General features: G+C 63.1%; 51 protein-coding genes (1 of these 51 cut by a window edge). 35 read left to right on the plus strand and 16 right to left on the minus strand.

The window, feature by feature from the left end; translation table 11 throughout:
• The 6 genes from R2855_00510 to R2855_00535 form a co-directional block, all read left to right on the plus strand.
• Positions 1 to 353, plus strand: partial view of an N-acyl homoserine lactonase family protein gene (locus R2855_00510; protein MEZ4529482.1) — the final stretch only. It extends 412 nt beyond the left edge of the window; 353 of the gene's 765 nt are visible here — the last part of the coding sequence; the start codon falls outside the window, past its left edge; its stop codon occupies positions 351 to 353.
• Positions 354 to 699: 346 nt separating this feature from the next.
• Positions 700 to 2,253 (plus strand): ABC transporter ATP-binding protein, encoded by a 1,554-nt coding sequence (locus tag R2855_00515; GenBank protein MEZ4529483.1) that lies wholly within the window; start codon positions 700 to 702, stop codon positions 2,251 to 2,253.
• On the plus strand, positions 2,250 to 3,380 hold the full coding sequence (locus tag R2855_00520; protein MEZ4529484.1) for an ABC transporter permease: 1,131 nt from the start codon (positions 2,250 to 2,252) through the stop codon (positions 3,378 to 3,380). The genes R2855_00515 and R2855_00520 overlap by 4 nt, the downstream gene beginning before the upstream one ends.
• The gene (locus tag R2855_00525; GenBank protein ID MEZ4529485.1) at positions 3,380 to 4,324 is read left to right on the plus strand and encodes an ABC transporter permease; all 945 of its coding nucleotides are present in this window, start codon (positions 3,380 to 3,382) and stop codon (positions 4,322 to 4,324) included. Before R2855_00520 ends, R2855_00525 begins: the two co-directional genes overlap by 1 nt.
• A 169-nt stretch (positions 4,325 to 4,493) precedes the next feature.
• Positions 4,494 to 4,964 (plus strand): IS200/IS605 family transposase, encoded by a 471-nt coding sequence (gene tnpA / locus R2855_00530; GenBank protein MEZ4529486.1) that lies wholly within the window; start codon positions 4,494 to 4,496, stop codon positions 4,962 to 4,964.
• A gap of 185 nt (positions 4,965 to 5,149) precedes the next feature.
• Positions 5,150 to 6,226 carry a BMP family ABC transporter substrate-binding protein gene (locus tag R2855_00535; GenBank protein ID MEZ4529487.1) on the plus strand — a complete coding sequence of 359 codons (1,077 nt, stop codon included), beginning with the start codon at positions 5,150 to 5,152 and terminating at the stop codon, positions 6,224 to 6,226.
• 114 nt (positions 6,227 to 6,340) lie between these two features.
• Here R2855_00535 and R2855_00540 read toward each other — a convergent pair whose 3' ends face one another.
• The gene (locus R2855_00540; GenBank protein MEZ4529488.1) at positions 6,341 to 7,636 is read right to left on the minus strand and encodes a DUF2254 domain-containing protein; all 1,296 of its coding nucleotides are present in this window, start codon (positions 7,634 to 7,636) and stop codon (positions 6,341 to 6,343) included.
• 59 nt (positions 7,637 to 7,695) lie between these two features.
• Here R2855_00540 and R2855_00545 point away from each other — a divergent pair, with 59 nt between their 5' ends.
• The 15 genes from R2855_00545 to R2855_00615 all read left to right on the plus strand — a co-directional run bounded on the left by R2855_00545 (position 7,696) and on the right by R2855_00615 (position 22,431).
• Positions 7,696 to 8,874, plus strand: a complete 1,179-nt coding sequence (locus R2855_00545; protein ID MEZ4529489.1) for an alanine--glyoxylate aminotransferase family protein — start codon at positions 7,696 to 7,698, stop codon at positions 8,872 to 8,874.
• 162 nt (positions 8,875 to 9,036) lie between these two features.
• Positions 9,037 to 9,789, plus strand: coding sequence for an SDR family oxidoreductase (locus R2855_00550; protein MEZ4529490.1), 753 nt, complete (start codon positions 9,037 to 9,039; stop codon positions 9,787 to 9,789).
• A gap of 132 nt (positions 9,790 to 9,921) precedes the next feature.
• Positions 9,922 to 10,866, plus strand: a complete 945-nt coding sequence (locus tag R2855_00555; GenBank protein MEZ4529491.1) for a 3-hydroxyacyl-CoA dehydrogenase NAD-binding domain-containing protein — start codon at positions 9,922 to 9,924, stop codon at positions 10,864 to 10,866.
• A 109-nt stretch (positions 10,867 to 10,975) separates the two neighbouring features.
• Complete coding sequence (locus R2855_00560; protein MEZ4529492.1) at positions 10,976 to 12,166, plus strand: ABC transporter substrate-binding protein; 1,191 nt, start codon at positions 10,976 to 10,978, stop codon at positions 12,164 to 12,166.
• 98 nt (positions 12,167 to 12,264) lie between these two features.
• Positions 12,265 to 13,128 (plus strand): branched-chain amino acid ABC transporter permease, encoded by an 864-nt coding sequence (locus R2855_00565; GenBank protein ID MEZ4529493.1) that lies wholly within the window; start codon positions 12,265 to 12,267, stop codon positions 13,126 to 13,128.
• A gap of 3 nt (positions 13,129 to 13,131) precedes the next feature.
• A complete protein-coding gene (locus tag R2855_00570) occupies positions 13,132 to 14,124 on the plus strand; it encodes a branched-chain amino acid ABC transporter permease (protein ID MEZ4529494.1) in 993 nt (330 codons plus the stop codon).
• A complete protein-coding gene (locus R2855_00575; GenBank protein MEZ4529495.1) occupies positions 14,121 to 14,873 on the plus strand; it encodes an ABC transporter ATP-binding protein in 753 nt (250 codons plus the stop codon). Before R2855_00570 ends, R2855_00575 begins: the two co-directional genes overlap by 4 nt.
• Complete coding sequence (locus R2855_00580) at positions 14,863 to 15,594, plus strand: ABC transporter ATP-binding protein (GenBank protein MEZ4529496.1); 732 nt, start codon at positions 14,863 to 14,865, stop codon at positions 15,592 to 15,594. Before R2855_00575 ends, R2855_00580 begins: the two co-directional genes overlap by 11 nt.
• Positions 15,587 to 16,345 carry a hypothetical protein gene (locus tag R2855_00585; GenBank protein ID MEZ4529497.1) on the plus strand — a complete coding sequence of 253 codons (759 nt, stop codon included), beginning with the start codon at positions 15,587 to 15,589 and terminating at the stop codon, positions 16,343 to 16,345. The genes R2855_00580 and R2855_00585 overlap by 8 nt, the downstream gene beginning before the upstream one ends.
• 348 nt (positions 16,346 to 16,693) lie before the next feature.
• Positions 16,694 to 17,179 (plus strand): c-type cytochrome, encoded by a 486-nt coding sequence (locus R2855_00590; protein MEZ4529498.1) that lies wholly within the window; start codon positions 16,694 to 16,696, stop codon positions 17,177 to 17,179.
• Positions 17,180 to 17,335: 156 nt separating this feature from the next.
• On the plus strand, positions 17,336 to 18,370 hold the full coding sequence (locus R2855_00595; protein MEZ4529499.1) for a hypothetical protein: 1,035 nt from the start codon (positions 17,336 to 17,338) through the stop codon (positions 18,368 to 18,370).
• Between the two features lie 43 nt (positions 18,371 to 18,413).
• Positions 18,414 to 18,860 (plus strand): hypothetical protein, encoded by a 447-nt coding sequence (locus R2855_00600; GenBank protein MEZ4529500.1) that lies wholly within the window; start codon positions 18,414 to 18,416, stop codon positions 18,858 to 18,860.
• Between the two features lie 112 nt (positions 18,861 to 18,972).
• A complete protein-coding gene (locus R2855_00605; GenBank protein MEZ4529501.1) occupies positions 18,973 to 19,464 on the plus strand; it encodes a hypothetical protein in 492 nt (163 codons plus the stop codon).
• 58 nt (positions 19,465 to 19,522) lie between these two features.
• Complete coding sequence (locus tag R2855_00610) at positions 19,523 to 20,149, plus strand: copper resistance protein CopC (GenBank protein MEZ4529502.1); 627 nt, start codon at positions 19,523 to 19,525, stop codon at positions 20,147 to 20,149.
• Positions 20,146 to 22,431 (plus strand): copper resistance protein CopC, encoded by a 2,286-nt coding sequence (locus R2855_00615; GenBank protein MEZ4529503.1) that lies wholly within the window; start codon positions 20,146 to 20,148, stop codon positions 22,429 to 22,431. The genes R2855_00610 and R2855_00615 overlap by 4 nt, the downstream gene beginning before the upstream one ends.
• 168 nt (positions 22,432 to 22,599) lie before the next feature.
• On the opposite strand, the gene R2855_00620 is transcribed toward R2855_00615, so the two are convergent.
• From R2855_00620 to R2855_00640, 5 genes are all read right to left on the minus strand, one after another.
• Entirely contained in the window at positions 22,600 to 23,091 is a 492-nt protein-coding gene (locus tag R2855_00620; protein MEZ4529504.1) for a hypothetical protein, read from the minus strand.
• 74 nt (positions 23,092 to 23,165) lie between these two features.
• A complete protein-coding gene (locus R2855_00625; protein ID MEZ4529505.1) occupies positions 23,166 to 23,756 on the minus strand; it encodes a copper chaperone PCu(A)C in 591 nt (196 codons plus the stop codon).
• A gap of 33 nt (positions 23,757 to 23,789) precedes the next feature.
• Positions 23,790 to 24,413 (minus strand): SCO family protein, encoded by a 624-nt coding sequence (locus R2855_00630; protein ID MEZ4529506.1) that lies wholly within the window; start codon positions 24,411 to 24,413, stop codon positions 23,790 to 23,792.
• Between the two features lie 21 nt (positions 24,414 to 24,434).
• On the minus strand, positions 24,435 to 25,706 hold the full coding sequence (locus R2855_00635; protein ID MEZ4529507.1) for a cytochrome c biogenesis protein CcdA: 1,272 nt from the start codon (positions 25,704 to 25,706) through the stop codon (positions 24,435 to 24,437).
• 136 nt (positions 25,707 to 25,842) lie between these two features.
• The gene (locus R2855_00640; protein ID MEZ4529508.1) at positions 25,843 to 26,328 is read right to left on the minus strand and encodes a hypothetical protein; all 486 of its coding nucleotides are present in this window, start codon (positions 26,326 to 26,328) and stop codon (positions 25,843 to 25,845) included.
• A gap of 298 nt (positions 26,329 to 26,626) precedes the next feature.
• Between R2855_00640 and R2855_00645 the strand changes: the two genes are divergently transcribed.
• Together R2855_00645 and R2855_00650 are read left to right on the plus strand one after the other, a co-directional pair.
• The gene (locus R2855_00645) at positions 26,627 to 27,757 is read left to right on the plus strand and encodes a hypothetical protein (GenBank protein ID MEZ4529509.1); all 1,131 of its coding nucleotides are present in this window, start codon (positions 26,627 to 26,629) and stop codon (positions 27,755 to 27,757) included.
• A gap of 221 nt (positions 27,758 to 27,978) precedes the next feature.
• Positions 27,979 to 29,235: a hypothetical protein gene (locus R2855_00650; protein MEZ4529510.1), complete on the plus strand. Its 1,257-nt coding sequence runs from the start codon at positions 27,979 to 27,981 to the stop codon at positions 29,233 to 29,235.
• 135 nt (positions 29,236 to 29,370) lie between these two features.
• Here R2855_00650 and R2855_00655 read toward each other — a convergent pair whose 3' ends face one another.
• Complete coding sequence (locus R2855_00655; protein ID MEZ4529511.1) at positions 29,371 to 30,642, minus strand: extracellular solute-binding protein; 1,272 nt, start codon at positions 30,640 to 30,642, stop codon at positions 29,371 to 29,373.
• 206 nt (positions 30,643 to 30,848) lie between these two features.
• On the opposite strand from R2855_00655, the gene R2855_00660 reads away from it, so the two are divergent.
• On the plus strand, positions 30,849 to 31,175 hold the full coding sequence (locus R2855_00660) for a nucleotidyltransferase domain-containing protein (protein ID MEZ4529512.1): 327 nt from the start codon (positions 30,849 to 30,851) through the stop codon (positions 31,173 to 31,175).
• 183 nt (positions 31,176 to 31,358) lie between these two features.
• On the opposite strand, the gene R2855_00665 is transcribed toward R2855_00660, so the two are convergent.
• Entirely contained in the window at positions 31,359 to 32,567 is a 1,209-nt protein-coding gene (locus R2855_00665; GenBank protein ID MEZ4529513.1) for an aminotransferase class I/II-fold pyridoxal phosphate-dependent enzyme, read from the minus strand.
• Positions 32,568 to 32,708: 141 nt separating this feature from the next.
• Positions 32,709 to 33,398, minus strand: coding sequence for an FMN-binding negative transcriptional regulator (locus R2855_00670; protein ID MEZ4529514.1), 690 nt, complete (start codon positions 33,396 to 33,398; stop codon positions 32,709 to 32,711).
• 49 nt (positions 33,399 to 33,447) lie between these two features.
• On the opposite strand from R2855_00670, the gene R2855_00675 reads away from it, so the two are divergent.
• Entirely contained in the window at positions 33,448 to 35,283 is a 1,836-nt protein-coding gene (locus tag R2855_00675; protein ID MEZ4529515.1) for a S9 family peptidase, read from the plus strand.
• Between the two features lie 17 nt (positions 35,284 to 35,300).
• Here R2855_00675 and R2855_00680 read toward each other — a convergent pair whose 3' ends face one another.
• The 5 genes from R2855_00680 to R2855_00700 all read right to left on the minus strand — a co-directional run bounded on the left by R2855_00680 (position 35,301) and on the right by R2855_00700 (position 41,082).
• Entirely contained in the window at positions 35,301 to 36,707 is a 1,407-nt protein-coding gene (locus tag R2855_00680; protein MEZ4529516.1) for an RsmF rRNA methyltransferase first C-terminal domain-containing protein, read from the minus strand.
• Between the two features lie 11 nt (positions 36,708 to 36,718).
• Positions 36,719 to 36,982 carry an Rdx family protein gene (locus R2855_00685; GenBank protein MEZ4529517.1) on the minus strand — a complete coding sequence of 88 codons (264 nt, stop codon included), beginning with the start codon at positions 36,980 to 36,982 and terminating at the stop codon, positions 36,719 to 36,721.
• Between the two features lie 233 nt (positions 36,983 to 37,215).
• Positions 37,216 to 38,121 (minus strand): ABC transporter permease, encoded by a 906-nt coding sequence (locus R2855_00690; protein ID MEZ4529518.1) that lies wholly within the window; start codon positions 38,119 to 38,121, stop codon positions 37,216 to 37,218.
• Entirely contained in the window at positions 38,118 to 39,068 is a 951-nt protein-coding gene (locus R2855_00695) for an ABC transporter permease (GenBank protein MEZ4529519.1), read from the minus strand. Before R2855_00695 ends, R2855_00690 begins: the two co-directional genes overlap by 4 nt.
• A 151-nt stretch (positions 39,069 to 39,219) precedes the next feature.
• Positions 39,220 to 41,082 carry a peptide ABC transporter substrate-binding protein gene (locus R2855_00700; protein MEZ4529520.1) on the minus strand — a complete coding sequence of 621 codons (1,863 nt, stop codon included), beginning with the start codon at positions 41,080 to 41,082 and terminating at the stop codon, positions 39,220 to 39,222.
• Between the two features lie 104 nt (positions 41,083 to 41,186).
• Between R2855_00700 and R2855_00705 the strand changes: the two genes are divergently transcribed.
• Positions 41,187 to 41,963, plus strand: coding sequence for a class I SAM-dependent methyltransferase (locus R2855_00705; protein ID MEZ4529521.1), 777 nt, complete (start codon positions 41,187 to 41,189; stop codon positions 41,961 to 41,963).
• Between the two features lie 19 nt (positions 41,964 to 41,982).
• Complete coding sequence (locus R2855_00710; protein ID MEZ4529522.1) at positions 41,983 to 42,594, plus strand: FMN-binding negative transcriptional regulator; 612 nt, start codon at positions 41,983 to 41,985, stop codon at positions 42,592 to 42,594.
• A 52-nt stretch (positions 42,595 to 42,646) separates the two neighbouring features.
• Here the strand turns inward: R2855_00710 and R2855_00715 are convergent, their stop codons facing one another.
• Positions 42,647 to 44,011 (minus strand): PQQ-binding-like beta-propeller repeat protein, encoded by a 1,365-nt coding sequence (locus R2855_00715; protein MEZ4529523.1) that lies wholly within the window; start codon positions 44,009 to 44,011, stop codon positions 42,647 to 42,649.
• 208 nt (positions 44,012 to 44,219) lie between these two features.
• On the opposite strand from R2855_00715, the gene R2855_00720 reads away from it, so the two are divergent.
• Positions 44,220 to 44,741: a dirigent protein gene (locus tag R2855_00720; GenBank protein MEZ4529524.1), complete on the plus strand. Its 522-nt coding sequence runs from the start codon at positions 44,220 to 44,222 to the stop codon at positions 44,739 to 44,741.
• 51 nt (positions 44,742 to 44,792) lie between these two features.
• On the opposite strand, the gene R2855_00725 is transcribed toward R2855_00720, so the two are convergent.
• Positions 44,793 to 49,958 carry a hypothetical protein gene (locus R2855_00725; GenBank protein ID MEZ4529525.1) on the minus strand — a complete coding sequence of 1,722 codons (5,166 nt, stop codon included), beginning with the start codon at positions 49,956 to 49,958 and terminating at the stop codon, positions 44,793 to 44,795.
• Positions 49,959 to 50,355: 397 nt separating this feature from the next.
• Between R2855_00725 and R2855_00730 the strand changes: the two genes are divergently transcribed.
• From R2855_00730 to R2855_00760, 7 genes are all read left to right on the plus strand, one after another.
• Positions 50,356 to 51,450 carry a ferrochelatase gene (locus R2855_00730; GenBank protein ID MEZ4529526.1) on the plus strand — a complete coding sequence of 365 codons (1,095 nt, stop codon included), beginning with the start codon at positions 50,356 to 50,358 and terminating at the stop codon, positions 51,448 to 51,450.
• 109 nt (positions 51,451 to 51,559) lie between these two features.
• The gene (gene hemC, locus R2855_00735) at positions 51,560 to 52,501 is read left to right on the plus strand and encodes a hydroxymethylbilane synthase (GenBank protein ID MEZ4529527.1); all 942 of its coding nucleotides are present in this window, start codon (positions 51,560 to 51,562) and stop codon (positions 52,499 to 52,501) included.
• The gene (locus tag R2855_00740; protein ID MEZ4529528.1) at positions 52,498 to 53,295 is read left to right on the plus strand and encodes a uroporphyrinogen-III synthase; all 798 of its coding nucleotides are present in this window, start codon (positions 52,498 to 52,500) and stop codon (positions 53,293 to 53,295) included. The genes hemC and R2855_00740 overlap by 4 nt, the downstream gene beginning before the upstream one ends.
• Entirely contained in the window at positions 53,286 to 54,335 is a 1,050-nt protein-coding gene (gene hemB / locus R2855_00745) for a porphobilinogen synthase (protein MEZ4529529.1), read from the plus strand. The genes R2855_00740 and hemB overlap by 10 nt, the downstream gene beginning before the upstream one ends.
• On the plus strand, positions 54,332 to 55,381 hold the full coding sequence (gene hemE / locus R2855_00750) for a uroporphyrinogen decarboxylase (GenBank protein MEZ4529530.1): 1,050 nt from the start codon (positions 54,332 to 54,334) through the stop codon (positions 55,379 to 55,381). The genes hemB and hemE overlap by 4 nt, the downstream gene beginning before the upstream one ends.
• Entirely contained in the window at positions 55,378 to 56,790 is a 1,413-nt protein-coding gene (gene hemG / locus R2855_00755) for a protoporphyrinogen oxidase (GenBank protein MEZ4529531.1), read from the plus strand. The genes hemE and hemG overlap by 4 nt, the downstream gene beginning before the upstream one ends.
• On the plus strand, positions 56,787 to 57,470 hold the full coding sequence (locus R2855_00760) for a chlorite dismutase family protein (protein ID MEZ4529532.1): 684 nt from the start codon (positions 56,787 to 56,789) through the stop codon (positions 57,468 to 57,470). Before hemG ends, R2855_00760 begins: the two co-directional genes overlap by 4 nt.
• Positions 57,471 to 57,671 lie beyond the last annotated feature (201 nt).

Below are 57,671 nucleotides of genomic sequence, written 5' to 3' on the forward strand. Positions count from 1 at the left end.
TCGAGATTCCGGGTGGCAAGTTCACGTTGCTGCCGCCGCTGCACGGATTCGAGTACGAAGTGGCTCCGGGGGTCAGCCTGATCGAAACCCCGGGTCATTCCGAGGGGCATTACTCGTTTGTCGTTCGTCCCACCGGTGAGGCGCCAATGGTCTTCCCGGTGGACGTCGCCTACAACCCGCACAACCTCTACAACAAGGTGCTCATGGGGCTGCATTCCGATCCCCGTGAGCTCCTGGAGTCGATGTACAAGATCGAGAATCTGACCCAGAAGATCGGAGGACGCATCTTCTTTTCGCACGACCCCGAGAGCTTCAAGGGGTACAAGAAGGCGCCGGAGTTTTACGGGGAGTGACGGGGTCGGGGGTCCGGAGTCCGGAGTCCTGGGGCCGGAGTTCTGGGTCCTGAGTCCTGAGCCCCGAGACGATTTCGGTCGTAGTGGAGGGCGTGTCTGCCCTGCGATCGGGCGAAGCCCGATAACGGACGTACGCAACGTGATGGCGGGCACAGGTCCCGCCACTACGACGATGAAGTGGGCATAGGTCCCGCCACATTGATGAAGTGGGCGCTGATGGAGAGAGATTCTTCGCTGCGCTCAGAATGACAAACCGGGGCGATGGCGCGGGTTCGAACCGCGCGGCCCTTCGACGAGAGGTCTTTCCACTTTGGTGGGGACGACGGATGCAATGACGGATGGAACGGTGACAACCCAGCCAATCGTGACGATGGTTGGCATCGACAAGCGGTTCGGGCCGGTGCAGGCCAACGACCAGGTGCATCTCACCCTCTATCCGGGCGAGATCCATGCCGTGCTGGGCGAAAACGGGGCCGGCAAGACGACCCTGATGAACATCCTTTCCGGGATGTACCAACCCGACGCCGGGAGTATCACGCTCGATGGCAAACCGGTCACGATCGGTTCGCCGTCCGAGGCGCTGGCGCTGGGTATTGGCACCGTTTACCAGCATTTCACCCTGGTGCCGAATCTCTCCGTCATCGAAAACGTCATGCTCGGCACCAAGACCGGCTTCGTTCTCAATCTCAGCCGAGGAGAGCAACAACTCAAGGAACTGCTGGCCGGGTTCGAGCTCAACACCGATCCCAATACCGAGGTGCGCCATCTCTCGATCGGGCAGCGGCAGCGGGTGGAGATCGTGAAGGTCCTCTTCCGCGGCACACGCGTGCTCTTGCTGGACGAGCCGACCTCGGTGCTCACCCCTTCTGAGGTCGACGGGCTCTTCCGCATCCTGAAGCGGTTGCGGGAAGAGGGTGTGTCGGTCGTCATCATCACGCACAAGCTGGAAGAGGCGCTCGACGTCAGCGACCGGGTCACCATCTTGCGCGGTGGCAAGAATGTGGGCGAGCTCGGGCCTGTGGAGATCGCGGCAGCGGGACGCGCCGGGGCACGGCAGAAGATCGTGGAGACGATGTTCGGCGGGATGCCGGCGGCGGCCGAAACGTTCCAGCAACATGTCGCCACCGGCAAGACGCTGTTGGAGCTCGTTGGCGTTTCCGCGATGGGAGACCGGGGAGAGATGGCGATCCGCAACCTCTCGCTCCAACTGCGGGCAGGGGAGATCTACGGGATCGCCGGAGTCGATGGCAACGGTCAGAAAGAGCTGGGCGAGATCATCGCCGGGCAACGCAAGACCACCGGCGGCCGCCTCATCTTCGACGACAAGGACTTCACCAACAAAGGCGTGGCGACCCTTTCCAAAGCGGGGATCGGTTACATCACCGACGACCGCATGGGCGAGGGCGTGGTGCCCGGTATGAGCGTGGCGCAGAACGCCGCGCTGAAAACCATCACCCGGTCGCCGTTTTCCAACGGTATCTTCCTGAACCGCAAGGCGATCGAAGAGAATGCCAACAAGCTGATCGAGCAGTTCTCCGTCAAGACCCCAAGCGCCGATACGCGCATCACCCTGCTGTCGGGCGGCAACATCCAAAAGCTGATGCTGGCGCGCGAGCTGGCGATGAATCCGACTGTGATCGTCTGCAACAAGCCGACCTACGGACTTGATCTCAAGACCGCGCAGTTCGTGCTCAAGACGCTGCGCGAGGAAGCCGACAGCGGCAAGGCCGTGCTGCTGATCTCATCGGAGCTGGATGAGATTCTCGAGATCAGTGACCGTATCGGCGTGATCTACAACGGCGAGATCGTGGAGACCTTCGACCGCGCTCAGGTCGATGTGGAAACCATCGGCCGCTTGATGCTGTCCGGCCGGTCTGCTGTCCAGGAGAGCGCCGCATGAACGAACGCGCGCGCATGTCCGGGATCAGCATCTTGCCCATCGCCAGCAGCGTGCTCGCGATCGTCATGGCGTTCGTGATTGGCGGCATCTTCCTGGAAGCCAATGGCAAGGATGCGTTGCACGCCTACCGCATCCTCTTCGAGCGCGGGCTGCTCAACAGCGGCGGACTGACCGAGACCTTCAAGAAAATGGCGCCGATGCTGATCGTCAGCGCCGGGTTGTTGATCGCCCTGCGCGCCAGCGTCTGGAACATCGGTATCGATGGGCAGTTCATGGTCGGGGCGCTGCTGGCCGGTGTGGCGGGAGCGGCGGTGGCCGGATCGGTGCCGAATCCGCTCATGTGGCTGATCGCCGCGCTGGCCGGCATCGTCGGGGGGCTGCTCTGGGCGGTGATTCCGGCGTTGCTGATGGTCAAGTTCAGCCTGAACGAGATCATCACGACGCTGATGATGAACTACGTGGCGGTCAACGTTTGCGCCTGGTTGGTGAAGGGGCCGTTCAAGAACCCGGACGTCGTCGCGCCGCAAACGAAGCAGATCCCATTGGAAGACCGGCTGCCTTTCATCCCCGGCACCGAGGTGCATATCGGCCTGATCGTCGGGTTGCTTTGCGTGGTGGTGGTGGCAATCGTCTTCCGCTCGACGGTCTACGGTTTCTGCATCGACGTGGTGGGGCGCAACCGCAAAGCGGCCATCCATGCCGGGCTGCCGGTGGGGCGGTTGGCCGGGTCGGCGTTGCTGCTCTCCGGCGCGTTTGCGGGATTGGCCGGGGCGAATGACGTGCTGGGTGTGCAGGGGCTCTTCAAGGCCAACTGGAATCCGGGTTACGGGTTCACCGCGTTCGCGCTGGTCTATCTGGCGCGCTTGAACAGCTTGCTCATCATTCCCTTCGCCTTCTTCTTCTCGTTCCTGCTGGTCGGCGGCGATTCGATGCCGCGGCGCGCGGATGTGCCGACCTACTTCGTGGAAATGCTCGAAGGCTTGATGCTCATCTGCTTCGCGGTGGCGGTCTATCTGGAGCGTCGCTGGCATGTCATCTCCGAGCGGCTGCGGGGGCGGCCGGACGACCGGGTGGAACCGGAAACCTCGATCGGCCCCAGCGCGCTGGAAGGGTTGGAGACGTCGTAATGACGATCAATGGCATCGATCTGGCCGATTTCCTGACCGCCATTCTGGCCACCGGACTCTTGCGGGCGGTGCCGCTCGTGCTCGCTTCGATGGGCGATGTCTTTGCCCAGAAATCGGGTTTGCTGAACCTCGGCATCGAAGGGATGATGCTTTCCGGCTGCTTCTTCGGGTTCTACGCTGCCTATCACACCGAGAGCGTGACGTATGGCCTGCTGGCGGGAATGGCTGCCGGTTTGGCGATGGCGATGCTTTTCGCGTTCCTGACGGTGTCGTTGCGCGTCGATCAGGTGCTGGTCGGTTTGGCGATCACGATCTTTGCCGCCGGGTTGACGGGCTATCTCTTCCGCGATCTCTTCGGGGGGCAGAACGTTTCGGCCTCGGTGCGCCCGATGACGGTGCGCATTCCGCTGCTGGCCGATATTCCCATCATCGGCAAAGCGCTTTTCGACCGGCAGTTGCTCTTCTACATTGCCTGGTTGCTGGTGCCGGTGTTTGCCTTCCTGCTCACGCGGACGAGGTTCGGGCTGAACGTGCGCGCGGTGGGCGAGAACCCATTCGCGGCCGATGCGGCGGGTGTGAACGTGGTCCAGGTGCGCTATCTGGCAATGGCGCTGGCCGGGATCATGGCCGGGTTCGCGGGGGCGTTCCTGGCGGTGGCCGACCTGAAGATCTTCACGATCGGGATGACGGTCGGGCAGGGATTCATCGCGCTGGCGATCACCATGATCGGCGGGTGGAATCCGTGGAAGATCGCGTTCGCCGCCATCTTGTTCGGCATGCTGAATGCGCTGGGCGACAGTCTGCAAATCATCGGGGTGGATGTGCGCACCGAGTTCATCGGGATGTTCCCGTATATCGGCATCATGATCGCGATGATCGTGCTGGCGCGGCGGACCACGGTCCCGGCGGCGCTGGGCGTTCCGTATGCGCGAGGGCAACGGTGATGGAGGCTGACTTCGTGGCGGCGTCCATCAACGTGAGCGGGGTGCTCCCCGTCGTGAACGGGGTGCACCCCACCGTGAACGGTGGGGCTATGAGAAGCCAAGGGTCTCCGACCCTGAGTTCGACCGCGCGTGGCGTTGCGGAAGCAGCAATGCGTAGAAGGGCCGCACGATGACGTGGTGGCGGTTGTTCTATCACCTCGTCTGGACGACGAAATACCGCGAGCCGGTGATCGACCAACAGATCGAGTCGATTGTGCGGCGAACGGTTTATGGGATCGCCGACGATCACAACGCGAAGGTCTGGGCAATTGGCATGATGCCCGACCATGTGCATGTCGCCATTTCCGTGCCTCCAAAGTACTCGATTGCTGAAGTGCTCAATGCGCTCAAGGGGACGAGCAGTCATCTGCTCGGACACGAACTGCAGCGTGCAGAGCATCCCTGGCCTGGATGGCAACGCGAATACGGCGTCAATTCGTTCAGCGAACGATCGTTGCAAACCGTAGTCGACTATGTCAATCATCAGCCGGAACGTCACGCGACGCGTCGGCTGATCGACGACTACGAGCGTATCGAACGGGACGGTTTCAACGACGTTTCACACGTCGACTCTCGCGAGAAGGAGGGATCGTTCGCATAGTCGAATCTCATTGTCAGGGTCGGAGACCCTTGGCTTCTCGTAGCCCCACCGTTCACGGTGGGGAACGCATGAGCCAGGGCCCCTCGCCGGGGTGCATCGGGAACAACAGGACCGATGCACCCCCGCGCGGGAGCGGTTCTCGGCGCGATAGAGAGAACTGGACCAGTCAGAAAGGAGACAGGCCCATGACTCGTGTTCGTGGTACGACGCGATACCTGTTCGTGACCGCCCTCGTTGCGATGCTCACGTTCGGGTCGTTCGCTGCGATTTCGGCGCAGGACGCAACTCCTGAGTCGATGACAACCTCGATCAGCAAGGTTGCGCTGATCACCCCCAGCTCGATGACCAATCTCGGATGGGACCAGCAGGGCGCCGATGGCGTGATGGCGGCCGCTGAGGCGTTTGGCATCGAAGCGCTCGTGCAAGAGAACGGCGGGTACGATGACATCACCCCGGCCCTCAAGGACCTGGCGGATGAAGGCGCCGGTCTGATCATCTGCCACGCCAGTGGCTATCAGACCACCTGCCCGGACTTCGCCGCATCTGATGGCGTGCCGGTGGCGGTCATCGAGAACCCGAACGCCATCGGCGATCTGGTGGCCGATATCGAGACCCAGGCGCAGGAAGTGGCTTACCTGGCCGGTGTTCTGGCCGGTCTCAGCACGACCACCGGCACCGTGGGTGTGGTGGTCTCTGGCGAGCCGCCGACCTGGAACTACATGACCGTCGGCTTTGCCGAAGGTCTCAAGGCCAGCAATCCGGACGCCAAGCTGATCTACTCGGTCATCGGTGAGGCCGCCTACGACGATGCCGCGGGCGCCAAGCGCGTCACCGAGCAGCAGCTCGCCGCCGGCGCCGACATCATCTTCGGCATGGGCGACGGCGCCTCCTTCGGCATGATCGAGGCGATTCGCGAGCACAACGAGGCCAATCCCGATAGCCCGGCCTGGTTCATCGACGTCATCGGCGACAAGAGCGCCGATTACAGCGATGTGCTGTTGACCTCGGTGCTCTTCGACTACACCGGCGTGTACGAGCAGATCATTGCCAATGTCGGCACGCCCGACTTCGGCCAGGTCTACACGATGAACGTCGAGAACGGCGGCGTCCGCCTGCTCGACTTGCCGGACAGCGTCTCGCAGGAGACCAAGGATGCAGTCGCGAAGGCGCAGGAAGACATCATCGCCGGCACGGTGACGGTTTCGGCCGTTGGTGACGCCGAGGGTGTCAAGACCAAGCTCAGCGAGCTCGGGTACTCCTAACCAGATTCGCGGAACGGGCGGGCAGGCCTCGCCCGTTCCGCCCTGGAACGCGATGACCGGGGGCCTGCACCACCCCCCGCCATCGCAGGAACATGGTATCCGCTTGGCAAGCGGTCAGGTGGAAACGACGGTGGGTAGATCGGTGACGCCCAAACCCTGGGTATCCGGCACGCTCGCAATCGCCCGATCGAACGGATCGGGGAAATTCTGTTCGAGGTTGCGGCGCAAACGCGCCTGCTCTTCGCGAATGACCGCGCGGCGATAGTCCGGCGCAACCTCGAGCAGATTGTTCAGCAGCGCTCCCAGACGGCGGCAGATCTGCGGATTCGTTCCGCCGTAGAGACGGATCTCGGTGAGACCGAGGAGCAGAAAATCTTCCCAGGTTGGGGAGGGATAGACGAGACGGGGCGTGCCCCGCTCATCGCGAAAGACACCGGTATGCAGATCGCGCTGCACCAAATCTGTCAAGAGGTCTTCCACCCGGTCGAGCAACTGCTCGCCGGTGGTGGGGTCGTTGATGGCCGGAGAAAGCGCTTTGAGCGAGATATCGACCACCACCCGCAAAGCAAAGGCGGGATCTTGCTCCGGGGTGCGTTCGGAACCGAGGGCGAGATGACCCAACAGTGTCTTGTCTCCCGGCAGGGTCGTGCCCCCATAGATCTCGAAGGCCATCCCGCGGTAGCGCAGAAAATCTCCGGCCGCTATCGGCAGCACGATCAGCGCGTCGTGCGCGATCGCCAGTTTCAGCAGCCCTGTCACATCGGCGGCCTGCAGCACCGCTCCGTCGCCGCTGTGGAACACCTTTCGGGTGGGAGCCGTGTTTGGCAAGACATTGCGATAGGCGGCATCCCATTCGGTCGGGGCCGGATCGGGATAGACCTCGGCGATCACCTGGTGCCCTGTCTTCGTCACCCGGTCGGCCATCTTGGCTGGACGAATGCCGTGCATCAATTGGCTGAGGCTTTGCAGGAAAAACAGGATGCTGAACAGCACCAGAGTGGCGCAAACGATGACGCTCAGGTTGTTGGCGCTGGTGTCGGAGATCTGGCCCATCGACAGAAACGCAAAAACCAGCGTGCCGACGAAGAGGCCCAGCGAAAGCTTGAGCTGCTGATTGCGAAAGACGAAGAGCAACGTGCGCGGCGAATAGGACGATCCGGAGATCTGCACCACCAGCACCAGGATGGTCAGCATGAATCCGATCAGGCTGATCGACGCGCTGATGATCGCCGAGAGCATCGTGCTGGCAGTGCTGGGAGTAAAGGTCAGGCCACTCGGCGGATCCCAACGATCGTCGAGGTTGCTTACCAGCCGCTGGGCAAGGATGCAGATGACGACCCCAATGACGGGCACCAGCCAAAGGCTGTTCTTCAGAAATTCACGCAGTTTGAAGCGAAGACTCCAACTCATGGCGCCCAATTGTATGTGCCGTTTTCATCCGTCTCACATAAGTCAAAAGGAGCAATCCCATGACCGACTGGCCACGATTCAACATGGCCGGAGGACCGGTGGAAGTGCCCGACCGCACCCGCCGTGATCTTGCCAAACCGGTGCTCTATCACTATGACCCTGCCTTCAAGGAACTCTTCGCGCATACGCAGGACCTGTTGAAGCAGGTTTATCGCACTGATTACGACGTGATCATGATGCAGGGGGAAGCGATCCTGGGGTTGGAGGCCGCCGCGGCCAGCTTGATCGAGCCGGGCGACAAGGTGCTCAACCTCGTCTCCGGGGTCTTCGGCAAATGGTTCCAGCTCTTTATCGACAAGTTCGGCGGCGAGACGATCGAGGTCGCGGTTCCCTACAACGAGGCGATCGATCCGGAGGATGTGCGCAAAGCGCTGCATGCCAATCCCGGCGTGAAGTATCTCTCCGTCGTCCATTCCGAGACCCCGTCCGGCACGCACAACCCGGTCAAGGAGATCGGCAACATCGCGCACGAGTTTGGGGTGTTGACCATGGTCGATACCGTTTCCGGGCTCGGCGCGGAGGTGCTCAGCCCGGAGGAGTGGGGGCTGGATATCGCCATCGCTGGGCCGCAGAAATGCCTCTCCGGTACCCCGGGGCTCTCGCTGATGTCGATCAGTCCGGCCGCCTGGGAGGCGATGGAAAAGCATGCCAAGCCGTTGCGCGGTTCCTTCCTTTCGATTCTCGACTGGAAAGACGCCTGGCTGGAGGGAAACCGTTTCCCATACACGCCGTCCGTCAGCGAGATGTACGCGCTCGAATCGACCCTCGCCCAGAATCTGGAAGAGGGAATGGAGCATGTCGCCTGGCGGCATCAGACGATCGCCAAGGCTGCCCGGGAAGGCGCGAACGCGTTGGGGTTCGAGCTCTGGCCGGCACGGGAAGAGATCAGCGCTTCATGCGTCACTGCGGTCAGGGTCCCGGACGGGCTCGACGAGGAAAAGATGCGCGGGCTGATGCGCGAGCGGTACGGCGTGATGATCTCGCCGGGGTATGGCGAACTCTACGGCAAGCTCTTCCGTCTCGGTCATATGGGCATGGCCGCGCATCCGGCAAACCTGGCCGCGCAACTCGCGGTTTGGGAGCGCAGCCTGCATGACATGGGGTGGAAGGTCGAGCTTGGCGCTGGTGTCGGGGCGGCCATGGCCGCGCTGGACGATTGGGCAGAAGGAGCATCGTAGTGGCGGCGCCCGTGCCCCGTCAGGACAACGAGGCAGGCACGGGTCCCGTCAGGACAACGGGGCGGGAACAGGTCCCGCCACAACGAGGCGGGCACGGGTCCCGCCACGACATTCGCTATCAGGCAACGGGGTCAGGCGGCCCGTTGAAGAAAGGAAACGAGTATGGCAATCAGTGTGAAGGACCGCGTCGTCATCATCACTGGCGGCGCGGGCGAGATCGGAGCGGTGCTCGCCCGGCGGCTGGTCGATGAAGGCGCGGCGGTGGTCATTGCCGATATCGCCGACGGCCGCGAATTGGCTGCCGAGCTGAAGAAGGCGAAACGCGGCAACAAGGTGATCTACGTCAAGGCGGATGTCACCTCTGAGAAAGATATGGCCAAGCTGGCCGCCACGACGCTCAAGAATTTCGGGCGGATCGATGTGCTCATCAACAACGCCGGTCTTTTCACGGGCACCCCGTTCGACGAGCTGACCTACGCCGAATGGCAGAAGCGGATGAAGGTCAATGTCGATGGCGTCTTCCTGGCCACCAAGGCGGTCGTTCCCGCCATGACCGAACAGGGCGACGGCAAGATCATCAATATCGGGTCGGATACGGTCTGGATGGGCACGCCGGGCATGGCCCATTACGTCACCAGCAAGGCGGCCGTGCTCGGGCTTACCCGCGAGCTGGCCAATGAGCTCGGCCCACGGGGCATCACCACCGTCTATGTCACACCGACGTTGCTCGATACCCCGGGCACGCGGGCGGCGTTCCTGCAGGCGCATTTCGACTATGTGGAATCGCACATGCCGTTGCACCAGCACGAGAAGCCGGAGGACATCGCCGGTTTGATCGTCTTCCTCTGCTCGCCAGAGGCGAAGTTCATCAACGGTTCCGCCATCAATATTGGCGGCGGGATCAGCATGCATTAGGCGGGGGCGGAGTCCGGAGTCCGGAGTCCGGAGTCCGGAGTCCTGAGACGCTTCGGTTGTAGGGAAGGGTCTCTGGTTTCGACACGAGTCGTCTGGGAAGTTAGTCACGTTCGTTGTACGGAAAGGAACACGATGAGCATCGAGAACATCAAGACTGTCGCGGTGGTTGGCGCCGGAACCATGGGGCCGGGTATGGCGGCGACGTTTGCCCGCTATGGCTTCGACACCTACCTCTCAGATATCAAGGACGATCAGATCGAGAAGGCCAGGGGCACGATCGATTTCGTCTTCAAGACGCTGGTCGGCGGCGGTTTTCTGACCGCTGAGGAGGCCGAAGCCGCCAAGGGGCGCATTACGCTCACGACCAATCAGGCCGAAGCCGTGGGCGCCGCCGATTTCGTGGTCGAGACGGTGCCGGAGCGGCTGGAGATCAAGAAGGCGGTCTTCGAGGATCTCGCCAAGCAGGCGAAGCCGGGTGTGATCCTGGCGTCCAATACCTCGGGTATCCCTATCACCACATTGCAAGAGGGGATCAGTGAGCCGAACCGCGTCGTGGGTATGCACTGGTCGAACCCGCCGCACCTGATCCCGGTGATCGAGGTGATCAAGGGCGCGCAGACCGACGGAGCCACCGTCGAGACGATCAAGGAGATCATCGCGAAGATCGGCATGGTGGCGGGCACGGTCGACAAGGATGTGCCGGGTTTCGTCGAGAACCGCATCCTCTACGCGATCATGCGCGAGGCGCTGCACCTGCTGGACGAAGGCGTTGCCTCGGCGCAGGATATCGACACCATCACCAAATGGGGCATCGGCTACAAGCTGGCCGTCATCGGTCCGCTGGAATTGCTCGATGTCGCCGGGCTGGATATCTACACCGCGGTTGCCAGCTACCTGAACAAGGACCTCAGCAACAACACGGGTATCTCCAGCACCGTCACCGAGAAGGTCGAGGAAGGCAAGCTGGGACTCAAGACCCAGGGCGGCCTCTTCGAGTACACGCCGGAGCAGATCGCCGAGCTGGCGCAGAAGCGCGGTCGCCTGTTGGTGGCAACCCGCAAGGCGTTGATGAGCTAGTACGAACGTCCAGTGTCCGGTGTCCAGAGTCCAGAGCGCTGGGCTTCCGCTGGACACTGGATTTTGGACACTGAACAATCGAAAACGGACAATCGAAGGAGGAATTCCGATGAAACGACTTCTGACATTGGTGTTGGCAGTTTCCTTCGCAATTTCTGGTCTGGGTGTTGCGATCGCGCAAGACGCCACACCAGGCGCGAGCGGGCCGATCAAGATCGGTGTGCTCAATCCCACGACTGGTTCGTTCGCCGTTTTCGGTGAACAGGTCAATGCGGGTATCCAGCTCTATTTCGACTCGATTGGCAATGAGGTCGCCGGGGTTCCGGTCGAGCTCGTTTTCGCTGACACGGCAGGCGATCCCCAGCAGGCGCTCGATCAGGCGCGCCGCCTGGTCGGTGAGGAAGGGGTCGATCTGCTGATGGGTATCGTCAACTCGGCGGTCGTGCCGCCGATTGCCGAATACGCCGCCACGGAAGAGATCCCGCTCATTCTCTCGGTGGGCGGCGCGCAGGTGGCGACCGGTCCGGACCGCAGCCCGTACGTCTTCCGCACCGCGCTGGCCAATGGGCAGCAGGATCGGGTGCTGGGCTGGTACACGGCTGCCGAAATGGGCAAGACCAAAGCGGCCACCTTCGCCTGGGATTTCATCGTTGGTGAAGAGCGGGTGAACGGCTTTGCCGATACCTTCACCGCCGCCGGTGGTGAGATCGTCTCGCAGCAGAAGCCGCCGCTGGGCACCACCGACTATGGTCCCTTCATCAGCCAGGTCGACCCGACCAGCATCGACGTGGCCTATGCGTTCTTTGCGGGACCGGGCGCGCTCGCGTTCGCGCAGCAAATGGCCGATTTCGGCATGACCCCGAACGTGGCGCTGGTCGCTCCGGACTACTTCACCGCAGGCGTTCTGGGTGAAATGGGCGACACCGCGCTTGGATTGGTGCAGACGGGCGGCTACACGCCCAGCATCGATTCGCCGGAGAATGCCGCGTATCTCGAAGCCTTCAAGGCGTCCGGCCAGGACCGGCTGCCCGGCACCTATGACTACGAGGGCTATCTGAGCGCCATGATCGTGGCCGATGCGCTGACCCGCGCTGGCGGTATGGGCGATGAGCAGGCGTTCCTGGATGCGCTGGCGGCGACCGATGTGGCCACGCCGTCCGGGCAATTCACCTTCGACGATCACGGCCAGGCCGTGCGGACCATCTATGTGACCGAGGTGGTCGAGGGTGACGGCGGTCCGGTGCAGCAGATCATCGAAACCGTCGACGGTGTCGATCAGAACTGGACGCCGGCGGCGTAGCGGTTCCTCGGGCCGTCCCGGAACATCCGGGACGGCTCGACACCATCCATACTTGACGGCACGACGAACACACATCTCCGGAACGCGGAACGATTGCCATGCGATTCTGGGTTTTTCAGACACTCAACGGACTCACGACCGGGGCGCTGCTCTTCTTCCTGGCGAGCGGGCTGACGGTGATCTTTGGCCTGATGCGCATCCTCAATCTGGCGCATGGGGCGTTGTTTTTGTTCGGGGGTTACGTTGGCTATACGGTCAACGAGCGAACCGGCAGTTTCATTCTGGCGGTCATCGCGGGGGCGGTGGCGGCCGGAGTCCTTGGGGTGCTCATCCAGCAATCGTTTTCGCGCACCTTGCTCGGCAGCCCGTTCAATCAGGTGCTGCTTACCCTGGGACTCGCTTTCATCATTAGCAACGCCGTGCTCTATTTCTGGGGTGGCACCCCCAAGCTGATGCGCCCGCCCGAACCGTTGCGCGGTTCGCGCGATGTGCTCGGCGTCTTCTACCCGCAATACCGGCTCATGCTCATCGCGCTGGCCTGCGTGATCGGCGTCGTGCTCTATTTCGTCTGGGAGCGATCCCGGGTAGGCGCCATCGTGCGCGCCTGCGTGGACGACCGGGAGATGGCCGCCGCCATGGGCATTCGGGTCGATCTTGTGTTCGCCGCCGTGTTCGCCATCGGTTCCGCGCTGGCCGGGATGACCGGGGTGCTGGGCGCGCCGGTGCTCGGACTCTCCATCGGGCTCGAATTCGAGGTCCTGCTGCTGGCGGTCGTGGTGGTGGTGGTTGGTGGAATCGGCAGTCTTTCGGGCGCATTCATCGCCAGCATGGCGGTGGGGTTGATCGACGCCTATGGCAAGGCGAAGTTCCCGGAGCTGAGCTATTTCACCCTGTTCGTGCCGGTGATTCTCATACTGCTGTTGCGGCCGCGCGGGCTGCTCGGCAAGACGACGGTGGGTTGAGCCATGCGCGCGATCATGCGAGACGAACGCGTGTTGCTGGCCGGGGCGCTCGTGTGCTGTCTGATTCCCTTTGTGTTCGGCAACTATTGGACGGGGTTGCTCACCCAGGCGCTCATCTTCGCCGGGGTGGCGATGGGGCTCGATATTCTGGTCGGGTTCACCGGTCTCCCGTCGCTGGGGCACGCGGCGTTCTTCGGGATTGCCGGGTATGGCACGGCGATCGGCATTCAGCGGTACGACCTGAATCCCTGGCTGGGCGCGCTGCTGGGCATCCTCGTTTCGATCGCCATTGCGGTGGCGTTCGCGCCGCTGGCGGTGCGCATGCGCGGGCTCGCCTTTCTCACCATCATGCTCGCGTTCGGGCAGGTTTGCTGGGGAATCGCGACACGCGGGGGCAGCTTCACCGGCGGGGAAAACGGGCTTCCAGGTATTCCGCGGCCGTCGCTCGGGGTGAGCTGGTGGAATCTGAAGACCACGGACGGTTTCTTCTATTTCACCCTGCTCTGCACGGTGCTGGTCTGTTTCGTGTTGGTCCGTATCGCCCGGAGCGCCTTTGGCGCCAGCCTGCTGGGGATTCGGGAGAACGAGACGCGCATGGCGACCCTGGGGTACCACGTCGCGGCGCGACGAGCGGCCGCGTTTTCCATCGCGGCCGGGGCCGGCGCGGTGTTCGGGGTGCTCAGCGCATTCTTCAACGGGTATGTCGGTCCGGGAACGCTCGACTGGCGGCTCTCGGCCCAGTTCCTGTTGTCGGTGGTGATCGGAGGAGCGGGATCGCTCTGGGGACCGTTCATGGCCGGGGGCGGACTGCATATTCTCAAGACCTACATCACTGGTCAAACGCAGTATTGGCCGATGCTGCTCGGGGCGCTCTACGTTATTGCCGTGGTGGCGTTGCCCGGTGGCATTGCCTCGATTCCCGCCATCATCCGCAACCGGCGTAACCGCTCGGTCCCACCGGTTCCCGGTCCGAGCAACGCGGTGCCGACCGAATGAGCGCCGTGCCGCAAACCGCGCTGGCGGTTCAGAAGCTGACGGTCCGTTTCGGCGGCATCGTGGCGCTGTCCGAGGTCGATTTGACCGTGCGCCAGGGGAGCCGGCACGGCATTCTCGGTCCCAACGGATCGGGAAAGACGACGCTCTTCAACAGCATTTCCGGGCTCAACACTCCGAGCGGCGGGACGATCACCTTGCTCGGGAGCGATGTGACCCGGCAACCGGCACGCAACCGGGCACGGATGGGCTTGGCGCGGACGTTCCAGATCACGTCGCTCTTCCCGTCCCTGACCGTGCGCGAGAACGTGGCGATGGCCACGCGCATGGCCGACAACGTGGCCGGGAGCTGGTGGACGCCGGTCATGGACCAAACGCAGGCGAACACCGATGCCGACGCCATGCTGGAGCGGCTCCACATCGCGCATCTGGGGTGGAGAACGGTGCGCTCGCTCGGGTATGGGGAGCAACGGCAGCTGGAGATCGCCATGGCGCTGGCCACCCGCCCATCAGTGTTGTTGCTCGACGAGCCGACCGCTGGTCTCTCGAACGCCGAGACCGCCGCGTTGACCGATCTGGTGCGCACCTTCCCCGCCGATCTGACGGTGCTCATCATCGAGCACGATCTCGGCGTGATCTTCGATCTCACCGACCAGCTCACCGTGTTGCAGAACGGCGTGGTGATCGCCAATGGACTGTCCGAGGTCATCCGCGAGGATCCGATCGTGAAGGAGGTCTACCTTGGCCGGTGAGACGCCCATGTTGTCGATCGCCGATGTGCAGGTCTACTACGGTATGAGCCATGTCCTGCATGGCGCGACGCTCGATGTGCCGCGTGGCCAGGTGACCGCGCTGGTGGGGCGCAACGGTGTCGGGAAGACGACGCTGGTCAATGCGATCGCCGGGCTGGTTCCGGTGCAGCGTGGGGCGATCGAACTTGGCGAGACCGATCTGACCAAGCTTCCTGCCACCGCGCGCCGGGGACTGGGTGTCGGGCTGGTGCCGCAGGGACGCCGCATCTTTCGCAATCTCACGGTGGAAGAGCATCTGGAACTGGCTCCGAAGTCGGCCAGCAACCCCTTTTCCCGCGCCTGGATCTACGAGACTTTTCCCCGGCTGGAAGAACGGCGCACCTCGATGGCGAGCAATCTCTCCGGCGGCGAGCAGTCGATGCTCGCCATCAGCCGGGCGCTCACCATCAATCCCCGGTTGCTCATCATGGACGAACCGACCGAGGGGTTGGCGCCGCTTCTGGTCGAAACGGTGCGCCAGGTGATCGAGCGGCTGCGGGAACAGCAGTTGACGGTGTTGCTTGTGGAGCAGAACCTGCACTTCGCGCTCGATGTGGCCGACCGGGTGGCGGTGATGGACCGGGGGAGCATCGAGCATCTCTTCACACGGGACGAGATCACCGATGTGGCGCAGCTCGGCGACCTCATCATCTCGGGCGAGGCCGACTTGCCGGGTGCGTAGTCGTAAGTTGCCGGTCGTCAGTCGTCAGCAGCCGGTTGGCGATGTCGGCCGTGCGTACGGCCGGGTCAATCTGCTGTGGGTGCTCTTTTCTGCTGCGCACCTGTCCCAGCTTGGACTGAAGGTTTCGTCATGGGCCAGTGCTTCCCGGTGGTCACGGGAGCGATTGTTCGCGGCGCTCAAGATGGCCATCGTGGGGGGAGGGGTTCTTGCGCTGGTGACGGCGTTGCTCTGCGTGCCGCCGATCCGCGCGGCCGACGCAACGCCGGCGGCGTTCGATACCGATCCAGCCAGGTGCGTTGTCGAACCGCGATCGCTGGATGACCTGGAACGCATCGTGGCGAGCGCGACGCCCGCCGTGCCAGTGGGACGCCCGCCATCCGGAGATTGGATCGACCCTTCGTCAGATTCCGGACGGGCGGCGGTCGCGACGATCGAGACGTTCTTCGCCTGCCTCAATGCCGGTGACCGGTTGCGCGCCTACGCGCTTGCCACCGATGCCTACCTGGCCACGATTCTCCAACCTGGCGATCTTCCTGCGGTTGCCACGCCGCAACCGAACGACCCGGATGAGTTGACGCGCATCATCGCCATCGAGCTGCACACCCTCGTCGATGGCGGCATCATCGCCACGGTCACGCTCGATCCCGCCCTGATCCCGGTGGACAAGATCTTCGAGTTCGTTCTCATCCCGGTCGACGACGGTTGGAAAATCGACGCGGTCATCAACGAGATCGATTTCTCGCTTCCGTAGCAGGCAGCACGCGGCAGGCAGCAGTTAGTAGTCAGTAGTTAGTAGTCAGTGGTCAGGGGGCAGGTGTGGACGTCGGTGTTGGGGGATCATTTTGCTGGCAACTGGCAACTGGCAACTGGCAACTGGCAACTGGCAACTGGCAACTGGCAACTAGCGACTGACAACTGGCGACTGGCGACTGGCAACTGACTGGCGACTGGCAACTGGAGACTGACTACTCATTTCGTGCTCGTTGCGTTGACATGATTCGCGCTGCGCGGCTACCCTTCGCCGCATCGACTGGCAACGGCATCGACGCGGATGACTGCACGGCACTGTTCCGGAATTCCGGACGCGGATGGATTCTGAATGCGGAAGCGTGGCTCGGTTCTGGCACTCACGTTACTTTCAGTGCTCATTGTGGTCGTTGCCTGTGGCCGCGCCAGCGAAGAGGACATCAACAAGGCGCTTGGCATCAAGCCGACCGCCACGTTGAGCGACGAGCAGATCGCCCAGGCAACAGAATCGGCCGAAGCGGCAGCCTCGGCGATTGCCTCTGGCGCCACTCCTGTCGAATCCGGAATGCCGGTTGGCGATGTCCGCCTCGGACAACAGCAGTTCCAGTTCCAGTGCATGCAGTGCCATCAGCCGAGCGGCGCGGGTCAGGGCCCGGCGCTCACCACGGCCGATAGCCCGGCGATCGCGCTGACCGATCAGGAAATCTTCGACATCGTCCGCACCGGCGAGGGGCATGGCACGCAAGCCGCGGTTTCTGAAGTCCGCGTCAACGACATGCAGCTCGCCAGCATCATCGCCTATATCCGCGACCAGATCGCCACTGCCGAGGGAAGCTAGTCCGTAGTCGTCAGTCTCCAGTTGTCAGTACGGTGGGTTCGGGCACTGGTGACGGGGAGCTGAGCGCAGACGGCTTCGTATACTTGCCAGAACGAGCCGGCGACGCCTGAATGCGTTGCCGGATAGGTTGCGCGCGTCGGCAGGCAGGTTCCCGGTTTGGTCGTTTTCCCCATCATTGCGTTCGTCGTCAGTCTCTGCTGCATGGCAGTCATCGGTCGGGACACGCTGCGTCGCCGGCGTCCGGACCGGGTCGTCTGGACGATTGCGTTCGCGATCTTTGCCATCGCGGCCGGGTCGGAGGTGGTCGGATCGCTTTCGGGATGGACTCCGGCCATCGTGCGGGTCTATTACCTGACCGGCGCGGTGCTGGTGGTCGGGTTTCTGGCGCTGGGTGAGCTCTATCTGCTGGCCGGAAACAGGATCGCCAAGTTCGCTCCGGGGGCGGCCCTGCTCGTGACTGCGCTGGCGGCGACATTGGTGATCGATGCGCCGATCGATGAATCCATGCTGGCCGAGCATGGCTGGGAAGCACTGGAGCAAAGCGCCGGGCTGACCGCCATCACCATGCTGCTGAACATCGGCGGCAGTGTCGTGCTCATTGGCGGGGCGCTCTGGTCGGCCTGGAAGTTCAGGAAGCTCGGCACGCAGCGCCGCCGCATGATCGGGTGCATTCTCATCGCGCTTGGCACCTTCGCGGTGGCCATGGGGGGCAGTCTCACCCGGCTTGGGCAGCGCGAGTATCTCTACATCGCCATGTCGATCGGTATCGTGATCATCTTTTTCGGTGTGTTGGAAACGCGCCGCTCCGATCAGGATCCGAGCGGTCTGCGCGCTCTGCTGGGGCTCAACCGGTCCGGCGCCGAACGGGGCAAGATCGTGCCGTTGCAGCCAGCGGGGGTTGCGCGAAACACACGCGGCAATGACGCGCAAGCGCTCGACTATGTGGTGGAGCGATTGCTGCCGCTGGACGATGCCGCCATCGATCTCGATTGCCGGGGATGGAGCGTAACGCGCCGAAAGCTGGATATGCTCGACCGCGCGCAGGCGCAACAGGTGTGGAACCTGCGGACCCGGCTCGACCCCGCTTCGCAGCATCGCCTGGACGCGATGACGCCCGCCGCGCGGCTGCAACTGGCGGAACTCTATTTCGACGTCTTCTGCTCGTCCGCCAGTATGGACACGGCGGTCTGAGCGATGGGGTGCGGGCTGCCAGCGGTGCGAGGACGTCCCTGAGATGGCAGGGGTCTTCCAGCATCCGCTCACGCTGATCGTCCTTGCCCTCTCGCTGGTCGGCACACCGATTTCCTATCGAGGCGGCGCCTCCGACGCGCATGCGCATATGTTCGTGGAGTTCATGCTGGATGCCGCCAACGGGTCGTTCGGTCATCACCATGGTTCCGCGCAGGCGGAGTCGGATGCGGATGGGCACGACCATGGCCACGACCACGCCAGCGATGTTGCCGACGCCGAGGAACGGACGCCAACCGGCCAAGAGGCTGTCGTGGCGGATGCGTTTGGCCCTTCCTTCTCCGCGTTCGTCATTGGCGATGTTGGGCAGCTTGCGTCCGTTCTCCCATTGCGCGATCCCCCTCCGATCGTGAGGCGCGCGTTCGCCGTTTCCCCGTTCGGCAGCTTTCCGACCGGGCTGACGAGCGCCCCTGCCGCCCCGCCTCCCCGATAGTCGTTCCTGTCCGCAGCGCGGGAACGCTGCCACTGCAATCGACTCACCGACTCGCAGCATCGTTGCCCTGCCCATCCCGGGGAGGGTTGGTTCACACCAATGGAGACCTCACATGAATCGACGTTCATTCCTGCGTTCTGGCGCCCTGTTGCTCACCGCCGGCGCTCTCCTGGCTGGCAATGGTCTCGTCTCGGCGCACGAGCACCGCGAGGTTGGCGGCTATACCTTCGTCGTTGGCTTTCTGAACGAACCCGCCGTGCAAGGCGAAGTCAACGCCGTCAGCGTGCGCATCACCAAGGCCGCCCCGGCCGACGCCACTCCGGCCGCTGGCGAGGATGAGGTTGCCGAAGTCCCAGTGGAAGGGCTGGAGCTGACCGTGGAGGTGATCCTTGGCGATCAGAAGGTGTCTTTGCCAATGGAGCCAAAGTGGGGCGATCCGGGCCACTATGTCGCCTATCTGATTCCCACCCAGCCGGGCGACTATTCGTTCCATGTGACCGGTGAGATCGAAGGGACGGCGATCGACGAAACCTTCACTGCCGGACCGGAAACCTTCTCGTCGGTCACCCCGCGCGAGGAGCTCGAATTCCCGGCCGCGTCCTAGCGGCTACCATCAACGGAGACCGGGGGTCGCGTGCCCCGGTCTCCCGCGAGGAGATCGAATGTATCGAAATGCCGCTTGGCTTCGCTGGTTCGGCACGCTGGTCTGTGTGCTGGCTGTTCTCGGACTGGCGCAACCCGAACAAGCGCTGGCGCACGCTGTGCCGGAACGCGCCAATCCGCCAATGAACTCAGCGGTGCCGGTGATGCCCAGCACGGTCGAGATCTGGTTCTCCGAGGACGTGAGCGCGGAGGGCGTCTCACTGACCGTCCTGAAGCTGGACGGCACGCAGGTCGATCGGGGGAACGCCGCGCTCGATCTGACGGATCCCACGCGCACGCGGGTGACGGTCGGTGTGCATCCCGGGTTGGACAACGGCGAGTATCTGGTGCAGTGGACCGTGGTTTCGGCAGTCGATGGCGACAGCACCAGCGGAAGCTACCAGTTCATCGTCGACCCGGCCGCCTCACCTGTGGCGCTTCCCCAGGTGGCCACCCAGCAAGCGCCTGCTCAGTTGCCAGTGATCGATGCCGAGGGCAATCCGGTCCCGCAGGACGACAACCGGTTGCTCTACGGTATCGCCGCGGCCGTCACGGGCGCGGCGTTTCTCGGGTTGCTGGCGTTCTGGTTCTTCCGGCGCCCCTCCCGCGGGCGGCGCTGGAGCGACCGGCCGGTCGATCGCCTATGAGCCGCGCAATCGATTTCTCTGCGGCGACGGCTCGCCATGAGTGGCGCCGCCACGGAGCGGGGCTGTTCCTGCTGCTCGTGCTGCTGGCCGCGTTGCTGCCGGTGGAAACGTCGGCGCATGCCGCGTTCGATCGGAGCGATCCCCAGCCGAACACCATTCTGGCCGAGTCACCGGCGGAGATCCGCATCTGGTTCACCGAACCGCTGGAAGCGGGCTACAACGAGGTGCGGGTCTTCGACCAGACTGGGCACGAGATTCCCAATCTGACGGTCGGGCCGGGTGACGGCGAGAAGTCGCTGGTTGCCACGTTGCCAGAACCATTGGTGAACGGCACTTATACCGTCGTCTGGCGGAACCTCTCCACGGCCGACGGCCACCCCGCGCAGGGGTATTTCACCTTCACCGTGGGCACCCAGGCCGATGTCGCCTCGGTCACCATGCCCGTCATGGACGATTCCGCCGGCGCTCCGCTCTGGTTGCAATCGGCCGCGCGCTGGCTGGTGCTGCTGGCGCTGGCGGCAGCGATTGCGGTTTGGCCGGTCTGGTTGCTGGTGCTCTGGCCAGCCACCCGGCATGACGGCGCGCTCACCGCGGAACTCGCCCAACGCGCCCAGACGTTGGGAACCGGCGCAGTGATCGGCGCGTTGCTGGCCAATCTGCTGGCGCTCGGTGTGCAAGCGACCAATCTGGACGGCGGATCGTTGCTTTCCCGGATCGGCGAGACCGTTTCCGATACCCGGTACGGCCGACTCTGGCTGGCGCGGGTCGGACTCTTGCTATTGATGGGCGTCGCGCTCCGATTTCTTCCCTGGCGCGATCCGATTCGACAATGGCCATCGACGGCGATCGGGCTGGTCATTGCGGCCCTCTTGCCGTTGCCGGTCAGCATGAACGCTCACGCGGCCGCGCTGGATGCAGGGCGCACCACTGCCATCGTCTTCGACTACGCGCACACTCTGAGCGCGTCGGTCTGGTTCGGCGGGTTGATCCTGCTGGGCGGGGTGCTGATCCGCGCATTGCGCGGCCAGATCGATCGCCGCGCGGTGTTGGCTCAGGCGCTGCCGCGGTTCTCCGCTATGGCGCTGGTCTGCTGGGGATTGCTGGCGATCACCGGTCTCTACGCCTGGTGGCTCCAGGTGGGAAGCTGGGCGGCTCTGCGGGAGACGCAGTACGGCCAGTCGCTGCTGTTCAAACTGATTCTGGTGGGGATCGTCTTCCTGATCGCTGGTCTGAATCTGTTGGTCATCACCCGCAAACTGGCGCGGGTCGATGCCATGGCGCAACCGCGCTGGTTCGGGCGCCTCGGGTATGCGGTGCTGGCCGAACTGGTGTTGACCACGCTCCTCCTGCTGGCGGTCGGCCGGATGACCAGTCTGCAACCGGCGCGCGATGTGCTGGCGGCCGAGCAATCCGGCCAGACGGTGCAATTCGATCTCGAGGGGCGCGATGTCACCCTGCAGATCGCGCCCGCCGCAGCCGGCCCGAATCACTTTCTGGTCACCATTCCGGGCGATCCGGCGCCGGATGGCACGGAGGCGCTCATCCGCTTCACCTATACCGGTGAGGATTTTGGCGTCAAGGAGGTCGAACTCGACCGTTCCGGACCAGCCACCTACGAAACCCATGGCAGCGAAATGGGCATTGCTGGCGAATGGGAACTCGAGCTCATCGTGCGGGAAATTGGGGAGTTCTCGTGGAGTGACACGCAGGTCATTTCCATTGGCGCCACCGGATCGGCTGCGCCGACACCGCCATGGCGTTTCGGCACTGGGGGCGCGATCGGGCTGCTGTTGCTTGGGATCGCGCTGGTCGGGTTCGTGGTCGCCTGGAGAGCTGGACGATCCCGCTTCCGCATGGAGAGCGCGGGACTGGCCGCTATTGCGACCGTGCTGGGGTTGATGCTCATGGCGCAGGCGCGCATCCAGCCAACGGTGGGATTCGATCCGGGGCTGACCAATCCCGTTGCCGCGACGAGTGGTTCGGTCACCCTGGGGCAGGAGCTCTATACGGCCAACTGTCTGGCCTGTCATGGCGCGGCTGGAGAAGGAGACGGTCCGGGAGGGGAAAACATGTTCCCGAAACCGGCCGATTTCACCGCCGCGCACACCAAGGTGCATCCAGACGGTCAGCTCTATGACTGGATCAAGAATGGCAAGGACGGCACCGAGATGCCGGCCTTCCCCCAGTTGACCGATGAGCAGATCTGGAACCTGATCAATTACCTCCAGGTCGAGTTCCAGGGGAAACCGATGGTCGAGGGAACACCGACCCCGGTGGAGTAGTTCCCTGTTCCGGAGCCTTCATGACGGTCGTTGCCGTTCGATCCATGCGTCGTCGCGGGCCGCAGTGCCTGTCAGGGGTGTCCAAGAGCAGGCACAGAGGCCTGCGGCTACGCGGGGATGGGCGGGTGGTTGGCATGTACCTCCAAGAGCAGGCACAGAGGCCTGCGGCTACGCGGCCACCACGGTTCCCGATTCGTCCAGCACCCAGACGGTGATCGATTCCGCAGGGTCGACGGTGCAGGCGATATCGAATTTCCCCGGGTTCGGGAACCGCTGGGTGTAGGTTTGCCCTGGGAGCACGACGAACGGTCCGGCCCGTAGCGGCACCGAATCCTCATTGGTGACCGAGATCGCGGCTTCGTCGCCCGGTTGGAAGGTGATCTCCGTTGGCAGGGTGATGGCGGACTTCATGGTGTCGTTGTTCACTGCCGCGCCCGCGCCCTTTGGGATGACGAACGAGAGCCCGACCGGCTCATCGCCGCCGTTCCAGCGGTCGCTGAAGAGCGCCGCCACCAGGAGCGCCAATCCGCCGCCACCTACGACAACCGTGGTCAGGAGCTGCCGCCGCGACATTTTCTTGTCCGGGTTGGCGACCGGGGTGTTCTCGGTCGCGTCGTCTGTCGTCGTTGCTGATTCGTCGATCTCGTTGTGCGTATCCATGTGTCACTACTCCCCGGCCCTGTGCCCGTCGTGTCGCCAGGTGCGGCGGCACGACGGGCAACTCGCTGGTTCGACTACATCGTGGGCGAAGCTGCTGGCGAGGCTGCCGGAGTGGCATCCATCGCCATGGCCGGAGCGGGCCGCGACCAGACGCCCGAGATGGTCAGGTCACCAGCTTCGGTCGAAACGATCGCATCGCCCTCGGGCGCCGCGCTCTGCACAGTCACCGGCACGACGACCTCGCCGGCGCGCTCGAAGGTGAGCGTCAGGTCGAAGGTGTCGCCCGCGTTCAGATCGTGCTTCAGGCCGATGAGCATGATGTGGAATCCGCCTGGTTCGAGAGCAACGGTTTCACCGGCGGGAATCTCGAGCCCATCGGTGAGCGGACGCATTTCCATGACGCCGTTGTTGTCGGCAATTTCATGAATCTCGACCACAGCCGACACGTCGGCTGCCGCGGCGATCAGGCGGTCGGCTTCGGAGCCGCCATTCTCGACGTGGAAATAGGCTGCCCCCGTGCCGCCCATGGCGTGACCGGACATTCCGCCGGCCATGGGGGATGCCTCGGGAGTCGCGTCGTCATGCGCGGCGGCGATGCCGCCGAAACCAATCAATCCAATTGCCAGAGCCGCCAGGGCCAGCATGCGCAGTGCAATTCGGTTCATTTCTTTGCTCCTTTTTTCGGTTTCTGTGACGAGTTATTCGGAAATCAGGTGTTGCACGTCTTCCGTGATCATCGCGGGGTCGGTGCCGTAGGGATAGGTCAGCCGGAGCTTGCCCTCCTTGTCGATGACGTAGATCAGGGCGGTGTGATCGATCAGATAGCCGGTCGAGGAGTTGGGATACTCGACCCGCTTGATCGTGACGCCGTAGTCCTTCAGGAACTGCTCGGTCTGCGCGTCGTCGCCACGCAATCCAATGAAGTCCGGATCGAAGAAGTTCAGGTACTCCTGCATGCGGGCTTGCGTGTCGCGCTCGGGATCGAACGTGACCATGATGAATTCGACTTCATCGGCTTCGTCGCCCAGGTCTTCCTTCACGATGGCGAAGTCGTTCAGCGTGGTTGGGCAGAGATCGGGGCAGGTGGTGTAGCCGAAGTAGATCAGCGCGACCTTTCCCTCTTCTTGCGCCAGCGAGTACGGCTCGCCATGCTGGTCGGTTAGCGCCAGGTCCGGGGCAGTGGCCGCGGGACTGATCTCGCCACCGTTGAACTCGTACGCCTCGGTGCGGTTCGTGGCCCAATAGATGACGCCCCCGGCAATGAGCACCAATAGGGCAAGCACTCCGAGGAGTTGGTAGCGGCGGTTGGACGATGTCGTCATGGTGGTTCTCCTCCGGGCGCCCTAGAACGGCGACCAGGTTGCGTATTCGTTCAGGCGGCTCAGCGAATCGGTGAGCAAGAGCGCGGCGATGAGCAGGATCAGGACTCCGCTGACCTGTTGCATGCGGGGGAGCCATGCCCGGAACCGGGACGATTCCGCCATGAACTTGTCCACGAGCACAGTTGCCAGCAGGAATGGAACGGCCAGACCCAGCGAGTAGATCGCCAGCAGGCCGGTGCCCTCGCGCACGGTCGCGTCCGCGGCTGCGATGGTGAGAATGCTGGCCAGCGCCGGGCCGATGCAGGGGGTCCAGCCCGCTCCGAACGCCACCCCGATCAGGAAGGTTCCGGCGCGTCCGTATGAGCGGCCGCCCAGATCCATCTTGACGGTGCGGTCGGCGAACGGGAGGCGCAACAATCCGAGCAGGTGCAGCCCCAGGATTGCCAGAAAGACGCCCCCGACGCGCGCGATCCAGATGCGGTACTCCTGCAACCAACCCCCGAGCGCCGTGGCGGAGGCTCCAAAGAGCATAAAGACCGTGGTGAAGCCAAGCACGAAGAGGAGCCCGTTGATGGCCGTGGCGCGGCGCGCGCGGCGCTTGACCTCCCGATCGGTGGAGCGGAGCTCGGCGAAGCTCATGCCGCTGATCACCGCCGCGTAGGTGGGAATCAGCGGAAAGACGCAGGGCGAAAGAAAGCTGAGCAATCCTGCCGCGAACGCTACCGGAATGCCCACCCGCGCCACGGTCGAGGTCACCTGGCTGGCATCGGTGACCGTGCCTGCCAGAGCATCCTCGATCAGCGTCAGGTCGTCCGCGTTCTCTTCGACCAGCGCGCCTTTCCACCGATAGAGGATTTCACCGTCCCGCCCGATCAGCAGGGTTTCCGGCACGCCAGTTGTTTCGAAGGCGCGCGCGAAACGATTGGAGGAGTCGCGCCAGACGGGGAAGGTGACGCCGTGGTCCTCAGCGAATGCCTGGACCGCGTCGTCCTGTCCGTTGCGGTCGATGCTCACCCCGACGACCTGCAACCCCTGATCGGCGTACCGATCACTGAGGGCCTGCAACCAGGGCATCTCCTCTTTGCAGGGAGTGCACCAGGTGGCCCAGGTGTTCAGCAGCACAACATCACCCTGCAGGTCTTGCAGCGAGACGGTGTCGCCGGTGGCGAGGTCGGTGGCCTCGAATTCGGGTGCGGTGGTGGCCGAGACGTTGCCAGTCAGCAGGAGCAGGGTAAGCAGTCCCAGCCCGAGCAAGACCAACGCGCGCGGTCCGCGAAGCGTAAAGCGATGCATGTTCTTCGATCCTGTTGTTCGATCAGACGGTCACCGCGCGTAGATGCGGAGATGCCCGGCTACGCTCCGGCCCGATGGGCAGAACGGACGGTGACCGAGGAACCGGCACACAGTGTGCGGCTCCAGGCAGCGAGGATCAGGCTGCTTTGGGGGGTGGCGAATCGGGAGGAATGGCGATACCAGTCAGCATCGCAGCCGGAGGGTTGACCTGCAGCAATGGATCTCCGTCCATTTGCAGCAGCGCTTCGATGTCCGGAGGCACTGGCGTGGCTGGCAAATCGAGCGCCGCGCCGACTGGTTGTTGCGATTGCGCATCGGCGCCGTCGGCCAGCATGAACTGGCAGAGCAGGTGCGATGCATCGGCCGAATCGGCATCGGAGGCGGAAGTTGGCGCACCATGATGGTGATGCCCAGTCATCGAGCCGGATTCGCTGGAGGCAGCGGCCGCATGCTGATGCCCGCTCATGCGCTCCATGTTCATGCCGGTGGGATCGACAAAGATCGAGTGCGGCGCGGTGGAGGCGTCACAGCGTACAGGAATGAAGGCAAAGGAGACGATCAGCAGAATCGTCACCAGACGGATGCCCCATACGCGGTATTCGGTTGGCTTGCTGTTGCGCATTGCCATTGCCTTCGGGTACTCGGGTCGATCCCGATGTCCCTGCTGACAAGTATCCCAAACTCTGAGCGCGCAACCAATCGAAAATGGGGTCTCCGCGGCACATTGGCACGATTCTGTAACGTCTTCCGGCGCGCGCATGGTCGTGCGTATCATGCCCGGATGGCCGAGCAACATGCTCGCGAACGCTCTGGGAGCGATCAGGCAACTGTCAGGATCTCATCCACTGCTACCATTTGGGATGGGCAGACGGTGCAGCAGGCAGCGCGAACCAGCGCGTTGCCAGGCAGGAGACCCTTCGATGGATCCAGACCGGTTCGATTCGCTTGCCAAGCGGCTTGGGGGGCGGATTTCGCGGCGCGCGTTCGTTGGCGCAGCAGCCGCAACGATGTTGGCGGTTCCGGCCGTTCCCTATCGCAGCACGGTGCTTGCACAAAGCGAACGGACCACGGCGATCGACCGCTATATCGCCGTCCGCACCTTCGCCTATGACAGCACGCGCGAGAAGGCCGAAGCCGAACTGCCCGATCTGGTTGCGCACATGGAGGAGCAGCCGGGATTCGTTGGTATCGAGTGTGTCTGGGGCGAGACCGAGATCTATCTGATCGTTACGTTCCTCGATGAGGCAACCTCGGTTCCGGGAATGGAAACGATCGACTGGTGGATCGAAACCCACATTCAGTCGACGCTCTATGGCGACTTCGAACAGTCCGAGGGGAAGGTCGTACTCCGCTCGTTTCTCTTTGCGGGATGCCCGTGCGATCTGGAGGATGACGACGACCCGTGCGGTTCCGATCTGCTGGTGTGCTGCCCGGTTTCCGAGAGCGAGGGAGAGCCTGGTGTTTGCCTGACCGCGGAAACCACCTGCCCGGCCGGCGGCGGAGCGGATGACGATCCCAGCGATGAAGAACTGACGCTCTCGGCAGGCGATCTCACCCCCATTGCCGGCGCGGCGGTCTCCTGCACGAGTGAAGGATGCGACTGCCCAGACGGTATCTGTGACGCCGGGCTGGCTTGCTGCACATCCACCGGTACCTGCCAATACACCTGCCCATGCGGATATGAAGGCTGTTACTGCGTCGGCAGTGTCGTGAATACCTGCGACGACGGTCTGATCTGCTGCGCTCCAGGTGAGATCGGCGGCGAAGGGACGTGCCAGTATTCGTGCTCCTGCAGCTATGAGGGATGCTCGTGCACGACCGGGGTCGATGGCGCTTGCGACGCTGGACTTTCGTGCTGCGGCATCTTCAGCTCCGACCCCGGCAATATCGGCGCCTGTCTCAGTAGCTGCTCCAATGGCTCGACCAACCCATGCCCCGGCGCAGACGGCTGCGAGTGCATTCCCGGCACTTCGTGGATCTGCAACGCCGGTCTCGTTTGCTGCGGCGCCGAGGCTGGCGAATCCGGCATCTGCGCAAGTTCGTGCGCCTGAACGCAATCGACGAGAACCGATCGTGCCGGTAGCAGGAACCATTTCGGTCTGGACTGCGTTGTAGGATTGGTGTTCACTGGTACGTACCAGTTATGCGCGATCCGTGGCAACATGCACGGGTATTGTGCGCGGCTGGTAGCATGGGTGATGGTCCAGGCAGGGTGCAGGGACCATATTGGCACCACTATCAATTCCCCCGTGAGGGCAGAGGAGGAACGCGCGTGGATCCGAACCGATTCGACTCGTTCGCCAAGAAGCTGGGTAGCCGGCTTTCTCGCCGCGACATGATGCGTGTCAGCGCCGCCACGGCCGTGGGCGCCATCGCTGTCAGCAAGTTCACCAGCGTGGCTGCTCAGGATGCGGGCACCACGGCCAAGGATCGCTTCATCTCGGTGCGCACGTATGCGTACAGCGGCACCGAGGCGGATGCGGCTTCCGGACTGAGCGGCATCATCGCCGTTATGGAGCAGCAGCCAGGCTTTATCGAATACAACCTCGTCTTCGGCGATGGGCAGATCCTGGCAATCTCGACGTTCCTCGATGAGACCACGGCGGTGGCCGCGGCGCAGCAGGAAGATGCCTGGATCAGCGCCAATGCCGCCAATATCCTGAGCGGCTCGCCGACGATTCAGAGTGGCGATGTCTTCCTCCGCTCCGAGCTGCACGCTGGTTGCGGTTGCATCACCGGAACGGAGGATCCCTGCCACTCCTCACGCCTCACCTGCTGTGCTACGACCGACCGCATGGGCGGCCCGGGTATCTGCCTTACCAACGAAACGACTTGCCCGGGCGCGATGCCGGCTGAACCGACCGCGACTGCGGCGCCAGATGAGCCGACCGCAGTTCCGGCATGCACGGGCGAAGGCTGCGCCTGCAACGGCGGCGTCCAGAACGCCTGCGACGATGGACTGGTCTGCTGCGGTGTGACCGAGCCCGGTGGCCCCGGCACCTGCGAGACGGAATCCGAATGCAATCCGACTTGCTCCAGCGAGGGCTGCACCTGTATCGGTGGCACCGAAGGCGCCTGCGATGATGGTCTTGTTTGCTGCGGCTCGAACCAGCCGGGCGGCTCCGGCCACTGCATGACCGAGGATGAGTGCAACCCGCCGTGCACCAGCGACGGATGCACTTGCACCGCCGGCACCCAGGGCGCCTGCGACGACGGTCTCGAATGCTGCGGCGCGGACACGCCGGGCGGTCAGGGCACCTGCATGGCTTCGTGCCCCTGCACCGGCGACGGATGCGCGTGCACCACTGGCACCGATGGCAATTGCGATGACGGACTCGTCTGCTGCGCAGCCGACATGACCACTCCGGGTTCCCCGGGCACCTGCATGGCGGTCTGCGATTCCAGCGATTGCAACGGTCAGGAGAACTGCCCCTGCACTGCCGGCACCGAGGGCGCCTGCAACGATGGTCTCGAGTGCTGCGGCGCCGATACCCCGGGTGGACAGGGCACCTGCCAGAGCAGCTGCTAGTCGCTCAGTCCTGATGCGCAACCGAGGCGGCCGATCGGCCGCCTCGGTTTCTTGTTGGTTAGAGTCCAGAGTCCAGAGTCCAGGGTTCAGGGGCCAGAGGGGAGGGTCCAGAGGGGAGGGTTTTGTGGTTCTCCGCTATCCAAGCAAGGGGCGGATGGCCTCGGTTGCCGTGGATAGGGCCTGGGATGCGGTTTGCTCGCCGCGCAGCGCCTTCTGGATTTCGCGCCCGATCTCCAGCGTGATCTCCATATAGTTCCGGGTCACGAAGCTATCGAAGGGCGACTCCGCCTGCTGCCGCAGCACCGCCGCGACCGGTGTGGTTGCCTGAATCTCCGGATCATCCAGCGACGAGAGCCGCGCCGGCAACCATCCCAGATCGGTCCATTGCCGTTTTTGCACCTCGGGACTGAGGTAGAACTCGAGGAGCTGCATGGCCAGGTCGGGATTTTGGGATGTCGAGGCGAGTGTCCAGCCATCGACAGCGTTGACGGTCGCGTTGTTTTCCGGTCCCTTTGGCATCACGGCCGGGATGACTTTTTCGGTGCCGGGCGCGGCGCCGCCGTTCATCACTTCCCAGGATGATGGAAAGGTCATGAACATGGCCATGCCGTCATATTGCATGCGGAATGCCACGGCGGTGGTGTCGATATTGCTGAGCGTGTCACCGGTCATGGAGGGCATGAGGTCGATCATGAGTTGCAACGCGTCGACCCCGGGCGCATCGTCGAATGCAGGCTGCCCGGCCTCGTCCCACATGACGCCACCGGCCTGTTGCAAGAACGCCATCCAGTACGACGTGACGCCGCCGATTCCTGCCGGGGCGCCCCAGGGCGCCATCATGCCGATGGGAAAGGGCGGTCCCTGAAACTCGGCGGCGAACCCTTTCAGTTCGTCCCAGGTCGTCGGTGGCCCGGTCAGCCCTTTTTCGTCGAAGAGGTTCTTGTTGTAGAACAGGAGCATGAGGGAGAGGGTCGGCATTACACCGTACTGCTGCCCCTCCCAGGACATGGATGTTCCCTGCGCTGGCGCCAGATCGTTCACCAGCTCGTCCGGCAAGCGTGAGCCGATTTCCTGCAGGTACGGACTGAACTCGGGAATCATTGCCGAGTTGTAGAGTAGGTCATAGACAGGGGCGTCGGTGTCGAAGGCGGCCTGGCTGACCTGATCGATCGAGAAAAGCGGTCGGATGTCGTAGGTGATGGCAGTGTCGCGGTCGAACTTCCAGATATCCAGCATGTCGTTGCCGTAATCGTAGGTTCCCGGCGGCCGTGGCTCTGGCCGTCCCGCGGTGAGGACGGTCAACTGGTTGGCTTGTGCTCCGACCGGCGCAACGCCATGGCCCAGGGCGAGCCCTGTCCCGGCCGCCGCGCCCATTTTCATCAATCTACGCCGGTCGAGCCGTCGCATCTCCATCACCTTGTCACGTATCTGTTTCAGCCGGAGTGATGCTATCCGGGTCCGGTGTCCAGTGTCCAGTGTCGGGAAGCCGACGTTCCACGCATTTCGCAGCTTCCCTCCTGCACCCAGTCGAAGCAGGATGGCCGAGAACGGGGCGATGTGCGTAAACAGAGACGCGCCCTGGATCATACGGCGCACGCGCGGAGAGCAATGCGATGCATCAGATCATTACCGACAATTTGCACGCCATCCAGGCAATTTGCGAAGAGTTTGGGGTTGCTCGTCTCGAACTCTTCGGCTCGGCTGCTCGCGACGACTTCGACCCTGAGAAGAGCGATATCGACTTCATCGTCGAATTCATCGATCATGGCGCCGGCATCTCCGATCGGTACTTCGGGTTGACGCACGCCTTGGAGGATTTGCTTGGACGTCTCGTAGATATAGGGTTTGCGCGCACCTTAAAGAATCCATATTTCATAGCTGAAATAGAAGCAGATCGGACTGTCCTCTATGAATCGGAAAATCGCATCGCGGCTGCTTGACGCCGATCTCCGGTAGGGGCAATCCTCTGTGATTGCCCTTGTCACGCGGAATCCCAAGTCCGCGCTCAGTGCAATTTACCCCTACGCGATTGCTGAGAACATCTGCCGCTTCCACGAGATTCGTGTAGCGCAAGAATGGGGCACCCACAGGAGGCTGCCCTTACCAGCGCGATGGCGACTTCCCTATCCGAACGTCGCGTCCAGGGCTGCTGATAGGTCGGCGATCAGGTCGGATGGGTCTTCGAGACCGACCGAGAACCGCAGGTGGCCGTAGCGGCGGAACGGTTCTGGATAGCGTTCCCAGCCGCCGCGGCCTTCTGGGCCGACATGGACGATGAGTGATTCGTCGTGGCCAAGGGAGACGGCGGAGGTGATTACCTTCAAGTTGCTCACGAAGCGGTTTTGCGTGTCCGCGTCGCCTTCGACCGCGAAGGCCAGCATGCCGCCGAAGCCATAGTCCCCGAACTGCCGCCTGGCTGATTCGTGTTGCGGGTGGGATGCCAGCCCCGGGTAGTAGACATAGGCGACGAAGGGGTCCTTCGCCAGGAATTCGGCGACCCGCTGGGCGCTTTCCACATGCTGCCGAAGCCGCAGGGGCAATGTCACCGAACCGCGGGTGATCATCCAGGCGTTGAACGGCGAAATCGCGCCGCCAACATCGACCAGCGCATCGGCCTTGATCTTCGAGATCAGCGCGTTCGACCCGATCACCGCGCCACCCATGGCGTCGCCATGTCCATTGATGTACTTGGTCAGCGAGTGCGCCACCAAATCGGCGCCATGTTCCAGCGGACGGAACATCGGCGGAGGCGAAAACGTGGAATCGACCGTGAGCAGCGCTCCGCTTTCATGCGCGATTTCGGCCAGTGCCGCGATATCGGCTACTTCGGTGGTGGGGTTGGCGATCACCTCGGTGTGGATCAGCTTCGTTTCCGGGCGCATGGCGGCGCGCACTTCGTCCGGGTTGGTGATGTCGACAAAGGTTGCGGAAATCCCGTATTTGTCCGGTAGCAGCTCATCGAATAACCGCCAGATGGCTTCGTAGGTGACATCGCTGAGGACGACGTGATCGCCGCTCTCGAGCAGCGTGAAGAAGACTCCGTGCAGGGCAGCGACACCGGTGGCGAAGACGGCCGCCGCTTCGCCCCGTTCCAGCGCAGCCAGCTTTTCTTCCAGCCGGAGCTGGTTCAGCCCGGTGTTGCGGGTGTAGAAGAGGCTATTGGTGTCCGACCAGTCGATTCCGGTGGGGTCTTCCGGCAACGCATACGAGTTCGCCATTACGAGCGGTGTGCGAATTGCCCCGCTGCCGGCATCGATTTCATTGCCGATATGCACTGCTTGGGTAGCGAATGCCAGCGATTGCGGGTCGTGTTTGTCGGGTCGGAGGGTCATGGGTGAGTCCAGTGTCGAGAGTCCAGTGTCCAGGGGCTCGAGTCCGGAGTTCTGAGGCCGGAGTCCGGAGAAAACGGGTCGTGGGGAAGGGGCGCGGTGCTCTGTTGGGTCGAGTGTCCAGTGATCATGTTGGCTGCGGCGCTAATGTGTTGGGCGCGATCGTTCGATGAGGGCCGCCATGGCGAGATCGGCATCGGAACCGCGGGCGCGGAGCCCTGCGACTGCGCCGGCAGCGTCTTCGGGGAGTCGGTTCTGGCTGGCCTTGGTTTTGCCGATCAGGGAGCGAATGGGAATCTCGATACCGACGATGTTCGCCAGCATGTCTTCGGTGTACTTCCGCGGGGCGTCGGCCATCTTCCAGGGAACCGGTTCGGATGCTTCCATCATTTTGGTCAGCTTGCCAGCCTGACCGCGAACCCATCTCTCGTCGTCGTGCACGATCAATTCGCCGCGCACCTGCGCCATGGCGTAGTTCCAGGTGGGCACGACTTCATGCGTCGTTTGCTTGCTGGGATACCAGTTGGGGGTGATGTAGCGGTCGACCGACTGAAAGACGACCAGCGCCTCCAAGCCGGGATCGACATCGCGCCAGACCGGATTGTTCCGCGCTACGTGCAGCAGCAAGCGCCCCTGCTCGCCCCAGTCGCGGTCGAGCACGCATGGAATGGGATTGGCCGTGATTCCTTGACTGCCCATGGTGATCAACATGCCAAGGGGATTCGCCTCGATCAGCCCATAGATTGCGCTGGAATCGGATTCAATGAAATGTGGCGGCAGGTAGACCATGTGAATGAAGTCCAGTGTCCGTAAATCAGATTTGGCTTCGACCATCCTACAATCGTAGACCGAACAGCACACCTGCCCCTATGAAAGGATTGGCATGTCCACCAAACCCGTGACAACGCTCCCCACCATGGACGAGTTCGCCGCCGTTGTGACGTACGGCGGCGCGGCGTCGTTCTCGCCCGACGGTTCCCAACTGGCGGTCATCAACAATCGCTCCGGGCAGTACAACATCTGGCTGCAGCCGATCGCCGGCGGCGAGCAAACCCAGCTCACCTTCTATACCGACAACGCCGTGCGCGATCTCGCCTGGTCGCCGGACGGGAAGCGGATTCTCTACACTGCCGACTTCCAGGGCAACGAAAAGCACCAGCTCTTCCTGATGCCGGCCGAGGGCGGTGCGGCCGAAGCGCTGACCGATGAGCCGGAGGTGCAGTATTTCCTTGGCGACGGCGCCTGGTCGCCCGACGGCAACTACATCGCCTATGCCGGCAACGACCGCGATCCCTACGCGCAAGACATCATCATCCGGGAGGCCCCAACCGGCGAGCTCGACCGCGCGGTGAAAGATGGACGGATCAACTTTGCTGGAGGCTGGTCACCCGATGGCAAGCACCTGCTGATCGCCGATGCCCGGTCCAACCTGGAGATCGTTCCAAAGCTGCTGAATGTCCAAACTGGCGAGGCCGAAGACCTGGTGGATACGGACGTGCTCGCCAACGAGCGGCCGGCCGCGTGGTCGCCAGACGGATCCGGATTCTGGCTCATTACCGATCGAGGAAGCGAGCACGACTGGCTGGGGTTCTACGAGCTGGAGACACGGAGGATCACACCGGTCGCGCAACCCGATTGGAGCGTGGAGACCGTAGCGGTTTCCAAGGACGGCACATGGCTGGTCTGGTCGGTGAACGAGAACGGCTATTCGCGCATCCAGGTGCTGAACCGCGAAACGGGCGCGCAACACGAGCTGACGGAACTGCCGGGCGGCACGTTGCCCCCATTCGGGGGTGGAATCCATCTCTCCCCGGACAACACGCATGCCGTCATCAAGATGGTCACACCCACCAAGCCGAACGAGCTCTACCTGGTCGAACTGGAAAGCGGCGCGACCCAGCTTCTCACGGACAGCCGCAAGGTGGCCATCGACGAGTCACTGCTGGTCGAACCGGAGCAAGTCGAGATCGAGGCATTCGACGGTCTGACGATTCCCGCGCTGCTCTTCAAGCCGCATGGCGAGGGGCCATTCCCCGCGGTGCTTTCCATCCATGGCGGACCGGAAGCGCAAGAGCGGCCCGGCTATGCCTATCGCGGTTTCTACCAGTTCCTGCTCAGCCGGGGAATTGCCGTCCTGGCCCCGAACATTCGCGGTTCGACCGGGTACGGCACGAGCTACCAGAAGCTGATCCATGGCGATCTGGGCGGCAACGATGTCAACGACTTCGAAGCCTGCGCGCGGTATCTTCGGTCGCTGCCGTGGGTGAAATCGGACAAGATCGGCGTCTTTGGCGGCTCGTATGGCGGGTTTGCGGTGCTCACCTGTGTGAGCCGGTTGCCGGAGTATTGGGCGGCAGCGGTGGATATCGTCGGGCCGTCCAATCTGGTCTCGCTGGTGCGGACCATTCCTCCCACCTGGCGCGACGTCGCCAAGAGTCTGTTTGGCGATCCCGAAACGCAGGAAGCGGACATGCTGCGACGCTCGCCGATCACCTATGTGGATCAGATCGTCACTCCGCTGTACGTCATCCAGGGCGCGAACGACCCGCGGGTGGTGCAAGCGGAAAGCGATGCCATTGTGGAAAAGCTGCGCGCTCGCGGGGTGGATGTGAAGTACGACATCTACCCGGACGAGGGGCATGGCTTCACGAAAGTCGAGAACGATATCAAAGCCATGCGCGACTCCGGCCAGTTCTTCGTGGATCACTTGCTGGGGTAGCGCGGCCGATTCCAGCGCTATGAAGGAGCGGCGGCCATCCAGGAGGAGATCGGGCGGCGAAGTCCCTTGGGGTAGTGGTTCTTGATGACGTCGCCGGTGCGTTTGCCCCAGCCGAGCGGGAATCCGTCGAAAACGATCAGCACCCAACCGGGCTTGCCGGGTTTGGTGAGCGTTTCGCCAGAGAGATAGCGGGCGGTTTCCTCGAAATCGAGCGATTCCACCAACGTGCAGTCAGCTGGATTCAGGAAGAGCGCGAGCGCATGCGAGGGCGTGAAGCGCCCGGGCGCGGCCGTTCCGAGCCAAAGCCCCGGACGCACCGTCGGGAGCTCACCGATCAGCGGACTGTACTCCGGCACGAGAAACAACCGGTCGCCTTGCATTATGGGAATACCGTAATACTCGAGTTCTGGCACAGACTCGTCGAGGAATGCGTCGAGAATGGCAGTTGCCTTTTCTGTGCTGCGGGAATCGAACCGAGCACTGTCCCCCTCCCCTTCGACGTTCCGGCCGGAACTACCGTGATGCAGCCGAGCGATCGTATGGCCGTCGCCCTCGATCCGGTGCGGCCATAACCGCGCCATGCCGGAAAGATCGTGCGTGGTGTCTGCCCAATCGGTGCGGCCCGGGGTGGCGCCGGGGAGCTGCAATCGCTCCAGCGTCCATGCGGGGTGGTCATCGAGAAACGCCGCTATGACCTGTTCGTTCTCTTCCGGGGCAAACGTGCACGTGCTGTAGACCAAATAGCCGTCCACTGCTACCAACCGCGCGGCTGCATCGAGCAGCGCACGCTGGCGCCGGGCCGATCCTTCCACGTGCGCGACTGACCATTCTGTCCGGGCTTCGGGGGAACGACGGAAGAGCCCTTCGCCCGAACAGGGCGCATCGACCAGCACTTCCCCGAAGTTGCTTCCCTGCAGGGTCGCAATCCGGCCGATTTCCAGATTCGTGATGAGGGCCTTTTCGGTTCCCCAGCGTTCCAGGTTCTCCCCGAGCGCTTTGACGCGGCTGCCGACCAACTCGTTGGCCACGAGAATCCCTGTCTCCCGGAGGTGGTCGTGGATTTGGGTTGCTTTGCCGCCTGGCGCGGCGCACGCATCGACAACCCACTCCACTGTCGAGAAGTCCATCTGCTCCACCGGCGCCATGGCCGAGGGTTCCTGCAGGTAATAGACGCCGGCTGCGTGCCAGGGGTGCTTGCCGGCAGGGGCGTCTTCGGGGAGATAGAAACCGGTCGGGCACCAGGGGACTGGCTCCAGCGGCCAGGGGGAGCGCTGGCGGAACTCCTCGGGGGTGATCTTGTATGGATTGACGCGCAGTCCCGGGCGCGCCGGACGGTCGTAGGAGGCGAAGAAATCCGCAGCCTCGTCGCCGAGGAGCGTCGTCATCCGCTCGACATAGGCGGCCGGCAGCGGAGGGGATGCCATCTGGGGCGTTCCTACCCTTCGAGGATCTCGATGAGCTGATCTTCGATTTCGCGCTCGTTCGGGAAGCGGTCGACCTTCTTGCGCGAGAAGAGGAGCTTGTCGTCCAACCAGACGTCGTAGACCTCACGGTCACCGGGAATGATGGTGACTCCGCCCGGCAGAAAATCGCCGAACTCTTCCATCACATCGCCGGCGAGTTTGTTGGCGCGGCGGGTGAACCCGCATTCGAAGCAGAACTCGATCCGCACCGCCGGGGACTTGTCGGCAATAGGCATCACGTGCGCTCCTTCCGGCTACCAAGCGAAAGCACCATGCCTGCAATTGTGCCATCGAAAGGCAGTGAGCCGTGGGTTGTCAATTGGCAATCGGCCGCAGACGGCGAGGGCCGTCCTGACGGAGGCGGGCACGGGTCCCGCCACTACGAAGGTGGGTGCGGGCGTTGCCGGGAGGTTGGCGGGCACGGGTCCCGCCACTACGAGGTAGGTGCGCGTGTTGGCGATGATGACGGCTATCGACTGCCTTTCGGGTCGAAGGCGTCGCGGAGGCCGTCGCCGACGAAGTTGAAGGCGAGGACGCAGAGGGTGAGGGCAATGCCGGGGAGGATGGCGAGCAGGGGGTCGGAAAGGTAGTCGGTGCGGCTTTCGCTGAGCATGTTGCCCCAGGTGGGGATGCCGGGGGGAACGCCAAAGCCAAGGAAGGACAATCCGGCTTCATAGAGCATGAAGAGGGCGACGTCGAGTGTGAAGGTGACCACGATGGCGCCGATCACGTTTGGCAGCAGATGCCGCCGGATGATCTGACTATTAGGGGTGCCGATGGAACGCGCGGCCTCCACGAACTCGCGTTGCTTCAGGGAGAGGAACTCGCCCCGGACGATGCGGGTGAGCCACATCCAGCTAAACAGGCCCATGAAGAGGATGACGCCCCAGACGGAGATGCCTTCGAACATGGCGGCGATGATCAGCAGGAGGAAGATGCTGGGGAACGCCAGCATCAAATCGACGAAGCGCATGATGGCGCCATCCACCCAGCCGCCGTAGTAGCCCGAGACCGCGCCGAAGAGCATGCCCACCACCACGCAGATGACTGCAGCGGCCACCCCGATGGCGAGGGACATGCGGCCGCCGTAGAGCAGGCGGGAGAGAACATCCCGGCCGAGAGCGTCGGTGCCGAGCAAGTGCTCACGGCTGGGGGGCGCCTTGATGTTGAAGAGGTCGATCTCGTTTTGCCCGTGCGGGGCGATCCAGGGGGCCAGGGCGGTAAGCACCACGATGACGGTCAGCATACCCACGCCGAGCATGGCCAGCGGGGATCTGCGGAAGCGGCGCCAGGCAAGCTGCGCGGGCGTGCGGGCCTGTACGAAACCTGGATCGTTGCCCAGGACCTCATCGAGCGTGACGACACCGGCGCTCACGAGTAGCTGATCCTCGGGTCGAGCTTGGCATAGACCAAATCGGCGATGAGGTTGCCGAGGATGATCAAGACAGCGCTGAACATCAAGATCCCCATGAGCACCGGGTAGTCCCGCCGGGTGAGCGAGTCGTAGAAGAGCCGTCCCATACCCGGAAGGGAGAAGACGGTTTCGATGAAGACCACGCCGGAGAGGTAGAGGGGAATGTCGATAGCCGCTACGGTCACGAAGGACGTGAGCGAATTGCGCAGCACATGACGTGAGAGGACCGTTCGGTCGGCCAGCCCTTTGGCGCGGGCTGTGCGCACATAGTCGTGCTGAAGGGTTTCGATGGTGGAGGAACGGATATACCGGCTCCAGACAGCCACGCTGCCGATCGCCAGGGTGATTGCCGGCAAGATGAGATGCTCGATGGTGTCGAGTGTTCCCGGATCTTGCGGATCGTGCAGCCCACTGGAAGGAAGCCAGCCAAGCTTGACCGAAAAGATGAGTTGCAACATGAGCCCGAACCAGAAGACGGGCATGGCCAAACCGAAGTAGGCGATGATGGCCGTGACGTTGTCGAACCAGCCGTAGGGGTTGACGGCCGCGAAGACGCCGAAGAGCAATGCGACCACAAGCGCCAACATGAGGCCAATGGTGACGAGCAGTACGGTGTTCGGGAAGGCATCCCAGATGGCTTCGGTGACCGGGCGGTTCTGGACGTAGGAAAGACCGAGATCGCCGCGCAGCAGGTTCTGGATCCACTTGGCGAACTGCACGGGGATGGGTTGGTCGATGCCGAGGCGCGCGCGGATGGCGGCCAGGCGCTCGTCCGTCATGCGCGGGCTGCGGGCGTAGGTGGCGTCGGGACCGCCCGGCGCCACCTGCATCAGGATGAAGGAGATCACCGCTACCCCGAAGAGCAGCGGGATCGCCCCAAGCAACCGCCGAATGAGAAAGCTACCCATGAGCTAGCACGCTGCATGCGGCAGGCAGCACGCAGATTTCAGGGTAATCTGCGCCGCGTACTACCCGAACGATGGGCCGCATATGAGCCTCTCCCTCATAAACTCAGACGGATCACAATCCCGCTGCGTGCTGCGTGCTGCGTGCTGCGTGCTACTCCGTCAGGTACCACTTGTTGGCGTTCCAGAAGATGGAGTTGAAGGTGGTGGGCAGGAAGCCGCCGACGTTGTTTGCCACGGCGGAGAACTGCTTGTCCCAGTAGATGAAGATAGTCGGGACCTGCTCGTTGAGGAGCTTCTGGGAGGCGAAATAGGCTTCCTTGCGCTTGTCCTGGTCGAGCTCGGCGACGGCGGGGTCGATGATGGCGTCGATCTCTTCCTGGAAGTTGAAGTGGAAGAAGTACGCCTGCACGTTGCCGCCGGAACCGGTTGGCGTGTCCGGAATGTATTGCGAGCTCCAGTACCAGGTGTTGTCTGGGTCGGCGGTGTTGTACCAGGCATACATGCCGGCGGTCATCGCTTCGGTGAACTGGTAGCCCTCTGGGCCGAAGATGGTGGAAACATCCTCGAACTTCTGCTCGGTCTTGACGCCGATGTCGCCCCAGGCCTGGGCCACGACCTGCAGGATGAGCTCGTTTTCCTGGCTACCCGAAGGAGCCCAGAGCTCGATCGCGAGCGGCTTGACCGGGCCGGTCTTGTCGGTCATCTCGTCGATGCCGTCTTCCGGGGTCGGTGTCGGGCCGGTCCAGACACCGTCTTCCATTGTCAGCCCAGCTTCTTCCAGCAGCGCTTTCGCCTTGTCCGGATCGTATGGGGTCGGCTGCAGATCGGGGTCCCACGCCCAGGTTTGCGGCGTGGTGTCCGCGGCGCTGGGGAGGACGTTGTTCTTCATCAGTTGCTCGATGATCTGCTGTTTCGGGGTGGCGTAGTCGAGCGCCTGGCGCACACGGGGATCGCGCAAGTGGTCGATGATCTTGAGGTCGAAATGCTTCCAGGCCGGTGAGGGGGTTTCCAGGATGGAGATGTTCTCGATGCCGAGCGCCTCTTCCAGCCGAAGCGCGCTGATGGCCGAATCGCTGCTGGCTACCTGGATTTCGCCGGTACGCAACTGAACGAGCTGGGTATTGTCGTCCGGCACGATGGCGTAGATCAGTTTGTCGAGGATGGCTTTGTCGCCCCAGTAGTCGTCGAAGCGCACGAATGAGATCTGCTGTTGCGGCACCCACTCTTCGAGCTTGAAGGGACCAGTGCCGATGAGGGCGCGGCCGAAGTCTGCGCCGAAGGCAACGGGGTCGGCGACCGCGCTGGACGGGACGATGGGCGCGATACCGGTGGAGGAGATGAAGGGCGCGTACGGCTCGGCGGTGGTGATGGTGACCTGTTTGCCATCCTCAGAGGCGGTGACTTCGGTAACGAGGTCCCAGCTGAAGGTGTTGTACGTGCCGAAATCCGGGTTGTTGACGATCTTCCAGGTGTTGATGACATCATCGGCCACGAAATCCTCGCCGTTGTGCCATTTCACGCCTTCGCGCAGGGTGAAGGTGTAGGAGAGGCCATCCTCGGAGATCGAGTACTCGGTCGCCAGGCGGGGTTGTGGGGCCAGGTTCTCATCGAGCGCCACGAGTCCTTCCATGGGGGCGCTGAACATGTCGAAGCCGATCTGGAGCTGGGTGAGGTAGGGGTGGAGCGTGTCCGGTTCGCCATGGCCGCCGAGCAACAGGGCGCCTCCTGCAACCTGGGCGCCTTCTGGAGCGGTTGGTCCTTCCACCGGGACGGTGGAGCCGTCCTGGTTGCGCAGCAACGTGGCAGCGCCGCGCCCGCCAGCGGCGGCCTGGGTGTCGTTGGCGGCGCGCAGCAGGACGCCGAGAACGGCCGCGCCGATGCCGAGCTGCCCGGCCCGTTCGATCAGTTGGCGGCGGGTAATGCGCCGGTCGATGCGGGCCTGCACGATTTCATCAACGGTGGAAAGCGACGCCGGGTCGATCGGCGCGCCTGGCCGAGCGGTCATTCGGATCATTAGGGCCTCCTCTTTGGGCTCGGAATGAAGTAGATTCCGGGTAGGGTAGCACTTCGTTCGTTTCACAGGATTGCCTAAGGTTACGTCTTTTGGCTGAGAAATCAATGAACGGGCGACCATTTGCCGATGGCAGCGCCGGCGATGTGAATTACGCGGCGATTGGACGCGACTATGCGGTCTATCGCAGACCCGATCCGCAGATTGCCGCCCGGATTCTGAACGCATTGGGCGATGCGGAAACGGTGCTCAATGTGGGCGCCGGACCGGGCGGCTATGAGCCGCGTGACCGGCAGGTGACCGCGGTGGAGCCCTCGGCCACGATGCGCGCGCAACGCCCACCCGATCTTCCCCCGGCGATCGATGCCGTGGCGGAGGCATTGCCGTTTCCCGACGATTCGTTCGATGCGGTGATGGCGAGTTCGACCGTGCACCAGTGGTCCGATCTGGCGCAAGGGATCGCCGAGATGAAGCGGGTGTCCCGCGGGCCGGTGGTCGTCACGGTCTCGGACCCGGACCGGATGCACGATTTTTGGCTGGCGGAGTATTTCCCGGAACCGCTCGATGTGGAGCGAGGGCGTTTTCCCAGGATCGAACGGTTGGTGGAGCTGTTGGGCCCGGGAACGATCGTGGAATCGATTCCCATTCCGCTCGATTGCACGGACGGATTCACCGAGGCGTACTACGGGCGGCCGGAACGCCTGCTGGAGCCGGGGGTGCAGGGTGCGATGTCGTCGTGGACGCTGGCCGATGCGGGCGCGTTGCGCCAGTTCGAGGAGCGGCTCAGCGCCGATCTGGCTTCCGGCGCCTGGGATGCGCGTTGGGGGTACTTGCGCACCCAACCCTTCTATGACGGATCATTTCGTCTCGTCGTCCGCCCGTAATCCCGGGAGCGTTCCATCGATGAAATACACCGCGCACTTCATGCTCGAGGATCCGGAAGCGGTCAAGCGCCTCATCCGTGAGAATCCCTGGGCCACGTTTGTTTCGTCGACTGCGAACGGCCTGGTGGCATCGCACTATCCCATCCTGCTGGACGAAGATGCAGAGGAGATCGTGCTCCTGAGCCATTTCGGCAAGCCCGACGATCGGCTCCATGAGCTCGGCGAGCACGAGATGCTGGTCATCGTGCAGGGGCCGCATGGATATATCTCGCCGTCCTGGTATGCGCCACAGGATTTCATTCCGACCTGGAATCACGTTACCGCGCATCTCTACGGGACGCCGGAGATCCTCTCGTTCGACGAGAACTTTGCCGTGCTGCATCGCCTGGTGGATCACTTCGAAGCGGGAGTCGCGCACCCTCGCAGCTTGCATCAGGACGAGGAGTACGCGCGCAAGGTGGCGACCGGCACCGCTGGCGTTCGCCTGGTGGTGAAGCGATTCGACGCCCGGCTCAAGCTCAGCCAGAACAAAGCTCCTGAGGTGGTGGAAACCATCACGCGGGAGCTGGAGTCGGGGGATGCATACGCGCAGCCAGCGTTGGCGCGGGAAATGCGATTGGCGCGCGAATAGTCCGCCGCACAAACCGCGCGGCGGACTCCACGGGTATATCGGGTTCCGCGCGTTACGAGGCGAGCGCGACGAGTACGGCCTCCTCGGCGGTGCTACCGTCGGCGAGAACGATGCCGGCGGCTTGCCCGGAGATGAAGAGCGATTCGAACTCGGGGTAGCTGTTCTGCCAGAGCATGCTGCCGGTGGCGAGATCGACCGAGGTCACCGTGGGCGCCGAGCCCTCCTGAAATGCGGGGGTAAAGGTGAGCTCGCTGACGAAGACTTGCGCCGTTCCGGTAAACGAACCGTCGACGAGCGCCTCGGGTTGCGCCCAGAGCATTTCGCCGGTTTCGCCATCGACCATGACCAGCGCGTTCAGGTAGCTCACGGATGGGCCTGCGCCGACGATATGGGTGGCGTCGGCCAGAAGGGCATCGGCGCCGATGTTCTGGTTTTTCCAGCGAACTGCGCCGGTGGCGGCGTCGTATCCGGTCGCCGATTTCACCTCGAGCGAGCCGCCCGTGGCATACACAACCGCCGGAGCCGCGCCGTTGGTGAGGTACATGCGGCCGTAGCTGCCGTCATTGGCCAGTGGGGCAGACCAGGCAATGGCGCCGGTGGCGCCGTCGAGGGTGACGAGCGCCGCGGTTGCGTCGGTCAGGACCTCAGCGGCGATCGTGCCGGAACCGTTGCCCGCGAGCTCGAGTGTTCCTCCGGTGGAGGTAGCGGTTTGGCCAACCGGCGTCTGCCAAAGGATCATGCCGGTCGTTTTGTCGAGCCCGAAGGCCTGGACGTCCTGGCCCTCGGTTTCGGGACGTCCCAGCGCGACGAGGGGACCGCCCGCGATGTTTTCCCAGTCGGACACCGAGCCAACCGGCAGCATCTGTTGCCAGGCGATCGCGCCGTCGCTCGCGCTCACGCCAGTCAGGCTGTTGTCGACGGAGAGGACGATGATGTCGTTCTCAGTGGTGATGATTTCTGGCCACCCCTCGTAGCCATGCACAGCGCTCCAACGCTGGTCGCCAGTGGTTTCGTCGAAGGCGTAGACCATCTGGGAGGTCGACACGATGGCGAGACCGCTGCCGGTGGTCGCGGCGGAGGTGATTTCGCCCTGGAGCTGGTCGTAGGTGACCCGCCACATCTCGGTTCCGTCGAGGATGTTCAGGCCGACGACCGCGATATGGGAGATGGCGCAGCCGGGGGAATTGACCAGGAGGGTCGCTTCGGTTGGGGTCCAGCCGACGACCTGGTAGTTCCCTGCTCCGTCATAGGTGTAGCGCCAGCGTTCCTGCGCCTGTGGGGCTTGCGCGGCCAGCTGGGGAGGGTCGCCGCAACCGACTGCACTCGCGGTTCGCGTTGGGAGCAGGATGACTCCCATGAGGACGAGCGGCAGCACCGCGGCGAGGACCATCCGAGACCACTGGGTTGCACGCTCCATTTCCGAACTCCTCATCATGTAAAGCGAAGCTGAGACTCTGTCTACGCTGTTCCCTGAAACGACGATCTGGCCCGAACGGTTCCACACCTGCAGCAGGGGTTCTTGCGGACCTCGGGCGGCCAGGGTTGTGTTCGCGTTTCGTTCGGCGTAGCATCCAAGAAAATCCCAGTCTTGTCCCGGTCCGAAATCGCGAACAAGGAGAGTGATCATGCGTAGATTCGCACTCATGGTTCTCGGTCTTCTCGTGCTTGGTTTGGCGGCTCCCGTTGCTGCCCAGGACGCGACGCCAGAGGCATCGCCAGTGCACATGATGGGCTCGCTGGATATCACACCGGTGGATGGGGTCGTCTCGTTCACCCTCCTGGAGATTCCCGCCTCGGACGCGGTGGTCGACCAGGCTCCGGAAGGGGATAGCGCGGGCGATATTCTGGTCTTCGCCAATGTCTTGATGGACGAATCGGGCGAGATGCAGGTCGGAGCCGACCAGGGGTGGTGCGTGCGCACCAGTGTTGCTGGCGGCGCCTGGGAATGCACCTGGACCATCTTCCTGGAGCAGGGGCAGATCGTGAGCCAGGGTCCGTTCTTCGACGCTGGACCGTCGACCATGGCGATCACGGGTGGCACGGGCGATTTTGCCGGGGCGCGCGGTCAACTGGAATTGAGCGCGAACGAAGACGGGTTGTTCGTCTTTGCCTACACGGTCATGCTGGATGAGGAAATGCCGGGATAGGGCATCCCGGCATTTTCAGCGATAGAAGCGTCTTCGAGGGGACCGATCGGCCTATTCGTCAGCGGTCTCCTCGGGGATGATGTACGCGTTGCATGACAGCGTCTCGCCACCGATGAGCACGACCCCGATCTGCCCATCCGGACTCAGATAGGTGAGCGGATCGAAGAGCGGCTCCTGATCGAGATCGCGCTGATTGCTGGCGCACGATGCGATAAACGCGGCTGCGGTCTCCTCGGGGAGCGATTCGGTCAGCAGCCATGGACCAGGTTTCAGCCCGGAGAAGGTCGCGACGCCGTCGTCGTCCGTGGTGTCGATTTCGACCGGTGCGACCTGAGCAGTCTCGCCGGCAAGGGCGAGCAGCGAGACCTCGATGCCGGGCGCCGGTTCGTCACAATCCTCTTGCAGATCGGACTCGGGGCCGTAAACGTCGTAGCCTTCCGGGCAGACGTACGTCGTGAGGATGAGGGTTGCCGGAGCGGTCGGATTCGGCGTGGCGATTGGAGCCGGGGTAGGCGGCTTACCCGTGCCCGGCGTGGGAGTCGGCGACGGATGATCTGGCGGGGCCAGGTTGAACCAGTAGCACTCCAATGCGTCACCGGGCGCGACGTGCCGCTCGATGGCGAACTGCGTCACCGGCGCCGATTCGAATGCGGCCTGCTGGCTGCCCGACGTTTGAACCGCGCAGAAGACGACGGCGCTTGTGTAGCCAGCCGGTGGTGTCTCGCTGATGAACAGCGGGCCGGGCGCGACCTCTTCCCAGGCGACGCTGCCGGTCGCGTCCGTGGTCTTTGTGAGCTCGGTGGCGGGACCGCCGAGCGTGAACGAGACGCCTTCCAGCGGGGTCGAGCATTTGGTCAGCAGGGCCTGATCCGAGTCGCTGTGCGGAGGCAGATATCCCGCGGGACAGGCGTACTTGTGGATGGTGACGGTTGCGGGCGTCGTCTCGATATTGAACCAGAAGCAACCGATGACGGTGTCTGGCGTGGCCGGGTACTCGATCGTCCCATTCGAGATTTCCAGATCGAGGTACTCAGTCGGGTCGGCGGTGGAACCGGCCGGAGCGTGCCCGCAGAAGACGCGGACCGGCTGATAGTCGGACGCCAGCTCCGTGATCAGGATTGGTCCGGGCGGCACGTCGGTGAACAAGGCATACCCGGTTGTGCCGATTGGCAGGGTGGAATCGTAAGCGGCCGCTTCATTGCGCACCTGGAACTCCACTCCATCGATGGGGGTGCAGGCGCCGTTCAGATCGAGCTGGCTGGCATGCTGGTAGTCATAGTCAGCCGGGCAGACGCTCTTGTACACGTAGATGTCGACCGGAGGCGCCTCGACCGCAGCCCAATAGCAGGTGATAACCGAGTGTGGCTCGGCTGGATAGGCCACCCCTTCGTCGGTAATCGTGAGCGAGGTGTAGCTGCTGGGCGATTCCCCCACCATGGCCTGTCCGCAGTTGACCGCGACGGTTTGGTACTTCGGTGACAGTTCCGAGATGCGGAGCGGCGACGGAGGCAGCTCCTCGAAGGAGACCGTGCCTTCCTTGCCGGTTGGCAAGGTGACATCCAGCGCATCCGGGGAGGGCTCGGTGCCCGACGTGTTTCCTGCCTGCACGCGGAACGGGACGCCGGCGGGCGTTTCCGAGCATTCGGCACGTATCCGGTCGTTGGTGAGATCGGCGAGACTGATGGTCGGCGGGCAGACGCGCATCGTGATGGCGACCTGGGCAGGCTCGACGTAGGGAACATCGAACCAATAGCATTCCAGGGTGTATCCCCCGGACAGATAGGCATAGAGCGGCTCGGCGTTGTACCGCGCGAGGCTGTCGGGTTCTCCGGCCGTGCCTGGGTAGTAGTCACACCAGGCGGCCAACGGGCGGAAGCCGTTACCAGCGACCTGTTGGATCTCGTTGAAACCAGGACTCAGGTTGGTGAACGACACGTTTCCGATAGCATCGGTCACGGCCTCGGCTGGTGTCGTGAGCGGAGCTCCAGCAGTGAAGGCAACGCCTTCGGCCCGGGGAGCGCAATCGTCCACGAGGGCTTCGGCCGACTTGTACGCGTCGGTCCCTTCCGGGCAGGTGTAGGTGTGCAGCGTGACCGTGGCGGGATCGGTCGAGGTTGCGCCAGCGGGCATATTCGCCCAGACGCATTCCAGGAAATAGCCGTCTTTCAACTCGGATGGCACGCTCCAGTTCTCGACGGTTACGGGGTCCAGGCTGCCAGTCGCTCCGGCTCCCACGAGCGTAAAGCGGCAGAACACCTTGGGCGGATCGTAGCCCTCACGCGGGAGTTCCGAGATGCGGAAGATGCCTGGCGGGATGTCGGCGAACCGCGCAATGCCGTCTGCGCCGGTAATCGCGCTGATGGTCGTCTCTCCGTATGCGATCTTGAACTCGACACCGGGTTCGGAGGAGCAGTACATCGCGATTTCGATGTAGTTCGAACTGATTGCCGAAAAGCCCGGTGGGCAGATTCGCTTGTCCACATAGACCGATCCGGCCTTTGGCGGGCTGTCCGCCTTTCCAGTTGGGACGTTGAAGAAGTGGCACTCGATCACCTTGCCGTCTTCGATGGTCGCCGCGATGCCGCCATCGGCTACGGTCTGCTCGGCATAGACGTCTGTCAGGGCGAGGGCAGGCAGCCCGACATCGGTGGTCCTGCAGAGGGCGCGTTGCAACTCCTCGCCAGCAGTGCCCGGTTCGCCGATGCCCACGTTGCCGGGCGGTAATCCTTCGAATCTGGCAATTGCGGGGCCCTTTTCGAGGCGGGTCAAAGCGGTGAACGGCGCGCCGGTGGGGTAGTAGACCGCGATAACGACGCCTTCTTGCGGTGTCGGGCAGGCCACGCGAAGTTCTTCGTATGACTTGCCGGATGGATCGAAATCATCTGGGCAGCGCCACTTGAGAATCGTGACGTGGCCGCCATCGTCCGCTGCCTTCCCCGTCGTTGCCATAGGAACTGTGAACCACTCGCAGGAATAGACGAGGGACGGATCGACATCCGAAAGCGGCATGGAAGGTTCGCCGGCGTTCAGGCGACCGGCATTGACATATGCGGGCTCCGCGCCCGCGGGCGCGGCTCCGCACCAGGCGTAGCCGTTGGCGAGCGAGTGGGGCGGGGTCGGCTGGATGTAAATATCGCCGGGCAAGACGCGGAAGGAGACAATGCCGTCAGCGCCGGTGGTCTCGGATGCGGTCAGTCCTCCGGCGTGCGTCAGATCGAACGTCACGCCCGGTTCTGGGTTGGTGCAGGCCGCGCGCCAGTCGTCGATCACGACGGTGTCGGGGTATTCGGGTCCGCACAGGTATTTCTTGACGGTGACCGCAACATAGGCGTCATCCGGCAGCTCCTGGAACTCGAACCAGTAGCAACTCGTCTCGTACCCGCCTTCGATGTCGACTGTGACAGGAACCTCGGCATAGGCGGAGACTGGCGGAGCAGCTTCGCCGCGCGGATACGTTGTGCAGAAGAGCCGGTTCTGGCCGGAGTCTCCGAGGAGATTGAGCTCAGCTTCGCCGGGTGGGACATCCGGAAAAGAGATCGGCGCGCCGCCGGAGATGGCTGCGGTGAGGTCGGCGCCGCTTTCTGCCGAGAAGAGGCGAACCTGCGCGCCGTCGTTCGGCGTCTGGCAGAGGTCGAGATAGTTCTGCAGGGACCTGGTGGGGTCGTAGAGCTCATCAGCGCAGACGTATCCCTGCACCGTGACGCTCCCCGTGCCGTTGCCAGCCGCCACCACCGTGGGCGCAACTCCTTCGACGTAGAAAGAAACACAATTCAGTGTGTACCGTTCCGGAATGTCGTAGGTGACGAGGTCGCCATCGTACGTCGGAAGATGAAAGGATGTGCCATCCAGTTCTCCTTGCGGTGGCGCAGGATCGCAGTAGGCCGGTCCAGCCAGGTAGCCTGGGGGTGCTTGCTGCGCGATGGTCACCATGCCCGCGGGGATGTTCTTCCATTCGAGGAAACCGTTCGTTCCGGTGTTTCCGGTGAACTGTTCGCCGTCGGCCGTGGTGAGGGTGAATTCGATGTTCAGGCCGGGAATCGAGCAACCCACCGTGAGCGCATGCAGCGTCATGTCAGCGGTGTCGTAGTCGGGTGGGCAGAAGAAGGGGATCATGGCGACGGTGGACTGGGGGACAGGAATGTTGAAGAGCTCGCAGTGCAGCGCTTGTCCAGGCGCAACCTGTCCGGTGATCTTCTTCCCATCGGACTGCACAAGGGACAGGTCGGGAGATCCGGCGGGGGTACCGACCGGGGCGACGCTGCAATAGGGCTGCGCGTATCGGTAGCCATCGGGGAGCGATTCGAGGATCGTCACGTTGCCGGATGGCACATCGGTCCAGGCAAGGAGGCCCTGGGCATCGGTCGTGGTGGTGCGGGGTTCGCCGGTGCTGGCCTGGAGCGTGAAGGAAAAGCCGTCTCCCACGGTGGTGCAGGCAGCTTTCAGCGCGCCGAGGGTCATGTCCGCTGTGTTGTAGTTGACCGGGCAGCGGTAATTTGTGAGGTGAACTTCACCGGCCGCGGCGATGGCGTCCGGGGTGAGCGCCAGCGCGGGGTCGCCAGACTGGACGTTGAACCAGCGACAGTAGGTCTGGGCGTAGCTGGCCAGATTTGGGTCGCTCAGCCCGATATCGATCGTTCCCCCGCTGACGGGGAAGTAAAGGTATTGATCGGCGCCCGGTCCACCGGTGACCTCACAATAGACCCAGGGATCGGGCGCGCCCTGGGGGACGGTCTCGGAGATGGTGTATCCGGTTCCGAGCGGGATATCGGGCCAGGCGGCGATTCCGTCCCCACCGGTGGAGCGGGTATCGCCCGGATAAGCCGGGTTTTGGGTGTTCAGCGAGAAGGCGATGCCGGCCAACGGCTGGACACAGTTGGCGAGCGCTCCCGACGCATCGACGGTCGAAAGGTCGAACCCGGGCGGGCAGCTTCGTGCCTCGGCAATCGCAGCGGCAACACCACCGGCCTGGGGGTCCGGTTCAGCTTCGGCGGTGCTGGTGGGTTCCGGCGCGGGTTCTTCGGTGACCTCGGGTTCTGGAGCCTCACCTTCGCCGTCGCTTTGGACTTCTGCGATGGGCGTTTGCTCCTCGCCGTCCTGGGCGCCCACGCCGGACGGCGCAAGGGCGGGCAGCATCGAGAAGAGGACAGTTGCCAGGACGAGTACGGTAAAGAACCGGGCAGTAGCGGAACGACCTGAAGGACGATACGACAGCTTCACAATTCGACTCCTCACATGTAGCAGCAAACAAATACGAACACCGAACCATTGCCAATTACCGGGGTATCGAGCGGCGGCGAGGTGACGATGCCCAGTTCGGTCACCTCGGGCCGGGAACCCCGTTGCGTGCTTTCGATCCACCGACCGGCCGCACCCTACAAAGCTATGGGTTTGGAGGGGCTCCTGGCATCATGGAAAACATGTAAATCTGAGCGGCAGTAGTCCGAAGCGCCCGACCTCACCCGACATACTCGAAAATCTTGGTAAATCTACATTCCTTAGTTTGGATATCAGGGCGTCCTGATGGGTTTTTGGGCTGGGCAGCGGTGGTTGCTCTCCTACAATGGCCCGGCGTGCGATGCGAATACGTGCCGTCGAGAAACCTGAAGGAGTAGCAGTGACCATTGCAGGAGCGTGCAGCCGGACTTCGCCGAGATTCGACCAAGCCGCCCGGCAGTACGACGCCTTGCTTCTCCTTTCGTTTGGCGGACCTGAGGGCCCCGAGGACGTCGTTCCCTTTCTCGAAAATGTCACCCGCGGACGGAATGTGCCACGCGAGCGGCTGGACGAAGTGGCGGAGCACTATCTCCATTTCGGCGGGGTGAGCCCGATCAATGCGCAGAACCGCGCGTTGATTGCCGCGCTGCGTGACGAGTTGCGCCGTCATGAGATTCTGCTGCCGGTCTATTTCGGCAATCGCAACTGGGATCCCTATGTCACCGATACCATAGGGGAGATGCGCTCTGACGGAGTGCAACGCGCGCTCGTCTTCGTGACCTCGGCGTTCAGTTCCTACTCCGGTTGCCGCCAGTATCGGGAAGATGTCGCCCGGGCAGTCGATGCGCTCGGGGAGCCAGCGATCGCATTCGACAAGATTCGCGGGTTCTACAACCATCCAGGCTTCATCGACACCATGATCGCGCTGACTGCCGAGCGGCTCGATCGAATTCCGGTCGATCGGCGAGCGACTACCGAGGTGATTTTCTCCGCGCATAGCATTCCCGAATCGATGGCCAAAGGGTGCGCGTATGAGAAGCAACTGGCAGAGGCGTCGCGCCTGGTGGCACGGATGCTGGAACTGCCATCCTGGCGGCTGGCCTATCAGAGCCGCAGCGGATCGCCGCTGACACCCTGGTTGGAACCAGATATTCTCGATGTGCTCGAGACGCTGCCAGACGCCGGATTCACCGACGCGGTGATCGTGCCGATCGGTTTCATTTCAGACCATATGGAAGTGCTGTTCGACCTCGACCATGAGGCGGCCGAGCGGGCTGCCGAACTGGGTCTGGGGTTCCAGCGCGTGCCGACTGCAGGGACGCATCCGCGATTCGTCGCCATGATCCGTGAGTTGATCGAAGAGCGGATGACGTGCGATCCAACACGCCAAGTGGTTGGCAACTTTCCACCAACGCACGATGTTTGCCCGCTCAATTGCTGCCTGATCGGCACAGGGCGCCCAACGGCTCCCGCGATTGCGGCTACACGCTCGTAAGCCGGGCAAAACGTAAGCTTTCCGCATTTCATCGGCTAGAATGACTTTGAAACAGATGGATACACTGGCGCACGCGCCACTATCCTGCCTGGATCAGGATTCGCATTCAATGGCACTCGGGAACCACATTCGGATAGGAGCGCGCGGCTCGCGACTGTCGCTCCGGCAGGCTGAATTGGTTCGTGCTCGATTGGCATTGGCGCATCCCGATCGGGAAATCTCGATTACGGAGATCACCACCACCGGCGACCTCACGATCGATACCCCGCTCCCCGAAATTGGCGGCAAGGGCGTCTTTACGCTCGAAATCGAAGAGGCGCTGCGGGTGGGACAGATCGACCTGGCGGTCCACAGCTTGAAAGATTTGCCGACCGAGCCGACGCCGGGCATTGTGATTGGGGCAGTTCCGGAGCGGGTCGACGTATCAGACGCGGTAGTCAGCCGCTCCGGGGTCCCCGTGCTCGAGTTGCCAGCACATGCCGTGATTGGCACCAGCAGTCACCGGCGCGCCGCGCAGTTGCTGCGGATGCGGCCGGACTTTCGGCCGGTGTCGATCCGAGGCAATATCGAGACCCGCATTCGCAAGACGATGGATCCCAACGGGATGTATGACGCAGCAGTTTTGGCGAGCGCCGGTCTGAAGCGAATTGGGCTCCTCGATGCCGCGATCGAGCAATTGCCGTTGGATCTGATGCTGCCCGCGCCGGGGCAGGGGGCGCTCGGCGTGCAATGCCGGGACGACGCCGAATCGATTGCACTGCTGGCAGCTATCGACAATGTCGCTGCTCGTCTGGCGACCAGCGCGGAACGATCGTTTCTCTCCGGGGTGGGCGGCGGATGCTCAGCGCCGATCGCCTGTTACGGTGAGTTGACCGGCAATACGTTGCAGTTGCGAGGACGGATTGTGGCGCTCGACGGGTCGAGCCAGGTCGATGTCATGCTGGAGCGGGAGATCTTCGATGAAGCGGGAGCGATGGCCGCGGGCGCCGCGCTGGCGCTGGAAGCATTGCAATCTGGCGCGGCCGAGTTGTTGGCGGCGACAGCGGTATGAACGCACTTGAAGGCTTGCGGGTGGTCAATACACGTTCGACGCACCAAGCGGGTGAGTTGAACGATCTGCTGCGCGCACAGGGCGCAGTTCCTTTGTCGTACCCGTGTATCGCTATCGAACCCGTCTCCAAGATCGAGGAGTTCGATGCGGTGCTGTCGCAGCAATCGTTCGATTGGATTTGCCTCACCTCGCATAACGCGGTGGAGATGCTGGCGCATCGGATCGCTGCCGTTGGTATCGATCGGGCGCGTGTGACAGCGCCACATTTCGCCGCGGTTGGGACCGCCACGGCCGTCTCACTCAAGAAGCGTCTCGACATCGACGCCGATTTCACTCCGGCATCGTTCGACGCGGATTCCATGGTGCGCGAATGTCCGATTCATGAGGGCGAACGCGTGCTGATGCCAGTGTCAGACCGAGCGTCCGAGGAACCGGCCTCCTTTCTAACCGAGAAGGGCGCGTTGGTAACGCGCATGGTCGTCTATCACACGGTGGTCGGCAAAGGCGGAGTGGATGCCGGCACATTGTTGAAGGATGGACAAGTGGGGGCGATTACCTTCACGAGTCCGTCGGCGGTCTCCGGCTTTGTCAAACGGCTCATGAAAGAGGAAGGCAACATCGACGACACACGGCAAGTGCCGATTGCCTGTATTGGTCCACGAACGAGGGACCGGGCAATTTCGGAAAACATGTTGCGGGCGTTTAGTCCCAAGGAGCATACGTTGCACGGACTCCTGGATGCGTTGAGTGACGTGGTGGCGTCTCGCCGGCAAGGAGGGCGACTGTGGGGATAGCAATAGCGTCTCGGCCATCGGCTGAGACGGCGGGGTTTCCGATCGACCGGCCACGCCGCCTGCGGAGGACCACCGCGATACGCGAACTGGTGCGTGAGCATCGGATCTCGCCGTCAGATCTGATTCTGCCTCTGTTCGTCTGCGAGGGGACCGATATCCAGCGGCCGATCGGCTCGATGCCCGGACAGTTCAATTGGTCGATCGACCGGTTGGGGCCCGAGGTAGCGAGTCTGGGCAAGCTGGGAATTCACGCGGTGATGCTCTTTGGCATCCCAAAGTCCAAGGACGATTGCGGTTCCGATAACTTCAATCCAGATGGCATCGTGCCACGCGCGATTCGGGCAATCAAGGATGCCAATCCGGAGATGATCGTGATCTCGGACATGTGCTTCTGTGAGTACACCGATCACGGGCATTGCGGATTGATCAATGTTCCTGAGAGCGCCCACTTCGATGCCAGCTTGCCGCACGGCTATCTGCTCAACGATCCATCCCTGGAACTGCTGGCGCGCGCTTCGGTGGTGCATGCGGAAGCCGGGGCGGACATGATCGCTCCTTCGGCGATGCTGGACGGCCAGGTGGGCGCGATTCGCGCTGCGCTGGATCAGACGGGATTCGAGCATATTCCGGTGATGGCCTATGCAGCCAAGTTTGCCAGCGGGTTCTACGGACCGTTCCGCGAGGCAGCCCAAAGCGCGCCAAGCTTTGGGGACCGCAAGCAGTACCAGATGGACCCCGCCAACCGGCGCGAGGCAATGCGCGAGGCAGAACTGGATGTGGCCGAAGGCGCGGACATCATTATGGTCAAGCCTGCGCTGCCGTATCTGGACATCGTGAGCGATCTGCGAGCCACGTTCGATCTGCCCATTGCGGCCTATCAGGTGAGTGGGGAATACGCTATGCTCCATGCCGCTGCGGCGAATGGCTGGATCGACCTGCGGCGATGCGCCATGGAATCGCTGATTGGTATCAAGCGAGCTGGCGCTGACATGATCCTCACCTACTTCGCGAAAGATGTTGCGGGCTGGAGCAACGGGTGAGTGTGAGCGCGCCGCCGGTGGCAAAGAGCCGGTTCCTCAGACGAATTTGCGGCGAGCCAACCGATGTCACCCCGGTGTGGTTGATGCGCCAGGCCGGGCGATACATGCCTGAGTACCGTGCGCTGCGCGCGAAGCATTCGCTGCTCGAGATCATCAATAACCCTGAGCTGTCGGTCGAGGTCACGCTGCAGCCGGTAAACGCGTTCGATCTCGACGCGGCCATCATCTTTTCCGACATCTTGCCGCCGCTGGTTGGAATGGGCCTTCAACTTTCCTTTTCGAAGGGGGAAGGACCGGTCATCCACAATCCAGTGCGCACCGCGGCTGATATCTTCGCTCTGAATACTCCCGATCCTCGCGAAACAATGCGTGGCACGCTCGAGGCGATCCGGCTGTTGCGTCCCGAGTTGGATAGCCGCGGATTGCCACTCATCGGTTTCGCCGGCGCGCCATTTACCCTGGCCTGCTATGCAGTAGAGGGGGGCAAGAGCCGCTATCACGAGAACACCCGGATTCTGATGCTCTCCGAGCCAAAGCTCTGGGATGAGCTCATGACCAAACTGGCGACGACCGCGGGTCATTTCTTGCTCGCCCAGGCCAAGGCCGGCGCTGACGTGCTCAATGTCTTCGACACCTGGGTGGGTGAGTTGGCGCCTCATCATTACCGGGCATACGTGCTGCCGTATGTGCAGCAGATGATCTCCATTGCCGCGCAAGCCGGGAAGCCGATCATCCTCTTCGGAGTCGGGAACGGACCTTTGCTCGAGTTGATGGCCACCTCGGGCGCAACGGTGATCGGAGTCGACTGGCGGATCGATTTGTCGCTAGCTCGTAAACGCTTGGGACCTGGGATCACGCTGCAGGGCAATTTGGACCCAGTGTCGTTGCTGGCTCCGTGGGAGGTGCTGCAACGCGAGATCGACGAGGTCTTTCGGCAGGTCAGTGGCGACCAGCGTTTCATCTTCAATCTGGGGCATGGGGTGCTTCCACAGACGCCGGTGGACAACGTGCGCCGATTGGTCGACTACGTCCATCAGGTCCGATGACCGAACAGCGGGATGTGATCGTGGTTGGCGGCGGTGTGGCCGGGTTGACGGTCGCCTGGCGGCTGGCGCAGCGGCGTCCAGAGGCGTCGATCGTTGTGCTGGAAGGAACGGACCGGACGGGAGGACGTATCCGTACCGAACGCTTGGCGCACGCAGAGGGAGAGTTCGTCATCGAGCTGGGGGCCGATTCACTGCTCGCCTCCAAGCCATGGGCAAAGCAGCTCTGTCTCGACCTGGGAATGGAGGCCGAGCTCTGTTCGGTGCAGCCAGCTGAGAACCCGACTGCGCTGTGGCGCAATGGGCGCCCGGTTGATTTGCCAAGAGGATTGACGGTGCTGGCGCCGACAGACGAAGAGGCATTGCTGGCATCGCCGTTGCTTTCCCGTCAGGGTGCGCTGCGCGCCCTGCAGGAACCGAACATACCGGCGCGCCAGAGCGATGAAGACGAAACGTTGGGCAGCTTCGCGCGCAGGCGATTTGGGCAAGAGTATCTGGATGTCGTTGCAGAGCCGCTACTAGCAGGGATTTACAACGCCGACCCGGATGAACTCAGCCTGCGCGCGGCGTTTCCGCATCTCCTGGCATTGGAGCGGGCGCATGGCAGCGTCATCGAAGGCGCAAGAAGCACGCCGGCGCCAGCGGATCGGACGCCGTTCTTTGCCCCTCTTGGCGGGGTGCAGTGTCTGACCGATCGACTCAGGGACGCGCTCGGTTCGGTCGTGCGCACCCGGAGCCGGGTGGAACTGCTGGAACGGTTGCCGCAAGGGGGCTATCGCGTCACGCTCACTACAGGCGAGCAGTTGCGTGCGTCCGCGGTAGTGATGGCCGCTCCGCTTTCGACCGCTCGGGCGCTGTTGCCGCAAGTCGCGCCCGAAACGCGCCAATGGCTTCAACGGCTCAAGGTGGCGGCATCGGGAGCGATCGTGCTGGCGTGGCCAGATCGCCAGATCGACCGGCCGCTCTCAGGCTACGGCCTGGTTATGCCGAAACGCGAAGGACAACCGTTCAACGCGGTCACGGTGATGTCGCGCAAGTACCCTAGCCGCGCGCCAGAAGGATGGAGCCTGATGCGCTTTTTCTTTGGAGGCTATCGGTCGCCGCAGACATTGCAGTTGGACGACCACGCGCTCTTGCAGACGGCGAAGCGCTTTGCGGAGCGGGCGGTTGGCGCGACCGGGGATCCAGAGATCGTGCGGATCGCGCGCTGGACCGAAGGGAGCCCGATCTACCGGCTCGGACATCTGGATACAGTCGCAGCGCTGGAAGGGTGCCTGCCGCCAGGGTTGTTCGTTACGGGAGCGCCGTTTCGCGGGCCGGGGATTCCGGACGTGACGCGCAGCGCCACTGAACTCGCGCATCGAATTGCGGCCTCGCCCATACTGGCGGCCGCGCTGGAGAGAGACTCATGACCGATCAGACGACCGTCTCGACCTTTGCCGCTTTTTGGCTCTATCGCGCCACGGAGGCGCGGTTCGAGCTGGAGCCGGACGATGCCGCCGCGATCCCGATCGAGACGGCGACGATTCTCGACGACCATGCGGAAGATGTGACCCTGCGCGCAGCCTATTCCACGCTTGGGTTCAGCGCCGGCGCGGACTTGATTTTCTGGGTGGTGGCGGACGACATGCGCAAGTTACATGCGTTGGCCGCAGATCTGCACAGTTCGGCGTTCTCCGCGTTTTTCGACCAGGTGCATGTCTATGCCGGCACGGCGTCGGCATCGCAGTACGATCCAAGTCACGGTCCCGCGTTTCTGCGCGGGATTCCTCCAAAGGACTATTTGAGCGTCTATCCATTCACCAAGACACCGGAGTGGTACTTGCTCGATTTCGAGGAGCGCCGCCGGTTGATGGTGGAACATGGCAAGATGGGGCACGAATACCCATCCATCTCGACCAACACGATCAATTCCTTCGGGATCGCCGATCAGGAGTTCGTCGTGGCGTTGGAGGACGACGACCCGGCGACGCTGGTCAAGATGGTGCAGCGGCTGCGCGCGGCCGAGGTGCGCAAATACACGGCGCTGGATACCCCGATCTTCCTGGGGTTGAAGATGGCAGTGGAGGACGCCATTTCAGCGGCATTGTAGGGAGCGTGTTGGTGTGGCTGGAGGGGCGGAAACGATTTCGGCACGTCCGACTGATCCTGACGAAATCCGATGTGATGCTCAGGGATGAGCGAACGGCCCTCCGTGGGATTCCACCGTTGGAACGCTGGTCTAGCCTCCCTCGACAATTGCCCGGATTCCGTACGACTTCTCGTCTCACCAATCGCAAGAGCACTACAAACG

This window comes from Thermomicrobiales bacterium, from assembly GCA_041390825.1.
In the GTDB taxonomy this organism is placed as follows: domain Bacteria; phylum Chloroflexota; class Chloroflexia; order Thermomicrobiales; family UBA6265; genus JAMLHN01.

Bases quoted from the DNA above. Each gene is read 5' to 3' on its own strand.
- R2855_00655 (MEZ4529511.1), bottom strand. From the start codon at position 30,642: ATGCGACGGCTCGACCGGCGTAGATTGATGAAAATGGGCGCGGCGGCC.
- R2855_00625 (MEZ4529505.1), bottom strand. From the start codon at position 23,756: ATGAACCGAATTGCACTGCGCATGCTGGCCCTGGCGGCTCTGGCAATT.
- hemC (MEZ4529527.1), top strand. From the start codon at position 51,560: ATGGCACTCGGGAACCACATTCGGATAGGAGCGCGCGGCTCGCGACTG.
- R2855_00605 (MEZ4529501.1), top strand. From the start codon at position 18,973: ATGAATCGACGTTCATTCCTGCGTTCTGGCGCCCTGTTGCTCACCGCC.
- R2855_00740 (MEZ4529528.1), top strand. From the start codon at position 52,498: ATGAACGCACTTGAAGGCTTGCGGGTGGTCAATACACGTTCGACGCAC.
- R2855_00545 (MEZ4529489.1), top strand. From the start codon at position 7,696: ATGACCGACTGGCCACGATTCAACATGGCCGGAGGACCGGTGGAAGTG.
- R2855_00555 (MEZ4529491.1), top strand. From the start codon at position 9,922: ATGAGCATCGAGAACATCAAGACTGTCGCGGTGGTTGGCGCCGGAACC.
- R2855_00550 (MEZ4529490.1), top strand. From the start codon at position 9,037: ATGGCAATCAGTGTGAAGGACCGCGTCGTCATCATCACTGGCGGCGCG.
- R2855_00720 (MEZ4529524.1), top strand. From the start codon at position 44,220: ATGCGTAGATTCGCACTCATGGTTCTCGGTCTTCTCGTGCTTGGTTTG.
- R2855_00540 (MEZ4529488.1), bottom strand. From the start codon at position 7,636: ATGAGTTGGAGTCTTCGCTTCAAACTGCGTGAATTTCTGAAGAACAGC.
- R2855_00570 (MEZ4529494.1), top strand. From the start codon at position 13,132: ATGCGCGCGATCATGCGAGACGAACGCGTGTTGCTGGCCGGGGCGCTC.
- R2855_00620 (MEZ4529504.1), bottom strand. From the start codon at position 23,091: ATGGATACGCACAACGAGATCGACGAATCAGCAACGACGACAGACGAC.
- hemG (MEZ4529531.1), top strand. From the start codon at position 55,378: ATGACCGAACAGCGGGATGTGATCGTGGTTGGCGGCGGTGTGGCCGGG.
- R2855_00590 (MEZ4529498.1), top strand. From the start codon at position 16,694: ATGCGGAAGCGTGGCTCGGTTCTGGCACTCACGTTACTTTCAGTGCTC.
- R2855_00700 (MEZ4529520.1), bottom strand. From the start codon at position 41,082: ATGATCCGAATGACCGCTCGGCCAGGCGCGCCGATCGACCCGGCGTCG.
- R2855_00640 (MEZ4529508.1), bottom strand. From the start codon at position 26,328: ATGCGCAACAGCAAGCCAACCGAATACCGCGTATGGGGCATCCGTCTG.
- R2855_00695 (MEZ4529519.1), bottom strand. From the start codon at position 39,068: ATGGGTAGCTTTCTCATTCGGCGGTTGCTTGGGGCGATCCCGCTGCTC.
- R2855_00670 (MEZ4529514.1), bottom strand. From the start codon at position 33,398: ATGGTCGAAGCCAAATCTGATTTACGGACACTGGACTTCATTCACATG.
- R2855_00525 (MEZ4529485.1), top strand. From the start codon at position 3,380: ATGACGATCAATGGCATCGATCTGGCCGATTTCCTGACCGCCATTCTG.
- R2855_00665 (MEZ4529513.1), bottom strand. From the start codon at position 32,567: ATGACCCTCCGACCCGACAAACACGACCCGCAATCGCTGGCATTCGCT.
- R2855_00615 (MEZ4529503.1), top strand. From the start codon at position 20,146: ATGAGCCGCGCAATCGATTTCTCTGCGGCGACGGCTCGCCATGAGTGG.
- R2855_00645 (MEZ4529509.1), top strand. From the start codon at position 26,627: ATGGATCCAGACCGGTTCGATTCGCTTGCCAAGCGGCTTGGGGGGCGG.
- R2855_00680 (MEZ4529516.1), bottom strand. From the start codon at position 36,707: ATGGCATCCCCTCCGCTGCCGGCCGCCTATGTCGAGCGGATGACGACG.
- R2855_00685 (MEZ4529517.1), bottom strand. From the start codon at position 36,982: ATGCCTATTGCCGACAAGTCCCCGGCGGTGCGGATCGAGTTCTGCTTC.
- R2855_00715 (MEZ4529523.1), bottom strand. From the start codon at position 44,011: ATGGAGCGTGCAACCCAGTGGTCTCGGATGGTCCTCGCCGCGGTGCTG.
- R2855_00520 (MEZ4529484.1), top strand. From the start codon at position 2,250: ATGAACGAACGCGCGCGCATGTCCGGGATCAGCATCTTGCCCATCGCC.
- R2855_00600 (MEZ4529500.1), top strand. From the start codon at position 18,414: ATGGCAGGGGTCTTCCAGCATCCGCTCACGCTGATCGTCCTTGCCCTC.
- R2855_00675 (MEZ4529515.1), top strand. From the start codon at position 33,448: ATGTCCACCAAACCCGTGACAACGCTCCCCACCATGGACGAGTTCGCC.
- R2855_00535 (MEZ4529487.1), top strand. From the start codon at position 5,150: ATGACTCGTGTTCGTGGTACGACGCGATACCTGTTCGTGACCGCCCTC.
- R2855_00705 (MEZ4529521.1), top strand. From the start codon at position 41,187: ATGAACGGGCGACCATTTGCCGATGGCAGCGCCGGCGATGTGAATTAC.
- R2855_00630 (MEZ4529506.1), bottom strand. From the start codon at position 24,413: ATGACGACATCGTCCAACCGCCGCTACCAACTCCTCGGAGTGCTTGCC.
- R2855_00575 (MEZ4529495.1), top strand. From the start codon at position 14,121: ATGAGCGCCGTGCCGCAAACCGCGCTGGCGGTTCAGAAGCTGACGGTC.
- R2855_00760 (MEZ4529532.1), top strand. From the start codon at position 56,787: ATGACCGATCAGACGACCGTCTCGACCTTTGCCGCTTTTTGGCTCTAT.
- R2855_00660 (MEZ4529512.1), top strand. From the start codon at position 30,849: ATGCATCAGATCATTACCGACAATTTGCACGCCATCCAGGCAATTTGC.
- R2855_00560 (MEZ4529492.1), top strand. From the start codon at position 10,976: ATGAAACGACTTCTGACATTGGTGTTGGCAGTTTCCTTCGCAATTTCT.
- tnpA (MEZ4529486.1), top strand. From the start codon at position 4,494: ATGACGTGGTGGCGGTTGTTCTATCACCTCGTCTGGACGACGAAATAC.
- R2855_00610 (MEZ4529502.1), top strand. From the start codon at position 19,523: ATGTATCGAAATGCCGCTTGGCTTCGCTGGTTCGGCACGCTGGTCTGT.
- R2855_00710 (MEZ4529522.1), top strand. From the start codon at position 41,983: ATGAAATACACCGCGCACTTCATGCTCGAGGATCCGGAAGCGGTCAAG.
- R2855_00635 (MEZ4529507.1), bottom strand. From the start codon at position 25,706: ATGCATCGCTTTACGCTTCGCGGACCGCGCGCGTTGGTCTTGCTCGGG.
- R2855_00565 (MEZ4529493.1), top strand. From the start codon at position 12,265: ATGCGATTCTGGGTTTTTCAGACACTCAACGGACTCACGACCGGGGCG.